This is a genomic window from Variovorax sp. YR216, from assembly GCF_900107745.1.
GTDB lineage: Bacteria > Pseudomonadota > Gammaproteobacteria > Burkholderiales > Burkholderiaceae_C > Variovorax.
In genome coordinates, this window is the sequence record NZ_FNRO01000002.1 from 228,682 (window position 1) to 286,352 (window position 57,671).

46 protein-coding genes and 2 tRNA genes (1 of these 48 running past the window's edge) are annotated in these 57,671 nt (G+C 67.1%); 18 read left to right on the forward strand and 30 right to left on the reverse strand.

What is annotated here, in order from left to right; all coding sequences use genetic code 11:
* Positions 1-160, reverse strand: the start of a protein-coding gene (locus BLW05_RS05930) for a response regulator transcription factor (RefSeq protein ID WP_093162074.1). The gene continues 452 nt to the left of window position 1, outside the view; only the first 160 of its 612 coding nucleotides appear in the window; the start codon lies at positions 158-160; the stop codon falls past the left edge of the window.
* Positions 161-174: 14 nt separating this feature from the next.
* On the reverse strand, positions 175-2,028 hold the full coding sequence (locus BLW05_RS05935; RefSeq protein ID WP_093161039.1) for a sensor histidine kinase: 1,854 nt from the start codon (positions 2,026-2,028) through the stop codon (positions 175-177).
* A gap of 166 nt (positions 2,029-2,194) precedes the next feature.
* Here BLW05_RS05935 and BLW05_RS05940 point away from each other — a divergent pair, with 166 nt between their 5' ends.
* The gene (locus BLW05_RS05940) at positions 2,195-3,706 is read left to right on the forward strand and encodes an arylsulfatase (protein WP_093161042.1); all 1,512 of its coding nucleotides are present in this window, start codon (positions 2,195-2,197) and stop codon (positions 3,704-3,706) included.
* Positions 3,707-3,736: 30 nt separating this feature from the next.
* On the opposite strand, the gene BLW05_RS05945 is transcribed toward BLW05_RS05940, so the two are convergent.
* The 3 genes from BLW05_RS05945 to bktB form a co-directional block, all read right to left on the reverse strand.
* The gene (locus BLW05_RS05945; protein ID WP_093161044.1) at positions 3,737-4,327 is read right to left on the reverse strand and encodes a GAF domain-containing protein; all 591 of its coding nucleotides are present in this window, start codon (positions 4,325-4,327) and stop codon (positions 3,737-3,739) included.
* Positions 4,328-4,393: 66 nt separating this feature from the next.
* Positions 4,394-4,469: transfer RNA gene (locus BLW05_RS05950), tRNA-Lys, on the reverse strand.
* A 70-nt stretch (positions 4,470-4,539) separates the two neighbouring features.
* A complete protein-coding gene (gene bktB, locus BLW05_RS05955) occupies positions 4,540-5,721 on the reverse strand; it encodes a beta-ketothiolase BktB (protein ID WP_371126918.1) in 1,182 nt (393 codons plus the stop codon).
* A 101-nt stretch (positions 5,722-5,822) separates the two neighbouring features.
* Here bktB and BLW05_RS05960 point away from each other — a divergent pair, with 101 nt between their 5' ends.
* From BLW05_RS05960 to BLW05_RS05970, 3 genes are all read left to right on the forward strand, one after another.
* Positions 5,823-6,530 carry an SDR family oxidoreductase gene (locus BLW05_RS05960; RefSeq protein ID WP_093161049.1) on the forward strand — a complete coding sequence of 236 codons (708 nt, stop codon included), beginning with the start codon at positions 5,823-5,825 and terminating at the stop codon, positions 6,528-6,530.
* A 197-nt stretch (positions 6,531-6,727) separates the two neighbouring features.
* Positions 6,728-8,128, forward strand: a complete 1,401-nt coding sequence (locus BLW05_RS05965) for a DUF1254 domain-containing protein (protein ID WP_218135148.1) — start codon at positions 6,728-6,730, stop codon at positions 8,126-8,128.
* A 128-nt stretch (positions 8,129-8,256) separates the two neighbouring features.
* Positions 8,257-9,570: a threonine/serine exporter family protein gene (locus BLW05_RS05970; RefSeq protein ID WP_177142569.1), complete on the forward strand. Its 1,314-nt coding sequence runs from the start codon at positions 8,257-8,259 to the stop codon at positions 9,568-9,570.
* On the opposite strand, the gene BLW05_RS35855 is transcribed toward BLW05_RS05970, so the two are convergent.
* Positions 9,513-10,121, reverse strand: coding sequence for a hypothetical protein (locus BLW05_RS35855; protein ID WP_177142570.1), 609 nt, complete (start codon positions 10,119-10,121; stop codon positions 9,513-9,515). The two genes, BLW05_RS05970 and BLW05_RS35855, sit on opposite strands and share 58 nt — an antisense overlap.
* Positions 10,122-10,150: 29 nt before the next feature.
* Here BLW05_RS35855 and BLW05_RS35860 point away from each other — a divergent pair, with 29 nt between their 5' ends.
* Entirely contained in the window at positions 10,151-11,074 is a 924-nt protein-coding gene (locus tag BLW05_RS35860; RefSeq protein ID WP_177142571.1) for a hypothetical protein, read from the forward strand.
* Between the two features lie 236 nt (positions 11,075-11,310).
* Here the strand turns inward: BLW05_RS35860 and BLW05_RS05980 are convergent.
* Positions 11,311-11,386: transfer RNA gene (locus tag BLW05_RS05980), tRNA-Ala, on the reverse strand.
* Positions 11,387-11,482: 96 nt separating this feature from the next.
* Here BLW05_RS05980 and BLW05_RS05985 point away from each other — a divergent pair.
* Complete coding sequence (locus tag BLW05_RS05985) at positions 11,483-12,346, forward strand: alpha/beta hydrolase (protein ID WP_177142572.1); 864 nt, start codon at positions 11,483-11,485, stop codon at positions 12,344-12,346.
* Positions 12,347-12,457: 111 nt separating this feature from the next.
* Here BLW05_RS05985 and BLW05_RS05990 read toward each other — a convergent pair whose 3' ends face one another.
* Complete coding sequence (locus BLW05_RS05990; protein ID WP_093161059.1) at positions 12,458-13,435, reverse strand: GMP reductase; 978 nt, start codon at positions 13,433-13,435, stop codon at positions 12,458-12,460.
* A gap of 240 nt (positions 13,436-13,675) precedes the next feature.
* On the opposite strand from BLW05_RS05990, the gene BLW05_RS05995 reads away from it, so the two are divergent.
* Positions 13,676-16,060: a UvrD-helicase domain-containing protein gene (locus BLW05_RS05995; protein ID WP_093161062.1), complete on the forward strand. Its 2,385-nt coding sequence runs from the start codon at positions 13,676-13,678 to the stop codon at positions 16,058-16,060.
* A 120-nt stretch (positions 16,061-16,180) separates the two neighbouring features.
* Here BLW05_RS05995 and BLW05_RS06000 read toward each other — a convergent pair whose 3' ends face one another.
* From BLW05_RS06000 to BLW05_RS06010, 3 genes are read right to left on the reverse strand one after another with little or no spacing between them, the layout of a single operon-like run.
* Positions 16,181-16,975 carry a BPSS1780 family membrane protein gene (locus tag BLW05_RS06000; RefSeq protein WP_093161064.1) on the reverse strand — a complete coding sequence of 265 codons (795 nt, stop codon included), beginning with the start codon at positions 16,973-16,975 and terminating at the stop codon, positions 16,181-16,183.
* Position 16,976: 1 nt separating this feature from the next.
* Positions 16,977-18,020: a homoserine kinase gene (locus BLW05_RS06005; protein WP_093161067.1), complete on the reverse strand. Its 1,044-nt coding sequence runs from the start codon at positions 18,018-18,020 to the stop codon at positions 16,977-16,979.
* Positions 18,021-18,027: 7 nt separating this feature from the next.
* Entirely contained in the window at positions 18,028-18,411 is a 384-nt protein-coding gene (locus tag BLW05_RS06010) for a hypothetical protein (RefSeq protein ID WP_093162077.1), read from the reverse strand.
* Between the two features lie 98 nt (positions 18,412-18,509).
* Here BLW05_RS06010 and polA point away from each other — a divergent pair, with 98 nt between their 5' ends.
* The 3 genes from polA to BLW05_RS06025 are packed head-to-tail and all read left to right on the forward strand — an operon-like array spanning position 18,510 to position 23,542.
* The gene (gene polA, locus BLW05_RS06015; protein ID WP_093161069.1) at positions 18,510-21,305 is read left to right on the forward strand and encodes a DNA polymerase I; all 2,796 of its coding nucleotides are present in this window, start codon (positions 18,510-18,512) and stop codon (positions 21,303-21,305) included.
* A gap of 28 nt (positions 21,306-21,333) precedes the next feature.
* Entirely contained in the window at positions 21,334-22,629 is a 1,296-nt protein-coding gene (locus BLW05_RS06020; protein WP_093161072.1) for a M20/M25/M40 family metallo-hydrolase, read from the forward strand.
* Positions 22,630-22,636: 7 nt separating this feature from the next.
* Entirely contained in the window at positions 22,637-23,542 is a 906-nt protein-coding gene (locus tag BLW05_RS06025) for a LysR family transcriptional regulator (RefSeq protein ID WP_093161075.1), read from the forward strand.
* 176 nt (positions 23,543-23,718) lie between these two features.
* On the opposite strand, the gene BLW05_RS06030 is transcribed toward BLW05_RS06025, so the two are convergent.
* Genes BLW05_RS06030 through BLW05_RS06040 form a run of 3 tightly spaced genes read right to left on the reverse strand, consistent with a single transcriptional unit; the run spans position 23,719 to position 27,376 of the window.
* Positions 23,719-25,545, reverse strand: a complete 1,827-nt coding sequence (locus BLW05_RS06030; protein WP_093161077.1) for an IlvD/Edd family dehydratase — start codon at positions 25,543-25,545, stop codon at positions 23,719-23,721.
* A complete protein-coding gene (denD, locus tag BLW05_RS06035; RefSeq protein WP_093161079.1) occupies positions 25,542-26,561 on the reverse strand; it encodes a D-erythronate dehydrogenase in 1,020 nt (339 codons plus the stop codon). The genes BLW05_RS06030 and denD overlap by 4 nt, the downstream gene beginning before the upstream one ends.
* Positions 26,558-27,376 (reverse strand): FadR/GntR family transcriptional regulator, encoded by an 819-nt coding sequence (locus BLW05_RS06040; protein ID WP_093161081.1) that lies wholly within the window; start codon positions 27,374-27,376, stop codon positions 26,558-26,560. Before BLW05_RS06040 ends, denD begins: the two co-directional genes overlap by 4 nt.
* A gap of 183 nt (positions 27,377-27,559) precedes the next feature.
* Here BLW05_RS06040 and BLW05_RS06045 point away from each other — a divergent pair, with 183 nt between their 5' ends.
* From BLW05_RS06045 to BLW05_RS06060, 4 genes are read left to right on the forward strand one after another with little or no spacing between them, the layout of a single operon-like run.
* Entirely contained in the window at positions 27,560-28,633 is a 1,074-nt protein-coding gene (locus tag BLW05_RS06045) for an ABC transporter ATP-binding protein (RefSeq protein WP_093161083.1), read from the forward strand.
* 39 nt (positions 28,634-28,672) lie between these two features.
* Positions 28,673-30,001, forward strand: coding sequence for an ABC transporter substrate-binding protein (locus BLW05_RS06050; RefSeq protein ID WP_093161086.1), 1,329 nt, complete (start codon positions 28,673-28,675; stop codon positions 29,999-30,001).
* A 34-nt stretch (positions 30,002-30,035) separates the two neighbouring features.
* A complete protein-coding gene (locus BLW05_RS06055) occupies positions 30,036-30,938 on the forward strand; it encodes a carbohydrate ABC transporter permease (protein ID WP_177142604.1) in 903 nt (300 codons plus the stop codon).
* Positions 30,935-31,813, forward strand: coding sequence for a carbohydrate ABC transporter permease (locus BLW05_RS06060; protein WP_093161092.1), 879 nt, complete (start codon positions 30,935-30,937; stop codon positions 31,811-31,813). The genes BLW05_RS06055 and BLW05_RS06060 overlap by 4 nt, the downstream gene beginning before the upstream one ends.
* On the opposite strand, the gene BLW05_RS06065 is transcribed toward BLW05_RS06060, so the two are convergent.
* Positions 31,803-33,563, reverse strand: coding sequence for a tetratricopeptide repeat protein (locus tag BLW05_RS06065; RefSeq protein WP_093161094.1), 1,761 nt, complete (start codon positions 33,561-33,563; stop codon positions 31,803-31,805). The genes BLW05_RS06060 and BLW05_RS06065 overlap by 11 nt on opposite strands.
* Positions 33,563-33,958: a DUF6165 family protein gene (locus BLW05_RS06070; protein WP_218135149.1), complete on the reverse strand. Its 396-nt coding sequence runs from the start codon at positions 33,956-33,958 to the stop codon at positions 33,563-33,565. The genes BLW05_RS06065 and BLW05_RS06070 overlap by 1 nt, the downstream gene beginning before the upstream one ends.
* A gap of 149 nt (positions 33,959-34,107) precedes the next feature.
* Here BLW05_RS06070 and BLW05_RS06075 point away from each other — a divergent pair, with 149 nt between their 5' ends.
* Complete coding sequence (locus BLW05_RS06075; RefSeq protein WP_256330065.1) at positions 34,108-34,611, forward strand: DUF3016 domain-containing protein; 504 nt, start codon at positions 34,108-34,110, stop codon at positions 34,609-34,611.
* A gap of 57 nt (positions 34,612-34,668) precedes the next feature.
* A complete protein-coding gene (locus BLW05_RS06080; protein WP_093161099.1) occupies positions 34,669-35,031 on the forward strand; it encodes an SPW repeat protein in 363 nt (120 codons plus the stop codon).
* A 24-nt stretch (positions 35,032-35,055) separates the two neighbouring features.
* On the opposite strand, the gene BLW05_RS06085 is transcribed toward BLW05_RS06080, so the two are convergent.
* The 6 genes from BLW05_RS06085 to BLW05_RS06110 form a co-directional block, all read right to left on the reverse strand.
* Positions 35,056-41,013: a CHAT domain-containing protein gene (locus BLW05_RS06085; protein WP_093161102.1), complete on the reverse strand. Its 5,958-nt coding sequence runs from the start codon at positions 41,011-41,013 to the stop codon at positions 35,056-35,058.
* Positions 41,014-41,043: 30 nt separating this feature from the next.
* Positions 41,044-41,886: a caspase family protein gene (locus BLW05_RS06090; RefSeq protein ID WP_093161105.1), complete on the reverse strand. Its 843-nt coding sequence runs from the start codon at positions 41,884-41,886 to the stop codon at positions 41,044-41,046.
* A 148-nt stretch (positions 41,887-42,034) separates the two neighbouring features.
* Positions 42,035-43,201 (reverse strand): mandelate racemase/muconate lactonizing enzyme family protein, encoded by a 1,167-nt coding sequence (locus tag BLW05_RS06095; RefSeq protein WP_093161108.1) that lies wholly within the window; start codon positions 43,199-43,201, stop codon positions 42,035-42,037.
* Positions 43,202-43,241: 40 nt separating this feature from the next.
* Positions 43,242-43,940, reverse strand: coding sequence for an SDR family NAD(P)-dependent oxidoreductase (locus BLW05_RS06100; RefSeq protein ID WP_093161111.1), 699 nt, complete (start codon positions 43,938-43,940; stop codon positions 43,242-43,244).
* The gene (locus BLW05_RS06105; protein ID WP_093161113.1) at positions 43,930-44,895 is read right to left on the reverse strand and encodes a Bug family tripartite tricarboxylate transporter substrate binding protein; all 966 of its coding nucleotides are present in this window, start codon (positions 44,893-44,895) and stop codon (positions 43,930-43,932) included. Before BLW05_RS06105 ends, BLW05_RS06100 begins: the two co-directional genes overlap by 11 nt.
* Positions 44,896-44,965: 70 nt before the next feature.
* Positions 44,966-45,904, reverse strand: coding sequence for a dihydrodipicolinate synthase family protein (locus BLW05_RS06110; RefSeq protein WP_093161116.1), 939 nt, complete (start codon positions 45,902-45,904; stop codon positions 44,966-44,968).
* Positions 45,905-46,029: 125 nt separating this feature from the next.
* Here BLW05_RS06110 and BLW05_RS06115 point away from each other — a divergent pair, with 125 nt between their 5' ends.
* Positions 46,030-47,010, forward strand: a complete 981-nt coding sequence (locus tag BLW05_RS06115) for a LysR family transcriptional regulator (protein ID WP_093161118.1) — start codon at positions 46,030-46,032, stop codon at positions 47,008-47,010.
* Here BLW05_RS06115 and BLW05_RS06120 read toward each other — a convergent pair.
* The 8 genes from BLW05_RS06120 to BLW05_RS06155 form a co-directional block, all read right to left on the reverse strand.
* Complete coding sequence (locus BLW05_RS06120) at positions 46,996-47,418, reverse strand: acyl-CoA thioesterase (protein WP_093161119.1); 423 nt, start codon at positions 47,416-47,418, stop codon at positions 46,996-46,998. The two genes, BLW05_RS06115 and BLW05_RS06120, sit on opposite strands and share 15 nt — an antisense overlap.
* Before the next feature lie 286 nt (positions 47,419-47,704).
* Positions 47,705-49,006, reverse strand: coding sequence for a TRAP transporter large permease (locus BLW05_RS06125; protein WP_093161121.1), 1,302 nt, complete (start codon positions 49,004-49,006; stop codon positions 47,705-47,707).
* Positions 49,003-49,548, reverse strand: coding sequence for a TRAP transporter small permease (locus BLW05_RS06130; RefSeq protein ID WP_093161122.1), 546 nt, complete (start codon positions 49,546-49,548; stop codon positions 49,003-49,005). The genes BLW05_RS06125 and BLW05_RS06130 overlap by 4 nt, the downstream gene beginning before the upstream one ends.
* Positions 49,548-50,594: a TRAP transporter substrate-binding protein gene (locus BLW05_RS06135; RefSeq protein ID WP_093161124.1), complete on the reverse strand. Its 1,047-nt coding sequence runs from the start codon at positions 50,592-50,594 to the stop codon at positions 49,548-49,550. The genes BLW05_RS06130 and BLW05_RS06135 overlap by 1 nt, the downstream gene beginning before the upstream one ends.
* A 132-nt stretch (positions 50,595-50,726) precedes the next feature.
* Positions 50,727-52,331, reverse strand: a complete 1,605-nt coding sequence (locus BLW05_RS06140; RefSeq protein WP_093162080.1) for an indolepyruvate oxidoreductase subunit beta family protein — start codon at positions 52,329-52,331, stop codon at positions 50,727-50,729.
* A 5-nt stretch (positions 52,332-52,336) separates the two neighbouring features.
* The gene (locus tag BLW05_RS06145) at positions 52,337-54,490 is read right to left on the reverse strand and encodes a thiamine pyrophosphate-dependent enzyme (protein WP_093161125.1); all 2,154 of its coding nucleotides are present in this window, start codon (positions 54,488-54,490) and stop codon (positions 52,337-52,339) included.
* A 148-nt stretch (positions 54,491-54,638) separates the two neighbouring features.
* A complete protein-coding gene (locus tag BLW05_RS06150) occupies positions 54,639-55,250 on the reverse strand; it encodes a c-type cytochrome (RefSeq protein WP_093161127.1) in 612 nt (203 codons plus the stop codon).
* Positions 55,247-56,437, reverse strand: coding sequence for a PQQ-dependent sugar dehydrogenase (locus BLW05_RS06155; RefSeq protein WP_177142573.1), 1,191 nt, complete (start codon positions 56,435-56,437; stop codon positions 55,247-55,249). Before BLW05_RS06155 ends, BLW05_RS06150 begins: the two co-directional genes overlap by 4 nt.
* 96 nt (positions 56,438-56,533) lie before the next feature.
* Between BLW05_RS06155 and BLW05_RS06160 the strand changes: the two genes are divergently transcribed.
* Complete coding sequence (locus tag BLW05_RS06160) at positions 56,534-57,445, forward strand: LysR family transcriptional regulator (RefSeq protein ID WP_093161128.1); 912 nt, start codon at positions 56,534-56,536, stop codon at positions 57,443-57,445.
* Positions 57,446-57,671 lie beyond the last annotated feature (226 nt).

Below are 57,671 nucleotides of genomic sequence, written 5' to 3' on the forward strand. Positions count from 1 at the left end.
TGACGTCGAGCACGAGGCAGCCCTGCGTCTTGGGGCCGGGCCATGCGAGGAAGGCCTCCGCCGACTCGAAGCTCTCCACGTTCCAGCCGTCCTCGCGCAGCATCCTCGACAGGGATTTGCGCACCGCAGGGTCATCGTCGACGAGATAGATGGTTTCCATGTCGCAGGCCCGGGTCAATTCTGCTGCCGCACCGGCCATGTGACGCGAAAGGTCGCGCCGCCCTCCGGGTTGTTGGTGGCGGCGAGCGTCCCGCGATGCGCCGCGACGATCGATTGGCAGATCGCGAGCCCGATGCCCGTGCCGCCGGCCTTGGTGCTCCAGAACGCGCCGAAGATGTCCTGGAGGTCCCCGGGGGGGATGCCGACTCCGCGGTCGATGACCTGAAAGCTCACGTTGGCACCGTCGAGCACGGTCCGTACCGTGAGCGTGCGCCGTGCAGGGTCGACGTCGATCATGGCGTCCGCGGCGTTGAGGATGAGGTTCAAGAGAACCTGCTGCAACTGGACCCGGTTGCCCTCGACGAGGGGCAGGGGCGCGAGTTCGGTCGCGGCCGAGACACGACGGGTCACCAGCTCCGGGCGTGTCAGTTCGAGCGTCTCGGACACCAGTTCGTTGAGATCGATCGGTGCAAGTTGCATCTCGCCACGACGAAAGAGCGCTCCGAGTCGCCGGATGACTTCTGCCGCGCGCCGATCTTCCGTGACGATGTCGTTGCAGATGTCCTTCAGTTCCGCGAGGTCGGGGTTGCCCCGGCCCAGCATCTTCCGCGCTGCCTCCGCATTGCCAAGAATCGCCGCCAGCGGCTGGTTCAACTGGTGCGCGATGGCAGCCGAGAGCTGCCCCATCATGGACACGCGCGTCATGTGCGTGAGCGCGGCCCGGTCCTTTTCGGCCTGGAGCTCCGCCGTCTTTCGCGCCGACGCCGTACGCCGGCGCAGCCGTCGCTCGACGAGCAATGCCGCGATGAGTGCAGTCTGGAGCAGCATGACGATGAAGATCAGCAGCGCCTGATGGCGATACTTCTCCCAGATCGTCGGCTCCTTGAAATGCACCACGGCGTCCGGCGGCACGTCGTTGTCGGCCATGCCCCACCTTTGCGCCTGTCGCCAGTCGATCTGCATCACCGACGGTATCCTGGCCGGCAGATGCAGGTCCGAGGGCGCGGTACCGTCCAGCACGCCGTTGACCGCGTTCGCCGCCTGTCGCCCCATTTCGAGATAGGTCGGCATCCGTCCACCCACGACGCCCGTTCCGATGAACGTGCTGAACGGCCCGTAGACCGGCGCTGCGGAGGCCTTGGCGATGAGCGCCGCGCTGTCGCGGGGAGCGAATTCGCGCCCCGTGCCGTCCACGAAATACCCGGGCGTGAACACCACGTCGCCATCGCCGAGCGCGCGCAGCCGCTGCTCGAGGGCATCGGTCGCCAGGCCCGACAGGAACTCCACCGTCGCCCGCGTGTCGAGGCCGGCCACGGCATCACGGGCCTTGATCTCCCACTTGCGATCGCGAATGCCCGACCCGGTGACGACGACCAGCCTTCGGGCGGCCGGGCGCCATCGCATCGCCTGCTCGATCGTGCCCGCGAAGTCGTAGTCGATCGGCACGCCGATCACATCCGCCGGCAGTGGGGGAATCGACTTCAGGTAGGCGATTTCGATGGCCAGGTGAACCACCGGTACGTTCGGGAACAACTCGGCGCGATGGCCAAGCAGGAATTCGAGCGCAGGCTCGCCGGCCGCGACGATCGCTTCAGGGGGGCGTGTCGCGTACTTGTCCCGCAGATAGGTCGCGACGGTTGCGTCGAATGCGGGCCCGGAAAAGGTGGGCCGATCGAGAAACTCCTCGAAGATGTCGACACGTCGGGCGGGTACGCGCGCGATCCCCTCCCGGATTCCTCGATCGGCGTCGATGTTGGCTGGCAACACGCGGTTGTTCGAGAAGATCACCAATACGTTCTTCGACGGCGCCGCCACGCCGGGCAGCGATGTCACGAGACACAGGACGATGAGAAGCAGGCTGGGGCGCATGATGGTGTCGCGCCCATTCTCCGTACGCAACCGTGGCTGGACATTGGCACAAAGTGCAACTCTGGTTGCACTTCGGGGCAGGTTGCCACTAAACCAAGGTCTAGTGGCGTGGCGCACGGCGTGTTGCTACCTTCGACCCGACGGCGAACACCCCAGGAGCAGCACGATGGCGAAAAGCAAGCAACCGAACATCCTTGTCATGTGGGGCGACGACATCGGTCAGTCGAACCTGAGTTGCTACACGAAAGGCATGATGGGTTATCGCACGCCCAACATCGACCGGATCGCGAAGGAAGGGATGATCTTCACGGATTCCTACGCCGAGCAGAGCTGCACGGCGGGGCGTGCGTCGTTCATCACCGGCCAGTGCGGCCTGCGCACGGGCCTCACCAAGGTGGGACTGCCCGGCGCGGAGCTGGGGCTCAAGGCCGAGGACATCACTATCGCCGAGGCGCTCAAACCGCTGGGCTACCGCACGGGCCAGTTCGGCAAGAACCACCTGGGCGACCGCGACGAGCATCTGCCGACCATGCACGGCTTCGACGAGTTCTTCGGCAACCTCTACCACCTGAACGCCGAAGAAGAGCCCGAGGAAGTCGACTATCCGAACGTGAAGGACTTCCCCGAGTTCAAGAAGAAGTACGGCCCGCGCGGCGTGCTGCATTGCTGGGCCGACGGCAAGGGTGGCCAGAAGATCGAGAACACGGGTCCCCTGACCAAGAAGCGGATGGAGACCTGCGACGACGAGTTCCTGGCCGCGGCCAAGAAGTTCATCCAGGCCGCTCACGACGCGGGCGAGCCGTTCTTCGTGTGGTTCAACACCTCGCACATGCACGCATGGACGCATGTGAAGCCCGAGAGCCGCGGGCAATCCGGCCGCTGGCAATCGGAGTACCACGACGTGATGATCGATCACGACAAGTGCATCGGCGAGCTGCTCGACTTCCTGGACCAGCTCGGCATCGCGGACAACACCTTCGTGCAGTACAGCACCGACAACGGCCCGCACATGAACACCTGGCCGGATGCGGGAACGACGCCGTTCCGCAACGAGAAGAACTCAAGCTGGGAAGGCGCCTATCGTGTCCCGTGCATGGTCCGCTTCCCGGGCAAGATTCCGGCCGGATCTGAATCGAACGAGATCATCAGCCACCTGGACTGGTTCCCGACCATCCTTGCGATCGCCGGCGAGACCGACATCAAGGAGAAACTGAAGAAGGGCTACAAGATCGGCAAGAAGACCTACAAGGTCCACCTCGACGGCTACAACCTGGCTCCGTACCTGACCGGCAAGGAGGCCAAGAGTCCGCGCCCGGGCTTCATCTACTTCACGGACGATGGCGATGTCGCGGCGCTGCGCTACGACCACTGGAAGATGCTGTTCATGGAGCAGCGTGTCACCGGCACGCTCAAGATCTGGCAGGAGCCCTTCGTGGTGCTGCGCACGCCTTACATCTTCAACTTGCGGATGGACCCGTACGAACGCGCACAGATCACGTCGAACACGTACTACGACTGGATGTTCCGCCACATCTTCCTGCTGGTGCCTGCGCAAGCCATCGTCGCGGAGTTCCTGGCGACCTTCAAGGAGTTCCCGCCGCGGCAGAAGGCAGCGAGCTTCAGCCTCGACCAGGTCATCGAGAAGATGACCGAGGCGTCTGGCGGCGGAGGCCACTGAGCGGCACGCCTGCGCCGATAGCGCCCGGGCTCAGCGCCTGCGGCCCGGCGTGTCGTCCTTGGGCTGCAGGTGCCAGCCGGCCATGTTCTTCTCGGCATCGCGCGCGCGTTGCTCGTTGAGCTTCTTGGCCGCGAGTTGCGCCGACATTTCGAGCTTGCGGAGGTCGCGCTGGGTGAGCGAGTCGTCCGGCGCGAAGCTGAAGCAGCACAGCGTGCCGTAGACGCGGCCGTCGTCGAGCACGACTGGCGTGCTCAGATGCGCGCCGACAGGGAAGGGCGTGGCTGGCAGCTCGGAGAAATTCGGCTCGGCCTTGGCGTCCTTCACGAGGTGGGGCAGGCGGCCATCGACCACGTATTGGCAGAAGGACTCCTCCAGCGGTGCCGACTCACCTTCGGCGATCACCTGGCTGCCGGGCTTGGCGTCGACGCGCTTGAAGACACGACGGCCATCCACGAATTCGGAGACGAAGACCACGTCCATCTTCAGATGCTCGCGCAGCAGGCTCAGCACTTCGGTGATGGAGGGGTTGATCAGCGCGTCGCCGCCGTCGGCCGTCGCGACCAGCAGTTCGCTGACGCGCACTTCGAGTGCATCCGGTTCGTAGCCCAAGTCATGAAGCACGGTGAAATCTCCTTCGCCCAGAAAAAATGCCCCGCATGACGACGGATCATGCGGGGCATTGTGTGTTGGTGGGCCCTGAGTGACTCGAACACTCGACCTACGGATTAAGAGTCCGCTGCTCTACCAACTGAGCTAAGAGCCCCTGATTGACGACATTTGATGTGTCGTTTCAGGCAATCCCACGATTATAGCCACAAAGTTGGCAGCTTTCCTCAGACGCGTTCAAAAATGCACGCGATGCCCTGGCCGCCCCCGATGCACATGGTCACCAGCGCATAGCGGCCCTGGATGCGTTCGAGCTCGTAGAGCGCCTTGACGGTGATGAGCGCACCGGTCGCGCCGATCGGATGGCCGAGCGAGATGCCCGAGCCGTTCGGATTCACCTTCGCGGCATCGAGGCCGAGGTCCTTCGAGACGGCGCAGGCCTGCGCGGCGAAGGCTTCGTTGGCTTCGACCACGTCCATGTCCGATGCCTTGAGACCGGCCTTTTCCAGTGCCTTGCGCGATGCCGGCACCGGGCCGATGCCCATGTAGGCCGGGTCCACGCCCGCGAAGGCATAGGCCACGACGCGCGCCAGCGGCTTGAGGCCGCGGCGGGCGGCTTCTTCCTTTTCCATCAGCACGACCGCGGCCGCGGCGTCGTTGAGGCCCGAGGCGTTGCCCGGCGTGACCGTGCCGTTCTCCTTCAGGAAGGCCGGCTTGAGCTTGGCCATGTCCTCGATCCTGGCGTCGAAGCGCACATGCTCGTCGGTGTCGAACTGCGACGGGCCCTTGCGGCTTTCGAGCGGCACCGGAACGATCTGCGACTTGAAGTAGCCGCTCTCGATCGCCTTCTGCGCGCGCTGGTGGCTGGCGAGCGCGGTCTGGTCCTGCTGCTCGCGGCTGATGTCCCACTTCTTGGCGACGTTCTCGGCCGTGATACCCATGTGGATGTTCTGGAACGGGTCGTGCAGTGCGCCGATCATCATGTCGACCATCTTGGTGTCGCCCATGCGCGCGCCCCAGCGTGCGGTGAGCGAGGCGAAGGGCGCGCGGCTCATGCTCTCGGCCCCGCCGCCGACCGCGACCTTGGCATCGCCGAGCTGGATGCTCTGCGCTGCGGTCACGATCGCCTGCAGGCCCGAACCGCAGAGGCGATTGACGGTGAGAGCGGGCGTTTCCTGCGCGCAGCCGCCTTCGATCGCGGCCACGCGGGCCATGTACATGTCGCGCGGTTCGGTGTTGATCACGTGGCCGAAGACCACGTTCTCCACATCCTTGCCGTCGACCTTGGCGCGGGCGAGCGCTTCCTTGGTGACCAGCGCGGCCAGGCGCGTGGGTGGGACGTCCTTCAGGCTTCCGCCGAAAGTACCGATGGCGGTGCGAACCCCGCTGACGACGACAACTTCTTTCATGACGAGTCTCTCCATTGCAGACGAAACGCGAATGATGCCAGCGAGCGGTTTGTTACGACTGACGCCAGCGTTACCATGCCTGCCCGAACCAGGAGGCTGCGATGAGCGAAGCCAACACTCCCCGTCACGTCGTGATCACCGGTGCCGCCGGCGCGCTGGGGCGCGCCGTGGTGCAGCACTTTCTTGACCAGGGAGCGCGCGTGGCGCTGATCGACCATCGCATGGCGCACCTGACGGCGGTCTTCCCCGGTCTCGACAATTCGCAACATCTTCTCGTGGAGGCCGACGTGACCTCGGCGCCCTCGATGGCGGATGCGGCGCGGGGCATTCTCTCCACGTTCAAGCAGGTCGATGCGCTGGTTCATATCGCCGGCGGCTTCGAGATGGGGGATGCGGTGCACGCGCTCGACCGCGCCACGTGGGATCGCATGATGAATCTCAACGCCTGGTCCTTCGTGGCGGTCACGCAGGCGCTGGTCCCTTCGATGATCGAACGCAAGAGCGGCAGCGTGGTCGCCGTCAGCGCCAAGACAGCGTCGCGTGGGCTGCCGGCGATGGCGGCCTACATTGCGTCCAAGAGCGCGCTGCAGCGCCTGGTGGAGGCTTCCGCGGCCGAACTGAAGGAACACGGCATTCGCGTCAACAGCATCGCGCCGAGCGTGCTCGATACACCGGCCAACCGCAGCGCGATGCCCAAGGCCAGTCCCGCCGGGTGGGTTTCGACGAACGTCGCGGCGCAGACCATCGGATTTCTCGTCTCGCCCGCTGCAGAGGCGCTGCACGGCCAGCACCTGACGCTCGACGCCTGAGCCCTCGCGGCCGCTTCGGGGGCCATCGCCTGTACTTGCACCAAGGTGCAGGCCGCTTCTCACCATCGGACAAGTGCGTTCTTCGCGCGGCTTGGCGCATGCTGTGGCCTGCGACGCCGCAGCCCACGAGCCGCGCCCGCACCTGTCGATCGCCCTGAGTGCCCGAGGTATCCAGCCCGAACGAGGAGGAGATGGCGATGGCTCACGTGATCACCGGACCCGACACGCAAGTCAGGCTCAGCGACGACTACGTGCGGCTGGTCGCCCGCGACGCCTTCTTCTGGGCCTGGCCGATCGTGAACGTGTGCAGCCGGCGAAGCGCGTTCGCGCGCCTGCCGCACCAGATGCTGCTCGGCGGCGTGCTGCCGGTGGGGCCGGCGAACACCCTCACGATGCTCACCGACTACGTCTCGCCCAGCCAGCGGGCAGTGGCCTGCCCCAACCAGGACGTGGTGTACGGGCATGCCATCGTCGCGCTCGATGTTTCGCCGGTGGTGGTGCAGGTGCCGGACTTCGGGAGCCGCTTCTGGGTCATCCAGGTGCTGGATTCCCGCACGGACAGCTTCGCAGAGCTCGGCAGCATGTACGGCACGGCGCCGGGCTTCTACCTGCTGGCGGGGCCGAACTGGGTGGGCGCGGTGCCGAAGGGCATCCAGAAGGTGTTCGTCTCGCAGACCAGTACCGGCGTGGTGATCCCGCGGGTCTTCCGCGAGGACACGCCGGAGGACCTGCAGGCGGTGCAGCCGGTCATCAACCAGATCGGCCTCTATCCGGTGGAGGCCTTCGACGGCCGGATGAAGTTCATGGATTGGCGGCAGGTGCCGGTGAGTCCTTCGGCGCAGGAAGCCGATGACAACGGCGGCGAAACGCGCTGGGTGCGGCCGGAGAAGTTCCTCGACATGCTCCCGATCGCGCTCGCCGACGCGCGGCCGCTGCCCGGCGAGGCCGCGCGCTATGCGCAGGTGCTCGCGGTCGCGGAAGCGGCGCGCAAGGACCAGCGGCTCAAGGCTGTGTTCGACGAGGCGGTGGCTGCGGCGGAGCGTGAGCTGATCGAGCCGCTTTTCCAGTTCAACAACTTCGGCCGGCCGCTGCCGCACCACTGGTCGACGATCGCGAACGGTGCGTGCTTCGGCACTGACTACTACATGCGCACCGCGGTCGCAAAGTCGAACATCTTCGTCAACAAGCAGAACGAGACGAAGTACTTCTACCAGGACCTCGATGCGGACGGGAACCGGCTCAACAGCGCGCACCGCTACACCGTGACGTTCGCACCGGGGCAGGCGCCGCCGGTGCGCGGCTTCTGGTCGCTGTCGCTCTACAACCGGCATCACTTCTTCGCGCCGAACGCGCTGTCGCGCTTTTCGGTCGGCACCAAGAGCCCGTCGCTGCGGTACGCCGCCGACGGCTCGCTGACGATCCTCGTGCAGGCCGGCCTGCCCGACGAGGCGCACGAGGGCAACTGGCTTCCCGCGCCGCCCGATGGGGCAAGCGACTTTTCGCTCTACATCCGCCTCTATTGGCCCGAGCAGCCAGTGCTCGAAGGCCGGTGGACGCCGCCGGCGGTGGTGAGGCTACCGGCATCGGCATCGGCATAGGCCAACCTTGCATGGAGATGTCATGTGGGCCATAGCGGCTATGGATGACCATGGAGGTCTGCGCCAAAGTACCGAGGCGCTGGCGGTGACGATCACGCTCGATGCGCCGGGCGAAGGAGTGCTTTGACGTGAGCAACGATGTCGCCCCGGCCCCCGAGCGCACCGTGCTGGAGCGGCGGCTGCTCCTGCGCTTCCTGCTGCGACTCGGGCATCTCCTGCTCGCGACTGGCGCCCCGGTCGGGATCGTCGAAACCACGCTGCGGAGGCTGGCTCGCGTCTACGGCATCGAGCACTTCAACGCGCTCGCGCTGCCGACCGTGGTGTTCGTCAATTCGGCGGAGGAGGATTCGCTGCAGATCGAGTTCACGTCCGAGCAGGGGCTGGTGCTGAGCTTCGACCAGATCGAGGCGGTGTTCGAGCTCGCGCGCGACGCGGAAAACGAGGTGCTCGATCCGAACGAAGGACTCAAGCGCATCAACGCGATCCTCGCGATGAAGGCGCGCTTCGGCCTCGTCGGTGGCATCGTCGGGCATGTGTTCGCGACCGTGGGCATCGCGCTGGTGCTGCGACCGTCTGCGGATGTGGTGGGTGCGGCTGCCTTTCTCGGGTTGGTGGTGGGGCTGCTCAAGGTGCTCGCGCGCGACCGCGGGATCATCACGACGCTGCTGCCGACGGTGGCCGCCTTCGTCGTGGCGCTGGTGTCGCTGCTGGCGGCCCAGCATGGCTTCGCGGCCAGCCCGATCTACGTGCTGGTCGCCTCGCTCGTGACCTTCCTGCCCGGCGGCACGTTGGCGACGGCGACGGTCGAGCTGGCGTATGGCGATGTGGTCTCGGGCGGAACGCGCTTCGTCTATGGGCTGCTGCAACTCGTGTTTCTCGTCCTGGGCATGCTGGCCGCGGCGTCGATCGTCGGCCTGCCGCCTGACAAGCTGCTCGTGCCGTCCCCCGATGGCGGCCTGCGTGCGTGGGCGCCGTGGCTGGGCGTGCTGCTCTTCGGCGTGGGCCATGTGCTGCACTACGCCGCGCGGCTGCGCACGCTACCCTGGTTGCTCGGACTGCTGTTCGTCGCCCAGATCGGGCAGCTCATCGGCAACGCGGCTTTCGGGGGCTACATGAGCGGCTTCTTCGCGGCGATGCTCATCACGCCGGCTTCGTACATCGTGCAGTACCGGCTCGGCGGACCTCCGTCGATGGTAACTTTCACGCCCGCGATGTGGCTGCTGGTGCCGGGGTCTCTGGGGCTCATCGGGATGGCGGAACTCGTGGGCAACGACCGCCTCGCGGGCGTGGAGAACTTCATCGCGACACTGTTCACCATCGTCGCGATCGGGCTCGGATCGGTGATCGGCACGGCGGTCTACAACGCGCTGTTCGAGCCGGTGTTTCAGCGTGCGGGGAGCATGGCGGATGTGATGCTGCGGTATCTGCGGTGGAGGCGTTGAGTCGCGCCTTGGTGCCTTAGGCCCGGAGGCTTAGCGTCCGCCTGGTCCGCCGCCACCGGGACCACCGCCGCCACCGGGGCCACCGCCGCCACCGCCGGGGCCACCACCGCCTCCGCCGGGGCCGCCACCGCCACCGCCACCGCCACCGGGGCCGCCACCGCCGCCGGGGCCGCCACCGCCGCCGGGGCCGCCGCCGGGGCCGCCACCGCCTCCGCCGGGGCCACCGCCTCCGCCGGGGCCACCGCCGCCTCCGCCGGGGCCACCGCCGCCTCCGGGGCCACCACCGCCGCCGCCGGGACCGCCCCCTCCACCGGCACCGCCGCCGCCTGCGCCGGCACCGCCGCCGCCTGCGCCAGCACCGCCGCCGCCTGCGCCAGCACCACCGGCGCCAGCACCACCGGCACCAGCACCACCGGCACCAGCACCACCGGCACCAGCACCACCGGCACCAGCACCAGCACCACCGGCACCACCGGCACCACCGGCACCACCGGCACCAGCACCACCGGCACCACCGGCACCAGCACCTGCCCCAGAGCCACCGGCAGCACCCATTGCGGGATCTGCGCCGGCTTGCGCCGTGACCGTGCGACGCAGCGGATTCCCGCTCGTGGGCGTCGATCCGGACGAGGCCGCGGCCGGCGGGGATTCAATGCGGACGACCGTCTGGGGTCGGGTCGTCATCGCCGGCGGCACTGCCGGGATGACGGGAGAAGGCGCGACCGCCGTTCGCAAGGGCGGGCTCGTGGGCTGTCGCATCGTGCGCGAGGGCACCGCCCTTCGCTCGGCGGTCGGTGCGGCCTTTGCCACCTTGGCTGGCTTCGCGACATTCTCCGGCTTCGAAGGTGCCGGCGCGATCGTGTCTGCCGTCGTGGGCGATGCGTCCATCCCAGGCGGCTGCAGTCGCAGCGCGTCGATGACCTCGTCGGCCCGGCCTTCGGGAACCGCTGCAACCTGCGGGTTCGCCGGCAGTGACGGGGTTGCGGTGGGTTCGCTCACAGCACTGGGGGCCTTCGGCGCCTCGGCTGCCGGGGTTTCGGCTGTCCGGAGGGGTTGCTGCGGTTCGGCGGCAGGCTGCGGGGCGGGCTCGGCGGTTGGCCGCGCCACGGGCGCCGGGGGCGAAGGCGGTTGGAGCGCAGTGCTGCGCATCAGTTCGACCGTACGGTCCAGCGGATCGAGAGAGAGCAAGCTGGTGCCTGCGATGGCCATCACCGCGATCGCAAGCGGCAGCACCATCCAGCGCGCCGCCTGGGCGGTTCGGGGCTGTCGATGGCCTTCGGACGTCGCCACGGTCGGGAGATTGCGCGGAGGACTCATCGTGGCCAGCGGCCAGGCCGTGGCCGCGGCGATGACAGCTTGCTGCATCGCGATCGTCGGCGGCCTCGTGATCGTGGAAAACGGTGCGTCCTGTGAGTCGTCGAATGCGTTGGCGGGCGTCTGCACGCCGGAGAACTTGCCAGCGCAGCCGCGGCAGTACTTCGCGCGATCCCGGTTCGCCGTGTGACACGAACTGCAGTACTTGGTCATGGCGTGCCCTGTGCGGCGTTGCGCTTTGATAGAAGCGAATTACTTTTTTACGCCGTTCTCCATCTGCGACCGAAGTCGTCTTGTCAGACAGGAACTGATCTGTCTGTACGAGCAAGAGAAAGGGTGACCGGGCTGGCGGCGGGACGGGCACGGCCGCAAAAGAAAACGCCCCAGGCCGTGTGGCCTGAGGCGTCGATTCGAAGACTGGAAAGTTGGTGGAGAGGAGGAGGATCGAACTCCCGACCTCCGCATTGCGAACGCGGCGCTCTCCCAGCTGAGCTACCCCCCCAACGCATCGCGAATTCTAACCAGATCCCATGCCCCTTGCGGCTGGAGGCATGCCAAGATGCGCGCCGCGTCACAACGAACAAGGAGACAGAGAACCATGCCCTCGTACGATCCCGCCTGGCTGGACCGCATGTACAACAACCGCGTGCTCGTGCCGGAGCATCCGGCGTATTTCCAGCGATGGGCGGCCCAATCGGCTGTGGCGCGCGACGCGCTGGGCGCGCACATCGACCTGCGCTACGGCGAGGGGCCGGATGAGACGCTCGACGTGTTCCCCGCTGCGGCGCCGAATGCGCCGGTGCTGGTCTTCATCCACGGCGGCTATTGGCGGGCGCTGGACAAGAGCGAGCATTCATTCGTCGCCCGGGCTTTTCACGAGCGCGGCGTCTGCGTGGTGATGCCCAATTACGCGCTGTGTCCCGGCACGCCCGAGCGGCCGGTCGGCATCGCCGACATCGCCCTGCAGATGGCCCGCGCACTTGAATGGACCTGGCGCCACATCGCGGCGTACGGCGGCGACCCGTCGCGGATCACGGTAGCCGGGCACTCGGCCGGTGGCCATCTCGCGGCAATGCTGCTGGGCTGCGATTGGAAGGCCCTCGCGCCCGACCTGCCGGCCGACCTCGTGCGCAACGCGCTGTCGATTTCGGGAATCCACGATCTGCGGCCGATCCAGCACACGCCGTTCCTGGCGCCCGTGCTGAACCTGACGGATGCGGATTCACTGCGGCTCAGTCCTGCGCTTTGGCCGGCGCCCGCGCGCGGCACGCTCTATACGGTGGCTGGTGGCGACGAGAGCGCCGAATTCCTGCGCCAGAACGAGCTCATCCGCGAGGCATGGGGCGCTGGCGTGGTCCCGGTCTGCGAGGCGCTGCCGGGGCACCATCATTTCAGCGTGCTGGAGACGCTGGCCGATCCGACGCAGCGGCTGCACGCGCTGGCCATGGATCTACTGGAATGAAGCCCACCCCCAGCCTCGCCCACTTCGTGTGGCTCTGCACCCCCTCAAGGGGACGCACCCGGCGGCCCGGCCAAGCCGGTTCCGCGGGTGCCCTGGCTTGGGCTGCGGGCGCTACATCAGCAGGTGTTCGCCCGCGTTGTCGCCGCCGAGGGTGACATAGTTGACCTTGCGGATGTCCAGGAGCTTGCGGCCGCCCGCGTAGCTGATGGAGCTCTGGATGTCCTGTTCCATCTCGATCAGCGTGTCGGCCAGCTTGCCCTTGATCGGCTCCAGGATGCGCTTGCCTTCGACGTGGCGGTATTCGCCCTTGTTGAAGTCGCTGGCCGAGCCGTAGTACTCCTTGAAGAGTTCGCCGTCGACTTCGACCGTCTTGCCGGGCGATTCCTCGTGGCCCGCGAAGAGCGAGCCGATCATCACCATCGAGGCGCCGAAGCGGATGCTCTTGGCGATGTCGCCGTGGTCGCGGATGCCGCCGTCGGCAATGATCGGCTTGGTCGCGACGCGCGCGCACCACTTGAGCGCCGAGAGCTGCCAGCCGCCGGTGCCGAAGCCGGTCTTGAGCTTGGTGATGCACACCTTGCCCGGGCCGATGCCGACCTTGGTCGCGTCGGCGCCCCAGTTCTCGAGATCGATCACCGCTTCGGGCGTCCCCACGTTGCCGGCGATCACGAAAGCCTTCGGCAGCTTCTTCTTGAGGTAGCCGATCATGTTCTTCACGCTGTCGGCGTGGCCGTGCGCGATGTCGATGGTCACGTAGTCGGGCGTCATGCCGGCGGCGGCGAGCTTGTCGACGGTGTCGTAGTCCGGCTTCTTCACGCCCAGCGAGATCGATGCGAACACGCCCTTCGCGTGCATGTCCTTGACGAACTGGAAGTTGTCCAGGTCGAAGCGGTGCATCACGTAGAAGTAGCCGTTCTGCGCCAGCCAGACGCAGATGGATTCGTCCACCACCGTCTTCATGTTGGCGGGCACCGTCGGGATGCGGAAGCTGCGGCCGCCGAGCGTGACGCTGGCGTCGCACTCCGCGCGGCTTTCCACCACGCATTTGCGCGGCAGCAAGAGGATGTTCTCGTAGTCGAAGATCTGCATGAGTTCCAAGCTCCTTAGAAAGGTCGCCGCCGAAGGATTTCGGGCAGCGATGGGGCGCTTGGCTTGGAGACCGGATTTGCGGGTGCGGCGTGGTGGCGTCACCGGGCCCTGCTTGCGCAGGCACAAAAAACCGGACCTCAAGAAACTTGGGCCCGGTGACTGATTCTACCCGCCGCGCTGCATTCGCGTGTTCTGGAACTTCGTATAACCGGCATACGCCGCGCTTTCTACAATCGATGGATGTTCACCGACCTCGCGGCTCCCGCAGATTCGCCGCTGCTTGAAAACCTCAATCCGGAGCAGCGCGCGGCCGTCACGCTGCCTGCCGGAAACGCACTGATCCTCGCCGGCGCCGGCTCGGGCAAGACGCGCGTGCTCACCACCCGCATCGCCTGGCTGCTGCAGACCGGGCAGGTGTCGCCGGGCGGCATCCTGGCCGTCACCTTCACCAACAAGGCCGCCAAGGAAATGATGACGCGCCTCGGCGCGATGCTGCCGGTCAACGTGCGCGGCATGTGGATCGGCACCTTTCATGGCCTGTGCAACCGCTTCCTGCGCGCGCACTGGAAGCTCGCCGGATTGCCTTCGACCTTCCAGATTCTCGACACGCAGGACCAGCTCTCGGCCATCAAGCGGCTGATGAAGCAGTTCAACGTCGATGACGAGCGCTTTCCGGCCAAGCAGACGCAATGGTTCATCGCCGGCGCCAAGGAGGACGGCCTGCGCCCGCGCGACGTCGAGGCGCGCAGCGACGATGACCGCAAGAAGGTCGAGCTCTACCAGCTCTACGAGGAGCAGTGCCAGCGCGAAGGCGTGGTCGACTTCGGCGAGCTGATGCTGCGCAGCTACGAGCTTCTGCGCGACAACGATCCGGTGCGCGAGCATTACCAGCGGCGCTTTCGCCACATCCTGATCGACGAGTTCCAGGACACCAACCGCCTGCAGTACGCGTGGATCAAGATGCTGGCCGGCAACACCACCGACGGCCGCTTCGTGCCGGGCGACAACAGCGTGGTCGCGGTCGGCGACGACGACCAGAGCATCTACGCCTTCCGCGGCGCGCGGGTCGGCAACATGGCCGACTTCGTGCGCGAGTTCGAGGTGTCGCACCAGATCAAGCTGGAGCAGAACTACCGCAGCTACAGCAACATCCTCGATTCGGCCAACGAGCTGATCAGCCACAACAAGAAGCGCCTGGGCAAGAACCTGCGCACCGACCAGGGCCCCGGCGAGCCGGTGCGCGTCTACGAATCGACCAGCGATTTCGCCGAAGCGCAATGGGTGGTCGAGGAAATGCGCCAGCTGGTGCGCGACGGCACGGAGCGCAAGGAGATGGCGATCCTCTACCGCAGCAATGCGCAGAGCCGGGTGCTCGAAACCGCGCTCTTCAACGCCGCGGTGCCGTATCGGGTCTACGGCGGATTGCGCTTCTTCGAGCGTGCCGAAATCAAGCACGCGCTGGCTTACCTGCGCATCCTGGAGAACAAGGATGACGACACCAGCTTCCTGCGCATCGTGAATTTCCCGCCGCGCGGCATCGGCGCGCGCAGCATCGAGGCGCTGCAGGACGCGGCGCGCGCGGCCGGCCGTTCGCTGCACGACGCGGTCAGCGCGGTGGGCGGCAAGGCGGGGGGCAACCTCTCGGCCTTCGTGGCGAAGATCGACGTGCTGCGCGAACAGACGCAGGGCATGTCGCTGCGCGAGATCATCGAGCTGGTGCTCGACCACAGCGGGCTCATCGAGCACTACAAGGCCGATCGCGAAGGCGCGGACCGCATCGAGAACCTGGAGGAACTGGTCAACGCGGCGGAGAGCTTCGTCACGCAGGAAGGCTTCGGCCGCGATGCGGTCGCCTTGCCGGTGGACGAACTTCGCCAGTCACCCGCGAGCCAGGGGCTGGATCCGAACCAGCCGGTGCAGGACGAGCCGCTCGCGCCGGACGCCGAGACCGGCGAAACGCTGAGTCCGCTCGCGGCCTTCCTGACGCATGCCGCGCTCGAATCGGGTGACAACCAGGCGCAGGCCGGCCAGGACGCGGTGCAGCTGATGACCGTGCACGCCGCCAAGGGTCTCGAATTCGACTGCGTGTTCATCACCGGCCTCGAAGAGGGCCTGTTCCCGCACGAGAACTCGATGAGCGACTACGAGAGTCTCGAGGAAGAGCGTCGCCTGATGTACGTCGCGATCACCCGCGCCCGCAAGCGCCTGTACCTGAGCCATTCGCAGACGCGCCTGCTGCATGGCCAGACCCGCTACAACATCAAGAGCCGCTTCTTCGACGAACTCCCGGAAAGCGCGCTCAAGTGGCTGAGCCCGAAGAACCAGGGGGGCTTCGCTCCGTCGGCCTTCGGCTACGGCGGCGGCTATGCGACCTCGCGAGGAGGCGGTGGCGGCTACGGAGGAAGCTATGGCAAGGAAACCTTCGCCAGCCCGCCCGTCCCGCCGCAGAAGGCCGCACCTTCGCACGGCCTGCGCTCGGGCATGCAGGTGTTCCACAACAAGTTCGGGGAAGGCACGGTGACCGCGTTGGAAGGCAGCGGCGACGACGCTCGCGCCCAAGTCAACTTCCCCCGCCACGGCGTCAAGTGGCTGGCCCTCTCAGTCGCCAAACTCACCCCCGTATGAACCAAGGGCCGGCGCAGCCCGGCCCCTTCGTGAAACACCGCGGAACCGGCTTCGCCGGGCCGCCGGTGTTGCCCCCTGAAAGGGGGTGCCCGAGCCACACGCAGTGGGCGAGGCTGGGGGTTACTCGTGGAACGAGTCGCGGAACGTGAACCAGGTGCTGGTGAAGAACATCGCCGCCATCACCAGCGCCCCACCGATCATCACTGCGCCGCCGGCCGCCGAAGCCCCGGCGCCGACGCCCATCGCGCCGAGGGCGACCAGCAGCGTCGCCAGCAAGCTCAGCACGATGCCGGCGCCGATGAAAACGCCCGCCCACACGAGGCCGAACACGGTCAGCGCGCCGAAATTCCTGAAGCACGCCACGAAGCTGAAGAACAGGCTCTTGGCCGGCGGCACGCGGTGCCAGTGCACCAGCGCGGGCGCATGCCAGAAGGCCAGCGACAGCGGCAGGTACAGCCCCATCGCGATCCACAGCGCGACCTGGAATTCGGTGGTCTCGGCCATTTCGCGCGTCAGTTGCCCGCCCAACAGGTAGACGCGGGCGAACTGCCCGCCGTCGGCGATCGCGGAAATGGCCATGACCGCGAGAAAGAGCGCGGCGTACATCGCGCCCAGCACCGCCATCGGCCGCACATCGGCGCGCACCGCATGGAGCGCAGCGAGGAACACCGCACCGGCCGCCGGCTTCTCGGGGCCGGCGGCCTGTGCGGTTGCCGCCATCAGACCGAGCGTCATCGTCGGCAGCAGCATCAGCGCGATCGCGGCGCCGACCAGCGGCAACTGCGATGCCAGCGACACCATCGTCATGAAGAAGAAGAACAGCGAGATGAAGGCCAGCGGCTGCCGCGCGAAGGCCTGGAGTCCGGTGCGGACCCAGGTCACGCCGGTGCGTGCCGGCACGAGATTGAGTTTCATCCTATGCGGCCAGCGGCTGGGTGCCGCTGGGCAATTCGAAGCTTGCGTGGGCGCGTTCACGCAGCACCCGCTCGAAATGGGCCGGATCGTGCGGCTTGAGCATGCTGGCTTCGCGCGGCAGGTAGAAGTCCCAGAGGCGCGAAATCCAGAAGCGCAGCGCCGCCGCCCGGAGCATGGCCGGCAGCAACGCGCGCTCGGCCCCGGTCAGCGGACGCACCGAGGCGTAGGCGGCGAGCAGGGCGTCGGCGCGGGCATTGTCATGGCGGCCGGTCTGCAGGTCGATGGCCCAGTCGTTCAGGCACACGGCGATGTCGAACAGCCAGGTGTCGGTGCCGGCGAAATAGAAGTCGAACACACCGGTGAGCTTCGGCGCCTCCACGCTGGCGTGGGTGTCGAACATCGCGTTGTCGCGGAACAGGTCGGCATGGACCGGACCGCGCGGCAGCGCCGCGTAGGACGACGATTCGGCGATGTGGTTCTGGTAGGCGAGCTCGCTGCGCAGCAGGCCGGCCTGCGGCGCTTCCAGGTAGGGCAGGACCACCGGCGCGGTGTCGTTCCACCAATGCAGGCCACGCAGGTTGGGCTGGATGCGCGGGAAGTCACGCGCCCCAATGTGCATGCGCGCAAGCAGCCGGCCGAGCTCGCCGCAGTGGCGCGCGGTGGGCGCCAGTTCGCTCTTGCCCTGCAGGCGCTGGACGATCGCTGCCGGCTTGCCGGCCACCGTGTGCAGCAGCTCGCAGGGTGCATTCGCGGGGATCGACAGCGCGTGGCCATCCGGTGGGGCGACCGCCGGGTCGGCCACAGGCTCGGGCACGGGCAGGCCCCGCGCCGCGAGGTGCTTCATCAGACAAAGGTAGTAAGGGAGCTGCTCGGCGCCAAGGCGCTCGAACAGCGTCAGCACGAACTCGCCCGATGCCGTGGTTGCGAAGTAATTGGTGTTCTCGATGCCACCCTCGATGCCGCGAAGCTCGCGGAGGGGGCCGAGTCCCAGGCGCTGAACCAGCGCGTCGGCTTCGTCGAATCCGACTTCCGTGAAAACCGCCACCGCGCGCTCAGAACTTGAAGACGTTCCACCAGACGCGCGAACCGCTGTCGCTGGCGCTCGAATCCGACTGGCCTTCGCTTCGCGCACGCTCGCCATTGGGCATGACCTGGTAGGCCGGCGCGTTGGATTTGGGCTGCACGGTGATGTTCTGCGTCTGGCCGCCGACGCGGAGTTCGTCGATCGAGTTGCGGCTGTCCTCGATGTGGATGCGCTCGATCTTCTGGTTCTGGCGTCCGGCTGCCTTGTCCTGGTCGGGCTGCTGCTGGGCCGGGCGGGCCGACGACTCCGCGGGCTGAGGATTCTGGGCCTGGACCGCCGCGAACGGCGCGATGCAGCCCAGCAGCACGGCTGCCAGCCGCATGCGGGGGACGAGAAGACGGGTGGACGACATGACACGATTGTAGGTCGGCGTTTGCATCAGGGATACCCGCAGGTGCGCTTGTCGACCCACCTTGCGGGTGCGTTGCCCCGGCACGGCAAAATGCCTTGATGACCGACAAGAAAACGCTGCTGCTCGTCGACGGATCGAGCTATCTCTACCGCGCCTTCCATGCGATGCCCGATCTGCGCGCCGTCCCCGGTGACAGCAGCAGTCCGGCCACCGGCGCGATCCGGGGAATGATCAACATGATGACCGCCCTGCGCCGCGAGGTGCGCGCGGACTACGCCGCCTGCGTGTTCGACGCGCCCGGCAAGACCTTCCGCGACGACTGGTATCCCCATTACAAGGCCAACCGCTCGCCGATGCCGGACGACCTGCGCAGCCAGATCGAGCCCATCCACCAGGTGGTGAAGCTCCTGGGCTGGCCGGTGCTGTGCGTGCCCGACGTCGAGGCCGACGACGTGATCGGCACGCTCGCGCGTACCGCGGCGAACCAAGGCATCGAGGTGATCGTCTCCAGCGGCGACAAGGACCTGAGCCAGCTCGTCGACGAGCACGTGACGATCATCGACACCATGAACGGCAAGAAGCGCGACATCGCCGGCGTGACGGCCGAGTTCGGCGTGCCGCCCGGCCTGATGATCGACTACCAGACGCTGGTGGGCGATGCCGTCGACAACGTGCCAGGCGTCGAGAAGGTCGGCCCGAAGACGGCGGCGAAGTGGCTCGGCGAATACGGCTCGCTCGACGGCCTCATCGCCCGCGCCGGCGAGGTCAAGGGGCAGGCCGGCGAGAACCTGCGCAAGGTGCTCGACTGGCTTCCGCAGGGCCGCAGGCTGGTGACCATCCGCACCGACTGCGACCTCGACGGCCATGTGGTGGGCCTGCCGGCGCTGGATGCGATCGCGATCGGCCCGCAGCAGATCGATGAGCTGAAAGTCTTCTACGAGCGCTTTGGCTTCAAGTCGCTGGTGAAGTCGCTCGAAGCGCACGAGACGCCGCCCGAGCTCATCGAGCAAAGCAAGAAGCGCAACGCGGCGCCGGAAGGCGGCACGGGGTTGTTCGACCAGCCCGGCTTCGAGGCTGCCGAGACGGCATCCAACCTCGTCTACGACACGATCCTGACCTGGGAGATGTTCGACAGTTGGCTCGCGAAGCTGCAGTCGGCCGAACTTGTCGCGCTGGATACCGAGACCACGTCGCTCGACGAGATGGTGGCCGAGATCGTCGGCATCAGCTTCAGCGTGACGCCAGGCGAGGCGGCCTACATCCCCGTCGGCCACAACTACCCCGATGCGCCGGCCCAGTTGCCGCAGGGCGAGGTGCTTGCGCGCCTCAAGCCATGGCTCGAAGACGGCACGAAGAAGAAGCTCGGCCAGCACATCAAGTACGACCGCCATGTGTTCGCCAATCACGGCATCGAGGTGCAGGGCTACGCGCACGACACGATGCTGCAGAGCTACGTGCTCGAAGTGCACAAGCCGCACGGCCTCGCCAGCCTCGCCGAGCGGCATCTCGGACGCACCGGCATCGACTATGAAGACCTGTGCGGCAAGGGCGCGCACCAGATCCCGTTCAGCCAGGTCGCGATCGACAAGGCGGCCGAGTACGCCTGCGAAGACTCCGACCAGACGCTGGATGTTCATCGCGCGCTCTGGCCCAGGCTCGAAGCCGACGAGAAATTGCGCTTCGTCTATGAGCTGGAGATCGCGACCAGCGAGACGCTCTACCGGATCGAACGCAATGGTGTGCTCATCGACGCGCCCACGCTCGCCGCACAGAGCAACGAGCTCGGCAAGCGCATCATGGCGCTGGAGCAGGAGGCCTACGCGCTGGCCGGCCAGCCGTTCAACCTCGGCTCGCCCAAGCAGATCGGCGAGGTGTTCTTCACCAAGCTCGGCCTGCCAGTGGTCAAGAAGACGCCCAGCGGCGCGCCGAGCACCGACGAAGAAGTGCTCGAAAAGCTCGCGGAGGACTTCCCGCTGCCGGCCAAGATCCTGGAGCACCGGGGCCTGTCGAAGCTCAAGGGCACCTACACCGACAAGCTCGGACTGCTGGCGCATCCGCGAAGCGGACGGGTGCACACGCACTACGCGCAGGCGGTGGCCGTGACCGGCCGGTTGTCGAGCAACGATCCCAACCTGCAGAACATCCCGATCCGTACGGCGGAAGGCCGCCGCGTGCGCGAAGCTTTCGTGGCGCCGGCGGGCAGCGTGATCGCGAGTTCCGACTACTCGCAGATCGAACTGCGGATCATGGCCCACATCAGCGGCGACGAATCGTTGCTGCGCGCCTTCACCGAGGGCATCGACGTGCACCGCGCGACCGCCAGCGAAGTGTTCGGCGTGGCGGTGGAGCAGGTGTCGAGCGAGCAGCGCCGCTATGCGAAGGTGATCAACTTCGGCCTGATCTACGGCATGAGCAGCTTCGGTCTCGCGCGCAACCTGGGCATCGACAACAAGGCTGCGGCGTCGTACATCGATCGCTACTTCGCGCGCTATCCAGGTGTGAAGGCGTACATGGACGAGACCAAGGCGCATGCCAAGGAGATCGGCTATGTGGAGACGGTGTTCGGCCGGCGCCTCTACCTGCCCGAGATCAAGTCGCCCAACGGCCCGCGGCGCGGCGCTGCGGAGCGCGCGGCCATCAACGCGCCGATGCAGGGCACCGCGGCCGACCTCATCAAGCTCAGCATGGTGAAGGTGCAGGAAGTGCTCGATGCCGAGAAGCGCGGCACGAAGATGATCATGCAGGTGCATGACGAACTGGTGTTCGAGGTGCCGGAGAGCGAGGTCGAGTGGGTCCGAACCGAGATCCCTCGGCTTATGGCGAGTGTGGCGGATCTGAAGGTGCCATTGCTCGCGGAGATTGGTTTTGGTCCCAATTGGGACAAGGCACATTGAGAACAATTTTTTGGAGACGATGAACTGAATGACTGCTATTGCTTTTGCCCGTAAAGCGCTTCTGTTGACCGCACTGAGCGCCGCATGCGCAGGTGCTTTCGCCGCCCCCGATGAACGCCTGACCGCGCTGGCTGCCAAGGAGAAGCCGGCGCTGCTCGAAACCCTCAGGGAGTTCGTCTCGATCGAATCCGGCAGCCGCGACCTGGAAGGCCTCGACAAGATGGCGAATCTCGTCGCCTCGAAGTTCAAGGCACTCGGTGGGCAGGTCGAGCTGATCGATGTCTCCGAGGGCGCCTACCGCATGGAAGACACGCCCGAGAAGATCGGCAAGGTCGTGCGCGCGACGTTCAAGGGCACGGGCACGAAGAAGATCATGCTGATCGCGCACATGGACACGGTCTACCAGATCGGCATGGCGAAGCAGCAACCCTTCCGCATCGACGGCGACAAGGCCTACGGCCTCGGCATTGGCGACGACAAGCAGGGCATCGCGGTGATTGCGCACACGGTCGCGATGCTGAAGGCGATGAACTTCAAGGACTACGGCACGCTCACGGTGCTCATCAACGGCGACGAGGAAATCAGCTCGCCGGGCGCGCGTTCGCTGATCACCCAATTGGGCGGCGAGCACGATGTCGTGATGTCGTTCGAAGGCTCGTCGGTGCGCGACGACAAGCTCTCGCTCGCGACGGCGGGTATCGCGTCCGTCACGCTCAATGTCACGGGCAAGGCCTCGCACGCGGGGTCGATGCCCGAGGCGGGTGTGAATGCGCTCTACGAGCTGTCGCACCAGATCCTGCAGATGCGCGATCTGTCGGATCCCGCGACGGGGCTCAAGCTCAACTGGACGATCTCGCGCGCCGGCACCAATCGCAATGTGATCCCGGCGACGGCAACGGCTGGTGCGGATGTGCGCGTGCTGTCGGTGAGCGACTACGACCGCATCGAGCAGCAGGTGAAGGAGCGCGCGAAGAACCAGCTCATTCCGCAGGCGAAGGTCGAGGTGAAGTTCGAGCGCCGCCGTCCCCCACTGGAGTCGAACGATGCGTCACGCGCCTTGGCGACGCATGCGCAGCAGATCTACAAGGACCTGGGCAAGTCGCTCGGTGCCGATGACAAGGTGGCAGGTGGCGGCACGGACGCAGCCTTTGCCGCCTTGAAGACGAAGGCCGCGGTGGTCGAGCGCTTCGGCCTGCAGGGCTTCGGCGCGCATTCGATGGACGCGGAATATGTGGTGATCGATTCGATCGAGCCGCGGCTGTATCTGGCGGCGCAGCTGATCATGGACGTTTCACACGGCAAGGTGGACCAGTCCAACCCCTGAGCGAGAGATGCGGCTGCGTCACATCGAGGTCTTCAACGCGATCATGCTCACGGGGAGCGTGAGCGCGGCGGCGCGCCTGATCAACATCACTCAGCCGGCGGTGAGCCGCACGCTGCAGCATGCGGAGATTCAGCTCGGGTTCTCGTTGTTCCAGCGCGCAAAGGGGCGGCTGACCCCGACGACCGAGGCGCTGGCGCTGTACCCGCGCATCGAGCGGCTGTTCGCGCAGCTCGACGAGGTGCAGCGGCTCGCGGCGAACCTGCGCGCGGGGACCGATTCGGGCGAACTTCGGATCCTCACGGTGCTGGCGTTGAGCTACGAGGTGCTGCCGCGTGCGCTCAAGCGTTTCCGCGAGAAGCATCCGGGTATGGCAGTGACGGTCGAATCGCTGCACTCGCCGCAGATCATGTCGGCGTTGCTGCTGCAGGAGGCGGACGTGGGCTTCGCGTTCAGCCCCGCGGTGCATCCCTCGTTGACGCAGGAGACCTTGGCAGACAGCCGCATGACCTGCATCGCTCCGAAGGGGATGCTGTCGCGTGCGCTGCTGCGCAATGGTTCCGTGGCCTTGCATGATCTGGTCAAGCTGCCGGTGGTGGGGCTCGACAGCCGCGATCCCGTGGGGACGAGCCTGAGTCAGGCCTGCCGGCAGGCGGGGGTCGGGTTCCAGGCTGTCGTGACAGTTCAGACCTATCACGCGGCGCTGGCGATGGCGCATCACGGCCTGGGGGTGGCGCTCGTCGATGGTTGCACGGCGAAGTCGGCGGATCGGGAGAAGGTGGATGTGCTGGCGCTGGAGCCGCTCATTCCGGTGCCGATCCGGGCATTGCGCTTTGCCGGGCGGCCGGATTCTGTTGCCGTGCGGAGCATCATTCGGTTCATGCGGGAAGCGGTTGAAGAGATGAGTTCCGAGTAGGGGGCGGCGATGGCGGGCGATGTGCCCTTGGGCGGCCGACGTCACCGGCCGCTTCGCGGCTGCCCTGCGCTGCTCACGGTACGCGGGGTCCGCGCGAAACTCGCTTCGCTCAAACACGCGCGGCCCTTTTTCCGCGTAACCCAGGCGGACCGTCCAGCGAGCGCAAGCAAGACAAGTCAGTGGTTATCCCGAGGAATCCCGAACGTCGCGTGAATCCGCTGGTACTTCACGGCAGGCTTCAGAACCATCCCTTCCGAAAGCTCATCGACAACAGCCCGCTGAATCTCCTGCCACGGCGTCTGGCTCTTCGGATACGGATAGCCTCCTCGCTTCTCCAGCTCCGCACGACGCTTCGCAAGTTCCTCATCGGAAACCAGCATGTTGGCGGTGCGCTTCTTGAGATCGATGCGCACACGATCCCCGGTACGCACCAGCGCCAGCCCACCGCCCGTCGCGGCTTCGGGTGAGGCGTTGAGGATCGATGGCGACCCCGAAGTGCCCGACTGCCGCCCGTCGCCAATACAAGGCAGGGCGGTGATGCCCTTCTTGAGCAGGTACGAAGGCGCCCGCATGTTCACCACCTCGGCGGCGCCCGGATAACCCACCGGCCCCACGCCGCGCATGAACAGCACGCTCCGCTCGTCGATCTTCATCTTCGGATCGTCGATCCGCGCGTGATAGTCCTCCGGGCCGTCGAACACGATCGCCGTGCCCTCGAACGCCATCGGATCCTTCGGGTCTTCCAGGTAGCGCGAATGGAATTCGGGCGTGATCACGCTCGTCTTCATGATTGCGGAATCGAAGAGATTGCCCTTCAGATTCAGGAAGCCCGCGTTCTTCTTCATCGGCTTGTTGTACGGGAAGATCACCTTCCGGTCGCTCGTGAACTTGCCCTCGCAGTTCTCGGCCAGCGTCTTGCCATTGGCCGTCATCGCCGGCTTGATCTTCTTCTGCGCGACCAGTTCGGCCACCACCGCAGGCAGCCCGCCCGCGCGGTAATAGTCCTCGCCGAGATACTCGCCCGCCGGCTGGAGATTGACCAGCAACGGAATCTTGTAGCCGTGCTTCTCCCAGTCGTCCGTCGTCAGCTCCACGCCGATATGCCGCGCGATCGCATTCAGATGCACCGGCGCATTCGTCGAGCCGCCGAGCGCGGAATTGACCACGATCGCGTTCTCGAAGGCCTCGCGCGTGAGGATGTCCGAAGGCTTCAGGTTCTCGCGCACCATCTCCACGATGCGCTTGCCCGTCATGTAGGCCATCTCCTGACGGTCGCGATACGGTGCCGGAATCGCCGCGCTGCCCGGCAGCGTCATGCCCAGCGCCTCGGCGAGCGAATTCATGGTCGAGGCCGTGCCCATCGTGTTGCAGTGCCCGGTCGAAGGCGCCGACGATGCGACCAGCTTCAGGAACTCCTGGTAGCCGATCTTGCCCGCCGCCATCATCTCGCGCGCACGCCAGACGATCGTGCCGGAACCGGTGCGCTCGCCCTCGTACCAGCCATTGAGCATCGGCCCGGAATTGAGCGCGATCGCGGGGATGTCCACCGTCGCCGCGGCCATCAGCTGCGCGGGCGTCGTCTTGTCGCAGCCCGTCGTCAGCACCACGCCATCGATCGGATAGCCGTACAGCACCTCGACCAGCGACAGGTACTGCAGATTACGGTCCAGCGCCGCCGTGGGCCGCTTGCAGGTCTCCTGGATCGGATGAATCGGAAACTCGAACGCAATGCCACCCGCATCGCGGATCCCTTCGCGCACCCGCTCGGCCAGCACCAGGTGGTGCCGGTTGCACGGCGCAATGTCGGAGCCCGTCTGCGCGATGCCGATGATCGGCCGGCCCGATTGCAGCTCGTCGAAGCCCAGGCCGAAGTTCATCGTGCGCTCGAGGTAGAGCGCGGTCATGTCGGCATTCGCCGGGTTGTCGAACCAGGCCTGGGAGCGCAGCTTGAACTTCGGGGTCTTGCTCGCCGAGGCCTTGGTGTTCTTCTTTTTCGATTTCATGAGGACATTCCCTTCAGGGTCTGGTCTGCGTTCGGTGCGGCCTTGCAATCGGCGATGTACTGGCGAACGATGTCGGCGAAGTTTTCATGCGGATGCAACCCCAGCCGCGCCGCACGCGCAGCCGAGGCGCCGCTCGGCCAGTTGGCGACGATGCCCGCGATGCGCTCGTCGCGCTCGAAGCGCACCCGCGCGCGCACCGCCGGGCCGGCGACTTCTTCGAGTGCATCGAGCATCTCGCGCACCGTGACGTTGAGCGCCGGCAAGTTGAGTGCAGTGCGCCCGCAGAAAGCTTCGCGGCTGGCTTCATAGACGGCGATCAGCCCGTCCACCGTGCGTGCCGGCGACGACATCGGATGCGACACGTCGGGCGACACCGGGCAGATCGACTCCACCCCTGCCAGCGGCTCGCGGATGATGCCGCTGAAGAAAGACGATGCCGCGCCGTTCGGCCGGCCGGGCCGTACCGTCACCGTCATCAACCGCGCCGCGCGGCCGTCGACATAGCCCTTGCGGGTGTAGTCGGCGATCAGGTGTTCGCAGATCAGCTTCTGGATGCCGTAGGACGTCTGCGGGACAGGGAGCGTGTCGTCGCCGACGATCTTGGGCATCGGATGGGCCGGGTCCGGCCCGAACACCGCGACCGAGCTCGAAAACACCAGGCGCGGCACCTTGCCGCCGGCGTTGACGCGCGCGCGAATCGCATCGAGCAGCGCGCGCGTGCTGTCGAGGTTGGAGCGCAGGCCGAGGTCGAAGTCGAGCTCGCATTCGCCCGATACGGCGGATGCGAGATGGAAGACGCCGTCGAACTCCTCGTCGCGCAGCGCGTCGGTTTGCGCCAGCAGGGGGCCGGTGCGCGCTTCGACGCGCGGGTCCGCGAGCAGGCTCGCGGGCGGCGGTGCGATGTCGGTCAGCACGAGGCGGCCGATTCGCTCGCCCGCGAGCGTGCCGCGAGCGAGCAATGCCTGGGCGAGGCGCGATCCGACGAAACCGCCGCCTCCCGTGATCATCAGTTTCATGGGGACTCCTTCATGGATTTCTTGCCCTTCCTGGCGGTGGGGGCTGCGGCGGCGCGAACGGCCTTGACCGCCGCCTGGCGACGGCGGCCGTCGATGACGCCGCCCTCGATCAGCCGCTGTTCGCCGCGCGTGATGTGTTCCGTGGCCCGGCGCCGCGCCGCTTCGGGATCGCGCGCCGCGATCGCCTCGAAGATGGCGCGGTGCTCGCGCTGCACCTCGGTCATGAAATCGAGCCGGCGCGCTTCGTTGCCGCGCGTGATGCGCATGCCTTCGCGCAGGTACTGCTCCAGGAAGCCGAGCAGCAGCCGGAATTGCGGGTTGCCGGTGGCTTCGCCGATGACGCGGTGGAAGGCCAGGTCCTCGGCGACGCCGTCGCGGCCGTCCGCCACGGCACCGTCGATGGCCTTGAGGGCGCGGCGCAGCTCTGCGATCTGCGATCGCGAGGCGCGCTCGGCGGCCAGCGCTGCGATCTCGCCTTCGAGCACGCGCCGCACTTCCACCACATGCACCACTGCCTGCACGGAGGTCAACACCGCCGGATCGAAGACCAGCGCCTGGTTGACGGGGCGGGGCGCCACATACACGCCCGAGCCTTGCCGCGAGTTCACCATGCCCTTGGACTTGAGCTGGTGCACCGCCTCGCGCACCACGGTGCGAGAAACGCCGTGGGCCTCTGCAAGCTTCTGCTCGGTCGGGAGGCGGTCGCCCGCGTGCAGGGCGCCGGAGTCGATCTGCGCGCTCAGCAGCGCGGCCAACCGGTCCGACAGCCGATCGACGATCAGCGGTTGGGGTTGGGAAGGTGCCGGAACGCGCACGGCGTTGATGGAATTCAGGTCAGTTATCTGGTCATCATACAAATTGACCGGGGGTTAATGCGTACCGGTTTGCCCTGATGCGCGCGACTTTCGCGATGCCAATACTGCGCGGTTGCGAAAGCGGTTTCAAGGGCCCCGAGCCGCCGCCTTCGCCAGTTCCGCGTACTTTGAAGGCTCCAGTGCATGGCAAGTGTCACGATCCAGGCAGTCAAGAAGAACTTCGGTGATGTCCCCATCCTTCACGGCGTGGACATCGACATCCGGGACGGCTCCTTCACCGTCCTCGTGGGGCCATCGGGCTGCGGCAAGTCGACCTTGCTGCGCATGATCGCCGGGCTCGAGGAGATCAACAGCGGCGAAATCCGGATCGGCGAGCGCCGCGTGAACGACCTCCCGCCCAAGGAGCGCGACATTGCGATGGTGTTCCAGAACTACGCGCTCTACCCGCACATGACGGTGCGCGACAACATGGCGTTCGCGCTTGCGCTCGCGAAGATCGACAAGGCCACCATCGAGCAGAAGGTCGGCCGCGCGGCCGAGATCCTCGCGCTCACGCCGCTGCTGGACCGCTATCCGCGCCAGCTCTCGGGCGGGCAGCGCCAGCGTGTCGCGATGGGGCGGGCAATCGTTCGCGACCCGCAGGTGTTCCTCTTCGACGAACCCTTGTCCAACCTCGACGCCAAGCTGCGCGTGGCCATGCGCAGCGAGATCAAGGAGTTGCACCAGCGGCTCAAGACCACCTCGATCTACGTCACGCACGACCAGATCGAGGCCATGACCATGGGCGACAAGATCGTCGTGATGCGCGACGGCCGCATCGAGCAGACCGGCAGCCCGCTGGAGCTCTACGACCGGCCGGCCAACCAGTTCGTCGCCGGCTTCATCGGCTCGCCGGCCATGAACTTCCTCCCTGGCACTCTGCGGCGCAACGGCGGCGCGGCGATGGTAGAGCTCGCGGACGGCACGAAGCTCGATGCACCAACGCACGCAGGCGGCGTCGACGGCCAGCCGGTCGTCTACGGCACGCGGCCCGAGCACCTGAGCCTTGCGGACGGCGGCGGCATTCCCTCTCGCGTCGTGGTGATGGAGCCCACCGGCATGGACACCTTCGTCGCCTGCCGGCATGAGGGCACCGAGATCTCGGCGGTGTTCCGCGAGCGCCACGACTTCGCGCCTGGGACCACCATCCACCTGCAACCCGATCTTCAGCGCGCGCATCTCTTCGACGCAGGCACCGGCCAGAGGCTGGTAGCTTGAGGTTCTTTTTTTGGCCCTTTCAACATCAGGAGACAAAGAATGAGTGACTTCAATCGCCGCACGATTCTCAAGAGCTCGGCGGGCTTCGCGGCCGCGGCGTCGCTCGGCGTCGGCACGGCCGTCTTTTCGCCGTTCGCCAATGCCCAGACGATGACCTTCAAGCCCGAGAAGGGCGCCAAGCTGCGCGTGCTGCGGTGGAGCCGTTTCGTGCAGGGCGACATCGACGCCTACATGGCCAACGTCAAGAAGTTCAGCGAAGCCACCGGTGTCGAAGTGCGGGTCGACAACGAAGGCTGGGAAGACGTGCGGCCGAAGGCGGCCGTCGCGGCCAATACCGGCGCGGGGCCGGACATCATCCTGTCGACCAACGACGACGCGAACCTCTACCCCGAGAAGTTGCTCGACGTGACCGATCTCGCCGAATACCTCGGCAAGAAATACGGCGGCTGGTATCCGGCGGGCGAGATGTTCATGCGGCCCGACGGCAAGCGCTGGCTTGGCCTGCCGCTGGGCGCGGCCGGCTCGCTGATGGTGTATCGCGAGAGCATGCTCAAGGCGGCCGGCTTCGACACCTTCCCGAAGAACAACGACGACTTCCTGAAGATGTACAAGGCGCTCAAGGCAAAGGGCACCCCGGGCGGCATGGCGCTCGGCAATGCAACGGGCGACAGCACCTGGACCAACTGGCTGGTCTGGTCCTTCGGCGGCAAGCTGGTCGACAAGAACAACAAGGTGGTGATCGACAGCCCCGAGACGCTCAAGGCGCTCGAATACGCCAAGGAGCTGTACGCGAACTTCATCCCCGGCACGCTCTCCTGGCTGGATCCGAACAACAACAAGGCCTTCCTCGACGGGCAGATCAGCGTCACCAACAACGGCATCTCGATCTACTACGCTGCGAAGAACTCGCCCGACGCGAAGGTCAAGGAGCTGGCCTCCGACATCAACCACGCGGTCTTCCCGGTGGGGCCGGTGGGCGTGCCGACCGAGTCGCACCTGTTCTTCAACCAGATGGTCATGAAGTACACCAAGTACCCGCAGGCCGCGAAAGAGTTCCTGCGCTTCATGATGGAGCGGCCGCAGTTCGACGACTGGCTCAAGGGCGCGGGCGGCTACGTCGCGCAGCCGCTGCGCGCCTTCGAGGCGAACGAGATCTGGACCGTGGACCCGAAGAACACGCCGTACCGCGATTCGGTCAAGAACCTGCGGCCGGCGGGCTACGAAGGCAAGCTGGGCTATGCATCGGCCGGCGTGGCGGCGGACTTCATCATCCCGAACATGGTGGCCGAGGCCGCGAGCGGCTCGAAGTCGCCGAAGGAGGCCGCGGAACGCGCGCAAAAACGTGCAGAACGCTATTACAAGGTCTGAGGACGGTCGCGCAGGCGCGCCGCATTCCATGACGCTGCTCGCCCGCTTCCAGAACAGCCGCAACGCCCTCGGCTTCGCTTTCATGCTGCCGGCGGCGGTGCTGCTGCTGCTGTTCCTGACCTATCCGCTCGGCCTGGGCACCTGGCTCGGCTTCACCGACACCAAGGTGGGCCGGGGCGGGGAGTGGATCGGGCTGGAGAACTACGTCTTTCTCTGGAACGACGCGGTCACGCGGCTGGCGCTGTTCAACACGCTCTTCTATACGGCGGTCGCCAGCGTGTTCAAGTTCTTCCTCGGGCTGTGGCTCGCGGTGCTGCTGAACAAGAACATCCGCTTCAAGACCTTCTTCCGCGCGGTCATCCTGCTGCCGTACATCGTGCCGACGGCGCTGTCGGCGATCGCGTTCTGGTGGATCTACGACTCGCAGTTCTCCATCATCAGCTGGGCGCTGGTGAAGATGGGGCTGATCGACCACTACATCGACTTCCTCGGCGATCCGTGGAACGCGCGGCTGGCGGTGATCGCAGCCAATGTGTGGCGCGGCGTGCCCTTCGTCGCGATCACGCTGCTGGCGGGGCTGCAGACCATATCCCCGTCGTACTACGAGGCCTCTGCCATCGACGGCGCGACGCCGTGGCAGCAGTTCCGCCATGTGACGCTGCCGCTGCTCACGCCGATCATCGCGGTGGTGATGACCTTCTCGGTGCTGTTCACCTTCACCGACTTCCAGCTCATCTACGTGATCACGCGCGGTGGTCCGCTCAACGCGACGCACCTGATGGCGACGCTGTCGTTCCAGCGGGCGATCTCGGGCGGTGCGCTGGGCGAGGGCGCGGCGATCGCGATCGCGATGGTGCCGTTCCTGCTCGCCTGCATCATGTTCAGCTACTTCGGGCTCCAGCGGCGCGCGTGGCAACAGGGAGGCTCCGACAAATGAGCGCCAATCAAGCGAAGATGGATGTGGTCGGCATGGGCTACCTGGAGTCCGTTCCGCGCAAGGTGGTCACGGTCTACCTGCCGCTCCTGGTCTTCCTCATCGTGCTGCTGTTCCCGTTCTACTGGATGGCGATCACCTCGGTGAAGCCCGACGCGGAGCTGCTCTCGCGCGAGGGCAACCCGTTCTGGGTGGTCGCGCCGACCATCAACCACTTCCAGAAGCTGCTGTTCGAGACCTCCTACCCGCAATGGCTGTGGAACACGCTGCTGGTGTCGGTGGTGTCGACCTTCGCATCGCTCGCGTGCTCGGTGTTCGCGGCCTACGCGATCGAGCGGCTGCGCTTCAAGGGCTCGCGGCAGACCGGGCTGGCGATCTTCCTGGCCTACCTCGTGCCGCCGTCGATCCTGTTCATCCCGCTCGCGAACGTGGTGTTCAACCTCGGCATGTTCGACACGCGCTGGGCGCTGATCCTGACGTATCCGACCTTCCTGATCCCGTTCTGCACCTGGCTGCTGATGGGCTACTTCCGCTCGATTCCGGCGGAACTGGAGGAGTGCGCACTGATCGACGGCGCGAGCCGCTGGCAGATCCTCGTGAAGATCGTGCTGCCGCTCGCGGTGCCGGGGCTGATCTCGGCCGGCATCTTCGCGTTCACGCTGTCGTGGAACGAGTTCATCTACGCGCTGACTTTCGTCTCGTCGTCGGAGATCAAGACGCTGCCCGTCGGCGTGGTCACCGAGCTGGTACAGGGCGACGTCTACCAGTGGGGCCCGCTGATGGCCGGCGCGCTGCTCGGCTCGCTGCCGGTGGCGTTCATTTACTCGTTCTTCGTCGAGTACTACGTGTCGGGGATGACCGGTTCGGTCAAGGAGTGATCGCTTCGAGCGCGGCCCGCAATTCCGAAAGCACGCTACCCCAGTCGCCCGGCGACGGCTGGCGGAAGACGCGGAAGGCCGGATACCACGGCGTCGTGGTGCTGCTCGTGAACCAGCGCCAGTCTGCCGCGTAGGGCAGCAGCAGCCAGGCCGGCGCACCGATCGCACCCGCGAGGTGCGCGATCGACGTGTCGGTGGTGATGAGCAGGTCGAGCGCCATGATCTGCGCGGCCGTGTTCACGAAATCGGATGCATCGAAGCACTGGACCGCCGGGCCCTCGGTGCCGGCATCGGCCTGCTTCAGCGTCTCGGGAAGCAGCAGGCTCCAGACACTCGCGTTCACTGGAAGCGACGCACGCAGCGGCGCCAGCGCGATCGAGCGCTTGTGGTTCTCCGGGTGGTCGGGATTTCCGGTCCAGACGATGCCGATGCGCGGCCCCGGCTGCGACGCGATCGACTGCCGCCAGTGGTCGACCCGTTCCGGATCGGCCTGCAGGTACGGGACCTCGCTGGTGAGGCCCGGCATGTCGAAGAGCCCGAGCGCCAGGGGCAGGCTCATCAGCGGGCAATGGAAGTCATAGGCCGGCAGCGCATCGCCGCGGCCCGCGAGGACGTCCACGCCCTTCAACGAGCGCAGGCTGCCCAGCAGCGACCGCTGCACCTCGAACACGATCCGGGCGCCGCGCGATGCCAGCAGCGGCACATAGCGGCAGAACTGCAGTGTGTCTCCGAAACCCTGCTCGGCGTGGATCAGCAACGTCTTTCCCTGGAGCGGCTCGGTGCCGGTCCAGCGGGGTGCGTCGAAGGTTCGGGCGTGGCCGAATCGCTCTTCCTCGATCCGTTGCTCGTACGCAGGCCAGCCGTGCGCGAAATCGCCGGCGCCGAGCAGGCACAACGCCCGGTTCCATCGCACGCCGGCCGGCGCGTCCGGCTGCGCCAGCAACCGGTCGTAGTGCGGGATGGCCTCGGGGTGCCGCTGCACGTCGCGCAGCGCATTCGCGAGGTTCATTCGCACCTGCCCGTCGTTCGGGTCCTGTGCGAGCAGGTGTTCGTAGAGCGGGATGCCTTCGTCGAAGCGATCGACCGCGCACAGTGCGTTCGCGAGATTGAATTCGATCTCGGGGCGGCCGGGGGCCAGCCTGCGCGCCTTTTCGAGCGTGGCGAGGGCATCATCGTGCCGCAGCAGCGCGAGTTCGGCGACGCCGAGGTTCATCAGCAGCTCGGCGCTGTCCGGTTTCGCGCGCAAGGCTTCGGCGAAAGCCGCGCGGGCCTCTTCATGCCGACCGGTCTCGAAGAGCGACTCGCCGAAGCGGCGCAGCAGGTCCGGCCCCAGGGGCTCGATCTGCCGCATCTGCATGAAGCACTGGATGGCCTCTTCATGCCGTCCGAGGGCGTGCAATGCATCGGCCTTGTGCGGTAGTACGCGCGTCTCGCCGGGCCGCTGCGCGAGCACATGCTCGAAGCCTGCAAGGGCGCTCTCGAGGTCGCCGGCCTGCCGGTGCAGCAATGCGAGGTTGAAGCGCATCGCCACGTTGCCGGGATCGCGCTGCAGCGAATCGCCGAGCAGACCGATCGCGCCCGGAATATCGCCCTTGCTGGCGGCGATCAGCCCGAGCATCGCCGGCGCGCGCGCATCGCCCGGGTCGGCCTGGCGCAATGTCTTCCATGCGGCTTCCGCCAGATCCACACGGCCCTCGCGCTGGTGGGCCAGTGCGCGGTTCGCCAGCTCCGACTTCTGCTGCGGCGACATCAGAGGTGCTCTTTCACCTCGTCGAGCTGCGACCCGAGCAGGGCGTTGATGCGGTGCTTGAGGGCAGCGCGGCGGTCGTTCGTCAGGTACACCTGCCGGGCGGCCTCGATGAACTTCGCGTCGAAGCGGGATTCGCGTTCGGCGTGGCGCACTTCGTTCTCGATGTCCCAGAGCCGCTTGTTGACGGCGAGCAGCTCGGCCTGCACCTGTTCGATGGCGGCGGCTTCTGGAGAGGTTTCCAGCACCTCGGCGGTCGCCCTGGAAAGCAGGTCGAGTTCGCGCCTGACGAAGACCAGCTTGGACTCGTCGGTCACGCGCTCCTGCTTGATCTCGAGAATCGTCTTTTTGTCGAAGAGTTCGCCGGGCGAAACCGGGACCATTACGGGTGCGTGCACGAGGAAATCCGCCATCAAGCCAAAGAAGCCGCGAATTGTAAAAGGGCCCCGGCAGGCCCAATCCATGGTTCGCAGTGAGCTTGTTCGGGCCGGAGGCGACCGCGATCCGCGGTTCCTGCAAACTGGGTGGACGTCAGCCGGAGATCAACATGATTCGATCCTGGGCGCTTTCGATGCTGCTTGCTGCCGGCGTATCCGCAGCGAGCGCGGCGGACCTCACCGTCGTCTTCGTCAATCCGGAGAACTTCCGCGATGCCGCGTATTCGCGCTCTTTCCCCAGCGAGCGCGATCGCGCCGAGGTCCTGCGCGACGTGCAGCAGCACCTGCAGCGGCTCGCCGACCGGTACCTGGGGCCGGGCGACGCGCTGCGCATCGAGGTGCTCGACATCGACCTGGCCGGTGATTTCAATCCGCTGCGCCGTGGGGGTTCCGAGGTGCGGGTCCTGACCGACATCACCTGGCCGCGCATGGAGCTTCGCTACACGCTCAGCCGCGATGGGCAGGTGATCGCGAGCGGCCACGAGCGCATCAGCGACATGAACTACCTCGTGATGGCAAGGCGCAACTCGGGCAGCGACCGCTTCATCTACGAGCGTCCGATGCTGGACGACTGGTTTGCGCGCCGCATCGTCGCCGCCAAGGAACACGGCTGATCCGGGCGAATCCAATGTCTTGCCGGCGACTCTTTCCGTGCCGGCAGGAGGTGTGCGATGAAGCAACTGAAGCACTGGCAGGACGTGGTGAATGCACTGCTGGGTGTGTGGCTGGCGATTTCACCCTGGCTCGTGAGCTACCAGGACATTCCGTCGCCCACCGCGAACGCGGTGCTCGTCGGCGTGGCGCTGGTGGCCGCGGCGTTGGGCGCGATGATCGTGCCGCGCGCTTGGGAAGAATGGACCGAATGCGCGCTCGGCGCGTGGCTGGTCATCTCCCCGTGGGTGATCGGCTTCGGCATGCATCGCCAGGCGATGCTGACCGCGGTGATCACCGGCGCGGTAATCGTGGCGCTGGCACTCTGGACGCTGGTGACCGACAAGGAATACAGCGGCTGGCTCCATCGCCCGGCGCACTGACCGCGCGGGCGTGCCGCCGCCGGTTCAGCCGGCGAGCGGCGCCTTCGGCCGATCCGACCGCACCCTGCGCGCCGGCCGCAGTTGCTGGATGAGCGCGACCAGCCGGTCGGCCATGCGCCGGCAGGCCTCGCCGCCGCCCGTGAGAAAACGGGCGTCGAGCAGGATCGACAGCATGTCGAGGTGGTCGATCGTCGTGTCGATGCGGCGCACCTGCGGGCCGAGGTTCGCCAGCGCGTCGCGGTAGGCCTCGAGCACGGATGCCAGCGCCGCATCGCCGGCATCGTCCGGCGCGGCGAAGCTGCCGTCGCGCAGTCTTTCCACCAGCAGGGCTTCGGGGCTTGCGACCACGTCCCATGTATCGCCGTCGTGCGCGGTGGCCCGGGAGATGATCTGGCCGCACTGCCTTGCGAGCGCCACGCCGTTCGACATTGCCTCCGGCGCATCCCATCCGTCGAGCGCGGTCTGCAGCGCGAGCGCACGCAAGGCCTCGCAGGGGCGGAAACCGTCGTCGCCCGCCATGCCTTCGGCGCGCGCATACGCCTGCAGGCCGGCCTGCACCGCGTCTTCCAACGCGCCGCGCCATCGGTGGCGCTGTGCGGCGGTGCCCTTGATGCGCAGCAGATGCAGCGCGAACACGACCGCCTTGCGCTCGCAGGCTTCGCCGAGCAGTGCGTACCGATCGGCGTTGGTGCGCAGCGGCGCGGCCGTGTGGCAGAGCGTGCCGCCGGATACGAGGCGATCGAGCGCGCGCAGCCGCCCGATGCCGTGGTCGATCAGCGGCAGGCCCTTGGGCATCGGCCGGGGTGGGTACTTGCGGGCCGCCTGTTGCTCGGCATGGATGCGCTCGATGTCGCGTTCGGCGCGCGCGAAGCCGAGTTCGACCTCCACCGCCGCCAGTTGTTCGATATCGCGGATCGGCACGCGGCCCTGCAGGTCGACCGTCTGGATCGCCACGACCAGGGCCCCGTAGGCCTGTTCGGGACAGCCGAGATCGCGCCAGATCGCGCCGAGCGCGGATTGCAGCAGCGGCAGCCGCAGCCACGAGGGCGGGCAGCGCCGGTCGCGCGCATCCTCGATCGCCCGGATGCGCGCCTGCCGCTCGCTCTCCAGCGCGCGGTCGGGGCAGCGCGCGATCTCGACACGGGCGCGCGCGAGTTCGTCGAGCATCTCGTCGATCGACACGAAGGGCGCACGGCCCCCGGCGGCGCCGGAAGCAGCGTCGGCCGGCTCCGCAAGCCAGAGCGGGTCGCCATAGGCCTGGAAGGCGCCCCAGGTCACGTTGTCGGATCGCGTGGCCCACAGGGCCTGGCGCGCCTCGAACACCGCTTCGCCGAAGGGCCGCCGGTTCTGCAGCAGCGACTGGTAGAACACCTCGCCGAACTGCTGCGCCAGCTTGTCGTCCACCGCCCAGCCCGCGACGACCACGCAGCGCACGCCGATGGCCATCAGCTCGCGCGCGACGCTGCCGGCCAGCTTGTTGCCGTCGCGCACGGTCGGCCCGGCCGCACCGCCCGGGTCGATCTGGCCCAGGTGGCAGCAGTTGAGGAAGACCAGCTCCGGCACCGATTCCATCGCCTCGATCTCGGCGGCGGTGATGAGCAGCCCGCCCGAGAGCACGACGCCGCTGCGGCGAAGCCCGTCCACATGCCGCTGGTCGAACACCCCGTGTGCGGACACGTGCAGGATCCGATAGGGCTTGCGGTAGAGCTTCGCGAGCACGTCTGAGGCGAGGTTGTCGGCACCGATGGCGCGGCTCACCTCGTAGCCCATGCCGACGAGCAGACCCGCAACCGCGTTCGCTTCCACCTCGGCGCCGGACAGCGAATCCGGGTCCTTGCCCTGCGGGTTGGCCGGATCGGGAAACGCCGCCGCGAAGCCCTGCACCGACGGATTGCCGACCACATAGGCGCTGCGCGCAACGCTCTGCCGCACATCGCGCCGGTAGGCCGAGGACGACAGCTGCCGCACCACCGGCGTGCACAGCGCCAGCGGCACGAGCGGGCCGTCGGTCTGCGCCTCGGTCGCGAACAGCGGATCGGTCAGCATCAGCTCCCACGGCAGGTTGGCGGTCGCGCCGTCGACCACCAGGACGATGCGCTGGAGCTGCCGCGCCGCGTCCTTGAAGTCCGGCGGCACGATGAGCTGGAACAGCATGCGGCCGAAGTCGGCGTTCCATTGCGTCTGGCTGATCTGCTGGCGCACCAGCGTCTCGATCAGGCTCGGCTGGCGCTGCTGTACGACCGTCTCGGCCCGCGCGCGCTGGCCGACATAGAGAAAGCGCAGCCGGTCGGCGAGCCGCGTTGCGCCGTCGGGGCGCGGCGCGGTGCCGGGGTCGTCCGCATCGGTGACGATCAGCCGCGGCCAGTAGCTGGCGCCGCGCGCGTCGAACAGGCGCTGGCGCAGCCCGGTGCCCTGTGCGAGTTCGGGGTTGCAGGCGAGCAGCGTGTCCTTCGCCGCGGCGGCCGTCTGCAGCCGGGACGCGAGCTGGCGCAGCTCGTAGACCGCGGTGATGGCGGTGTCGAGATAGAGCTCGACGATGTCCAGCTGCGACACGCGCACCGACAGGCCGGTGGTGCGCCGGAACTTCTCGTTGGCATCGATGACGCCGCGCACCACCGCCTCGACCGAGCCGGCGATCGTCAGGTTGGCCGACGAGTTGTAGCCCAGCAGCAGCGTCGCGAGCGGCACCTCGCGGTCCTCGCGGCCCATCACGTCGACCACCTGCAGCAGGTAGCGCAGCACGCCGGCGCGCACCGCGATCATCAGCGCGTCCTGGCTCAGATTGCCCTCGTAGCTGCCGAGGCCGGTAACCACGGCGCCGGTGAGCACCCCCCGCCGGCGCTCGATCGCGCTGGGCGTGCGCAGCACCACCGCGGCGGTGCCGAGCGGGCCGGCATAAAGGTCGAGCGCGCGTCGCTGCGCGAGCTGGCCGTCCATGAGCTCGGCGTCGATGAGTGCCTCGGTGCCGGCCATCGAGTCGTTCTCGTAGTGGCCGACCATGATCGGGCACGACAGGAAGCGCAGGTCCATCGCCTTGAGGTTCACTTCGAGCCGTTGCTTGGCGCGCGTCGTGACGTGGGTGTCCGGCGTGCCGCCGATCACGGCCGCAGCAAGGGTCGCGTCGTCGACCGCGTTCGGCGGACCGGGGTCGTAGCTCACCGGTCGGTCCGGTGCGGCCCCGCGCGCGGTGGGCGGACTGCGGTCGAGCGCACCGGTCGCGCCGGTCACGAGCAACTCGCCGAGCGCACCGAATGCGGACGGCGTGGAAAGCAGATCGCCATGCACCGCCGGCAGGTAGTAGAAGTTCCCGATGCCGCCGATGCGGCCCGAATCCCAGGTCACGGTGCCATCGCCGCGTGCGGTCGATACCATGCGCAGGCGCGGGCTTCCGCTGCGCGTTTCGACCCGGACCCCGCACGGGGTGTTCGGTGCGACGCCGAACACGTAGACCGACTTCGCGCGATAGGCGTCCGGCAGCGCGGGCATGCCGGTGCCGTCGGCCTTCGCATCCTCGGTCCACAACCATCCGGCCGACGCGAGGGTCTCGGCATCGGGCTGGCCGCAATGGTGGTCGCCGAACCACAGGTCGGTGTTGACTGCCTTCAGCGCCTTCCAGCCTTCGGGCCGCCAGTACTGCTGCGGCTCGCCGCCGTCGGGCTGCCCCTCGAAGGTGTCGACGAAGCCGGGCCGCGGCAGCAGTTGCAGCGCGCCCCGGAAGCCCGAGACGAGGTCGAGCACCTCCTGCATGTCGTGCCGGACGTCCAGCCGCGCGAGCGTGCGCAGCGCATCGCCCTTGCCGAGCAGGTTCTCGACCATCGAATGCGAGCCCTGGTGCGGCGTGCCGGCCATGACGAGCCGCGCGCCGTCGCGTGCCATCAGCCGGTCCATCACCTCGCGCCGCCGGTAGATGCAGGCGCGCACCACCAGTCCGCCCATGCTGTGCGCGAGCAGGCGGACGGGTTGCGTGGTCTGTTTCAACAGCAGGTCGAGGAAGGTGCCGAGGCGCTCGCCGAGCACGTCGAGCGGCTGCCGCCAGTCATAAGGGAATGGCACCACGTGATGGCTTGCCGCGAGGTGCTCGCAGATCGCGCTGTAGGTCTTGCCGAAGAGGCCGCCGGTCGTCACCTTGTCGGCACCGAAGGCGATGTCCGTCAGGCCGCCGGCTGCGAGGCTGATCGGGTTGAGCCACACCCGCTTGCCGTCGGCATCGAGGTAGGTGCCCATCACGCCGGGCAGCACGATGACGATCGGCCGCTCCACGCCCGCCGCGTCGCGCGATGCGCCGATGCCGGCCGCGTCGAGGCTGGTGAACTGCGGCGGCATCACGCGGAACGCGGCGACATCGTCGGGCCGGCCCTGCACCAGCCAGTCGCGCATCGCGGTGCGCGTCTCCAGGTTGCCGAAGTAGCTGAAATGCGAGACATCCGATGCGCGGTCGAACATCACGCGCGCCTGGGCCTTGACAGCGACGCCTGCGAGCATCGAGGCGGTATCGACCACGAGGTCGTTGTCGGTGTTCTCGAACAGCAGGAAGTCGGTGAGCAGCGTGCCCATGCGCATCAGCAGGTTGCCGCCCTGGATGTCGCCGGCGATCAATCCCATGCGGATGTCGGGCTGCACCGTTCCATCGCGCAGCAGCGCGGCCATCGGCGAATCGGGCAGCATGGCCTCGATGCCCGGCACCAGATGCGGATTGGTGCGGTTGTGCGCGATCTCGATCACCACGCGCTTGAACGCCGAATACAGCGGATTGCCGAAGAAGAACGGCACCCGGCCGATCAGCGTCAGCAGGCCCGAGAGGAACACGTCGAAGTTGCCGCTCGCGAGCCTGGTGCCCTGCGAGGGGCTGGCGACACGCACGTAGCGCTCGATCACCGGCGCCTTGTCGCGCAGCATCGCGAACAGATGGCGCAATTGCTCGCGGTGCTCGGCATGGGCGCTGTCGAGTTGCTTGCGCACCTCGGCTTCGCGGCCCTGCGCGTCGCCCACGCCGGGGAAGGCAAAACTGTAGCTGTCGATGTGCTGGTCGATGTCCTGCAGGCACATCAGGTCGCCGACGATGCCGCCGCGCGAATGGGTCACGAGGCTGATGCGGGCGCCCTTGGGCAACGCCGTCGCCAGTTGCAGCGCGTTGTCGATGGGGCTTTCGGACAGCGTGCGGTGCTCGAAGCCGTAGATGCCGCCTGGAAAGCTGCTTTCGAGCCGGGCCCAGAGCCCCCGGTCGGTGCGCTGCAGGTCGGCGAAGCTGCCGAGCGTGCTCGACGCGGTGCCGTGGATGAAGACCAGCGCCGGGCGTGCCTTGCCGTCCGGGCCGATCATCGCGGCGACGTCATCCGGCGTACCCCCTTCGAGCTTGCCGCCCGCATCGTTCCAGCGGTAGAGGTGTCCGGCCGGCCGGCCGAGGCGGTCCTCGATGACGGTCATGAGCGCCTGGGTGGCGAGCCAGCTCACGCCGGCGTCCACCGCGGCCGTCTGCTTGCCCTTGCCGCCCTTGTCCTTCGGAAGACCGGCGATCAGCGCCTCTGCCGCGTCGGTCAGCGAATCGCGGCCCACGGCCACCGACACCACGCGGGTGACCAGGCTGCCCATCGCGTCGGAAAACACGCCCCGGCGCGGCATCGCGCTTTCGGCGTTCAGGCGATCGAAGAGCACGCGGCCGTCGTCGTCGACCAGATCGGGCCGGTTGCGAAGCAGCGCATCGCGCAAACGGGCGGGGCTGGTGACCAGGGTGCCGCCGTCGGCCAGCTCGATCACCAGCACGTCGTCGTCGGCCGCCGCGAGTTCGCTTGCGCTGGTGTCGGGCGCACCGCGCACGGCGGCGCCGAGCTCGATGCTGGATTTCGGCGTCAGGAGTGTGTCGGGCAGGAAGTCGTCCTTGGCCGCAGGGCCGGCCGCGCTTCGCGTGGAAGACTTCAGAAGAGCAGGCACCTCGGGTTTCGTGTTCTCGCGTCCGGTGAGCTTCAGGACGATCGGTGGCGCCATGCTCCGTCTCTCCTCTTGCGTGGCAGGACGTCAGGTGAAGACCGCGCGGTTTCGCGCCTCCGCGCTGCCCTGGATCTGCGGCTTCTGCGGATAGCGCGTGGAAGGCAGGTCGTCCGCCAGCGCCGCATGCCACTGCGTGTAGCTCGCGTTCGCGGGCAGGGCGCGCAGCGCCTTCAGCGCGTAGAAGGTGAAGGCGCCGTTGGAGCGGTCCGCGAAGGTCGCGTCATAGCTGAAGTGGTTCTCGCCTTCTTCGCAGCCGGCCATGAGAACGTCGCCCGCGTCGTCCTGCTGCGCACTCGCGAGCGCGCTGGAGGCCGCGTGGCTGGCGTCGGCAGGCACCGGGCCGCCGCCCGGGCCTCCCTTGGCGAGGCGCTCGCCGGACATCCATGCCGTCATCGGCATGAAGCGCGGCGTCCTCCCGGCCTCCTTGTCCGCGCTGTTCGGCGGCGCGCGGTTCACGGTCCCTGAGTGACAGCTATCGGAAATCAGGACGATGTGCACGCCATCCCGGCGTGTCATGAAGATCGCATGGATCTCGTCGTCGATGAATGCGGCGTTGATCAGGCGGATGTCGTGGGGGCAGAGCGCCTCGTCGAGCCCGTCGGCCTCGTCGCCATCGGTGTCGTACTGGTAGGTGCCATGGCCCGAGTAGGTGATCACGACCACGTCGCCGCTCACCGCCTGCCCGACGATGCGCTTGAAGGCGTCGACCATGCCGGCTTTGGTGGCCTGGCCGTCGAGCAGCTTGTTCACGCTGAAGCCGCGCGACGTCAGCTCGGCGGCCCAGTCGTTGGCGTCGTTGACGCAGCCGGCAAGGTCCATGTCGGTGCCGGGGTAGTTGTTGATGCCGATGCACAGGGCGAGCTTGGACATGCGTGCCTCCTGTCGTTCGTTCGGTCAAGGTGCGGGCGCCGGCGGCGCCTTCCTGATTGAACACGCGAGAGGCCTGCGAGTCGTCTTCCAAACGGGATATGGCGCACGGCAGGGCATACGGCGCGATTGCGGCCGTGCGCGTCTGGCGTCAGGCGCTCAGCGCCTTCATTTCCGCATACAGATCCGCCTTGCCTTCGAAGCCGATCCCCGGCAGTGCCGGCAGGTTGACGTAGCCGTTGTCGACACGCACACCATCGGGGAAGCCGCCATAGGGTTGGAAGAGGTCGGGGTAGCTCTCGTTGCCACCCAATCCCAAGCCGGCTGCGATCGCCAGCGACATCTGGTGTCCGCCGTGCGGGATGCAGCGGCTCGGGGACCAGCCGTATTCCTTGAGCATGTCGAGCGTGCGCAGGTATTCGACGAGGCCGTAGCTCAGAGCGCAGTCGAACTGCAGCCAGTCGCGGTCGGGGCGCATGCCGCCGTGGCGGATGAGGTTGCGCGCGTCCTGCATCGAGAAGAGGTTCTCGCCGGTCGCCATCGGGCCCGCATAGACCTCCGAGAGCTTCGCCTGCAGTTCGTAGTCGAGCGGATCGCCCGCTTCCTCGTACCAGAAGAGCGGGTACTGCGACAGCGCACGGGCATAGTCGATGGCGGTCTGCAGGTCGAAGCGGCCGTTCGCGTCCACCGCCAGCTGCTGGCCGGGGCCGAGGATCCTGAGCACCGACTCGATGCGTTCGCAGTCTTCGGCCAGCGTGGCGCCGCCGATCTTCATCTTGACCACCGAATAGCCGCGCGCGAGGTAGCTCTCCATTTCCTTGCGGAGGCCGTCCAGGCCCTTGCCGGGGTAGTAGTAGCCGCCAGCCGCGTAGACGAAGACGCGCGGATTGGCCTTGCCGTTGCCATAGCGCTCCGCCAGGAGCTGGAAGAGCGGCTTGCCCGCGATCTTCGCGACCGCGTCCCACACCGCCATGTCCATCGTGCCCACGGCCACCGAGCGCTCGCCGTGCCCGCCGGGCTTCTCGTTGATCATCATTCGCGCCCAGATCTTGTGCGGATCGAGGTTCTCGCCGGTCTCGTCGATGAGCGTCGCCGGATCGGCTTCGAGCACGCGCGGGCGGAAGCGGTCGCGGATCAGCCCGCCCTGGCCATAGCGGCCATTGGAGTTGAAGCCGTAGCCGATCACGGGCTTGCCGTCGCGGACCACGTCGGTGACCACGGCGACGAGGCTCAGGGTCATCTTCGAGAAGTCGATGTAGGCGTTGCGGATGTCCGATTTGATCGGGCGGGTGGATTCGATGATGTCGACGATTTTCATGATGCTCTCGATGAGTGACAGGAGTTGAAAGGTCAGGGGTTCAGCGGGGCAGCGACGAGCCGCCGCAGATGGCGATGTCCTGTCCGGTGATGGCAGCGGCGGAGGGCGACAGCAGGAAGGCGACGAGGGCGGCGATCTCGGCCGGCTCGATCAGCCTTCCGATGGGCGGCAGGCGCGGTGCGCTGCCGGCACGCGCGGGATCGGCCAGCATGCCGGTGGCGGTCGCGGCGGGCGAGACGACGTTCACTGTCACGCCCCGGTCCGCGACTTCGGCCGCCCAGCTTCGCGCTAGCGCGATGAGCGCCGCCTTCGTGGCCGCGTACTGGCCGCGTCCGGGCATGCCCTGCGCCACGCGGCTGCCGATGAAGATCACGCGGCCGTGCTTGCGCTGCGCCATCGCGGGCACGATTGCATCGGCGATGCGCGTGGCGGCATCCACATGCAGGCGCCACATCAGCTCGCCGCCTGCGTGGTCGAGCTGGCCGAGCGGCCCGACGCGCAGCACGCCGGCCGCATGCACGAGCGCATCGGCGTCCTGCAGCGCGGCGGCGGCAGCAGCGACGCTTTCGCCCCGCGACAGGTCCACCTCGACCGGAGTGAAGGCCGCATGCGCGATGGCCGGCTGGGCGACATCGAGTCCGCTGACGCGCCAGCCCGCGGCCAGCAGCGATTCCGCGATCGCGCGGCCGATGCCGCTGCTGCTGCCGGTGACCACGGCATGCCGCAGGTCATTCGACATGGATGTTCCCCTCGGTCACGATCTTCTGGGAACGCGCCATGTCGCCGCCCTGGAACTTCGCGAATTCCTCCGCGCTGCCGGGTGCGAGCAGCAGGCCCTGTTCCCTGAGCTTGTCCTTCATGTCGCCGGCCAGCGCCTTGTTCACTTCGGCGTTGAGCCGCTGCACGATCTCGGGCGACGTCTTGGCCGGCGCCCAGAGGCCATACCAGCTGTAGAACTCGAAGCCGGGAATCGTCTCCGCCACGGTCGGCACATCGGGCAGGCTGGAGGCGCGCTGCGCCGAGGTCACCGCGACCACGCGCAGCATGCCGCTCTTGTGGTACTGGAGCGATCCGAGGATGGGATCGATGAAGCCGTCGATCTGCCCGCCGATCAGGTCCTGGAAGGCCGGCGCGGTGCCCTTGTACGGCACGATCAGGTAGTCGATGTTGCCCGCGCGCTTGAGCAGCTCGGTGGACAGATGCCCGGCGGAGCCGACCGAGCCGACCGCGAAGGTCATCTTGCCCGGATGCTCCTTCGCGTATGCGATGAGCGACTTGATGTCGGTGATCGGCAGCTTCTTGTTGATCGCCACCGACAGCGGTGCCTTGGCCACGAGGGCCACGGGCGCGAAGTCGCGGTTCACGTTGTAGGGCACCGACTTCATCGTCATTGGCGCCGTGGTGAAGGTCGAGGCATTGAAGAGCAGCGTGTAGCCGTCGGCTGGCGCCTTGGCCACCACGTCACCGCCGATCACGCCATTGCCGCCGGCGCGGTTCTCGACGACGAAGGGCTGGCCCATCTGGTCGCTGAGCTTCTGCGCCAGCAGCCGGCCCACGAAGTCCAGCGTCCCGCCGGGCGGGAACGGGATCACCATCTTGATCGGCTTGCTGGGATACGCCTGGGCGAAAGCGCCGGCGGTCGCCGCGAGGGCGAGGGCGCCTAGCGCGGCGCGGATGAAGTGCTTGCGTCGCATGTCTGGTCTCCTGGGTCTGGTTTTCTGCAGGGCCGGGCCGACTTCGCACCCGGCTTTTTCGGGCGGCGAATCAGCGCTTGAGCAGGCCCGCGCGCTTCACGGCGGCGCGCAGGGCTTCGACTTCCTCGGCGTTGGGCGCCTCGGTGGGCGGGCGCACCGTGGCATCGTCGAGCACGCCGGCCAGGTACATGCCGCCCTTCATGCGGGCATGGGCCTCGCCCGTGGGCTCGCCGCCGCCGTAGACCGCGTCCTTGAGCGGCGTGATGATGGCCTGCACTTCCATCGCGCGCTTGAGGTCGCCGGCCTTCACCGCGTTCCACAGGTCGATGATGAGTTGCGGGATGAAGGTGGCGAAGCCGACCAGCGCGCCGTCGACGCCCTGCACCATCGAGGCCAGCAGGTACTCGTCATGGCAGGTCAGGATGGCCTTGGACGCATTGGCCTCGCGGATCGCCTGGATGTCGCGGGCGTACTTGTTCATGTCGCGCTGGCCCACCTTGAAGGCCTGCACATAGGGCAGCCGCGCCAGGTCGGCCAGCAGCTTCGACGAGTACGAGGCGCGTGTCCACGCCGGGTAGACGTGGCACACGAGGTCGAGCTCCGGCGCCGCCTTGTGGATCGCCTCGAAATACTGCAGCGCGTGGTCCGGCGTGAAGCCGAAGCGCAGCCAGTGGTGGGGCGGCATGACGTCGAGCGCCACCGCACCGGCGGCCTTGGCGGCGCGGGCGTGTTCGGCGGCATCGGCCAGTCCTTCGCAGACGATCGACGAGATCACCGGCAGGCGGCCCTTGAGCTCATCGGCAACGATCCGCGTGACCTCGGCGCGCTCGGCCGGCGTCAGCGCGAACACCTCGCCGGTGTGGCCATTGGTCATGACCGCGACCACGCCGTCGTGGCCGGCGAGCCATGAAGCCAGCTTGCGCAGCGCGGGCTCGTCGATCTTGTGGTCACGGGTGAAGGGGCACGAAATGGCGGGAATGATCCCCTTGTAGTTCGCGATGGAAGGCATGCGGTCGTCTCCTGGTGGGTGATTGGGTGTCGATGGGGCGATCTTCCGGTTGGGGGGCGCATACGGTCCAATACCCGATTCGCATACAACTATCTCCGCGGAGAAACCGAGAAAGGACGCACCGCATGGGCCCGGGAAACCGACCGCTGGATCTGGAATGGCTGGAAGACTTCCTGGCGCTGGCGGAAAGCGGCAATTTCTCCCGCGCGGCGCAGGCGCGGAACATTGCGCAGCCTGCATTCAGCCGGCACATCCGCGCGCTGGAGGAATGGGTCGGCGTCGATCTGTTCGACCGCAGCGCGCACCCGGCCGCGCTGACGGCGGCGGGGCGGCGCTTCCAGCCCTTGCTGGAAGAGACGCTGGCTCAGCTGGAATCGGCGCGCATCAAGGCGCGGGCGGCGCACGACCAGGCGGCGGCGAGCCTGCTCTTCGCGGCGACGCATGTGCTGTCGCTCACCTTCTTTCCGCAGTGGCTGGGCGGATTGGAGTCGCAACTGCGGCTTGGGCCGATCCAGACGATTTCGGACAGCTTTCATGCCTGCGAGGACCTGGCGTTGCAGCGTCGCGTGCAGTTCGTGCTGTGCCATGGGCATCCAGAGGTGCCGGGGCGGCTCGATGAGGCGGAATTTCCGATGCTGCGGTTGTCGGACGATGTGCTGCTGCCGGTGTCCGCGCCGAATGCCTCGGGGGACGGTGCGATGCATTCGCTGGATGTCGCGAAGGCCGCGAAGGCGGACGCAGCGGTGCCGGTGCTGGCGTACAGCGAGCCTTCGGGGCTCGGCCGCATCATGCGGGCGCGGATGCGTCAGGTGTTCGGCGAGGGCAGCAGCGTGCCCACGTTGGCGCAGGGCGTCGACATCGTGTTCACCGCGCACCATGCGGCCCTGCTCAAGGCGATGGCGCTGGAGGGCCGCGGCGTGGCCTGGCTGCCGAAGAGCCTGATCGTGGCTGAGCTGAAGATTGGCGCGCTGGTCCCGGCGGCTTCTGCCGAGTGGAACGTGCCGGTCGAGATCCGCCTCTATCGCCAGCGCGCGGAAATGGCACCGGCGGCCGAGGCGTTGTGGACGCTCGTGCAGAAGCGCCCACCGGGCTCAGGCGGGCGCTGAGCAGAGACTGCGGATCTCTGCGGGAATCGGCACCGCGCGGATGCCGCCGCCTTCGCGCTTGGCCGCGAAGATGCGCACCTCTTCGCATTCGAGGATCAGGTCTTCGCCGCGCATCACGCGGTAGCGCTGCACGAAGCTCTTCTCGCGCCACTCCGGGATCGTGACCGTGATGTTCAGCGTGTCGCCATAGCTGGCGCTCTTGACGAAGCGCGTGTGCGTGTCGACGAGCGGTGTGCCGATGACGCCGATGGTCTGCGCGGTTTCTTCCCATCGCGGCACGCCACGCTCGGCAAAGAAATGGCGGGACGCGGCGTCGATCCAACGGAAGAAGTTGGGAAACCAGACGATGCCGGCGGGGTCGCAGTCGCCGAATTCGACGCGGACGGTGTAGATGACTTCGATGCTCATTTTCAGTGAAGGTGAAAACTTCGGGGATGCGTTGGGGGTGCGTGGCGAGGACGCCGGGTGGTCCCCTCCGCGAATGTCCCCCGGCCTTCGGCCTCCTCCTTTATTTCGCTGCGGGGACCACCCGGCATCCTCGCCACGGGAAACGCTGCGTGGTGCCAGTCGATCAACCACGGCCGTGACGGATCACGACGATGGTGTGCTCTGCGCAGCGAAGTAAAGGAGGAGGCCGCAGGCCGGGGGACATGAGCGGAGCAGAGCACACCGTCGGCGTGATCCCGCCCCCACATCACCCCATTCTCGTGGGTAGCCAGAGCGCAATGATCGGAAACGCAATCAGGATCACCAGCCGCAGGATGTCCGTCAGGATGAACGGCAGCACGCCCTTGAAGATCGTCGTGAAGGTCACCTCCTTCACCACGCTCTTGATCACGAACACGTTCATCCCCACCGGCGGATGGATCAGCCCGAGTTCCACCGTCATCACGATGATCACCCCGAACCAGATCGGGTCGAAGCCCAGGTGCACGATGACAGGGTAGATGATCGGCACGGTGAGGATGATCATCGCCATCGCGTCCATCAGGCAGCCGAGCACGAGGTACATCAGCATGATGAGCGCGAGCACCCCGTAGCGGCCGATGCCCAGGCCCGTGAGGAACTCGGTGAGCTTCTGCGGGCTCTGCGTGATCGTCAGGAAGTAGCCGAACAGAAGGGCACCGATCAGCACGGTGAACACCGCCGCCGCGGTCCGCGTGGCCGACAGCAGCGCCTCGCGGATCTTCGGGCCGTCGAGCTTGCGCCGCAGCACGCCGAGGATGAAGGCGCCGCTCGCGCCCACGCCACCGGCTTCGGTCGGCGTGAAGAAGCCGCCGTAGAGGCCGCCGATCACGAAGATGAACAGCACCAGCGGCGCCCACACGTTCTTGAGATCGGCCACGCGCTGCGACCACGGCTTGACCTCGCCGCCCGGCAGCCAGTCGGGCCGCAGCTTGACGATGAGCACGATGGTCAGCACGTACATCGTCATTGCGAGGATGCCCGGCACGATGCCGGCCATGAACAGCTTGCCGATGTCCTGCTGCGTGAGGATCGCGTACACCGCCAGCACCGTCGACGGCGGCAGGATCGCGCCCAGCGTGCCGCCCGCGGCGATCACGCCGGTGGAGAACGATTGCGGGTAGTTGAAGCGCCGCATCTCCGGATACGCCACTGCCGAGAACGTGGCCGCGGTGGCGACCGACGATCCGCAGATCGCCGCGAAGCCGCCGCAGGCCAGCACCGTGGCGACCCCGAGGCCGCCGCGCAGGTGCCCGATCATGGAGTTCGCGGCCTTGAACAGCTCGCGGCTCACGCCCGACACCGAGACCAGCGCGCCCATCAGCATGAACATCGGGATGACGCCGAAGGTGTAGTCGGTCACCGTGCGCATCGAGGTCTGGCCGACCAGCTTGAGCGCCGGGCCGATGCCCACGATCGATGCGTACCCGGTGACGCCGACCAGCCCCATCGCCATGCCGACCGGCACGCGCAGGAGCATCAATGCAAAGAGAGCGAAGAAGCCAAGGATGGCGATTGCATCGGTGCTCATTCGTCCGCTTTCATTTCAGGCTTCTCGTCGTGGAGGAGTTCGGGATGGAAGATCAGTCGCCAGGTGCGGATCGCGATCAGCAGCACGGCGGACACGTCGCCGAGCCATGCGACCGCATAGAAGGGCCAGGTCGGGATGTTCATGTCGTAGGTCAGCACGTGGTCGACATAGGTGCCGCGCACCTTGTCGAACAGCGTGGCGGTCTGCACCGTGACCACGAACAGCAGCACCACGGTGGCAAAGACGTCGATCCAGCGCTTCATGCGCGGGCTCGCGGCGGTCCAGACCAGGTCGACCGTGATGTGGCCGCCCCGGTAGCTGGTCGCCGCAATGCCCCAGAAGATCAGGATGCCCAGCAGCATCCGGCCGAAGTCGTAAGAGTCGGGGATCGAGGTGTTGAAGAACTTGCGCAACACCACCGCGAGGAAGATGTTGAGCGCGACGATCCCCACGAACAAGGCGGCGAGCCATTCGATCGCATTGATGAACCGGTCGCCGGCCGCCCCGATCTTCTTCGGGGCCTTGTCGCTATCAGCCGCCATCACAGCGCCGAGTTGTACTTGACGAGGCTGGCCTTCAGCGAATCCAGCACCGCCTTGGGATCCTGGCCGACCTTCTTCACGCTCTCGGCCCATTGGGCTTCGACGGGGGCAACCGACTTGCGCCATGCGTCGAGCTGCTCGGGCGTGAGCTTGTAGATTTCGTGGCCGGCCTGCGATGCGATCTTCGCGCGGCCGCCGTATTCGAAATCGGCCCAAGGCGTGGCGACCTTCTCGGCCCACTCGCTGGTGCAGTGGTCGTCGATCACCTTCTTCTGCGCGGCCGACATGCTGTCGTACTTGCCCTTGTTCATGGCCCAGACGAAGGGCGTGACGTACAGCGGCGCATCCATGTGGTAGCTCACCACCTTGTCGATGCCGAAGAGGCCGATCGAGCCCCACGGGAAGGTGATCGCATCGGCCACGCCGCGCTCCAGCATGTCGCGCGACTCGGGCGCCGAGGCCTGCACGTTGGTGCCGCCGAGCGAGGTCACCATCTGCCCGATGGTGCTGGTGGCCGGCCGGATCTTCATGCCCTTGATGTCGGTGGGCGAGAGGATCTTCTTGCGCGCGTGGAAGGTGCCGGGGTCATGCACGAAGGCGAAGCAGACCTTCACGTCCTTCATCTCGGTGGCGGCGTACTGGCGGTACCACGCGTCGATCGCGGCCGTTCCGCCCTTGCCATTGGCGAAGAGGAAGGGCAGCGAAGCGCCCGCCATGATCGGGAAGCGACCCGGCTGGTAGCCCGGGTTGATGTAGGCGAAGTCGGCGATGCCGTCGCGCGCCATGTCGTAGTGGTCGAAGGCCTTGCCGAGTTGCTCCGACGGGAAAAGGACCGCGGTGATGCTGCCGTTCGATGCCTTCTTGATGTCATCCGCCCAGGCTTGCAGCGACGGGTTGAGCGGATGCTGCGCCGGCACCCAGCTCGACATCTTGAGCTGGACGGGTTTGTCCTGCGCCTGAGCGGGCGCGCCGGCCAGGGCCAGCGCCGCCGAAAGCGCGAGGACGGCGCGTGTGGCGGCCGAGGGCGTGAAGCGGGATGTCGACATGGATGTCTCCTTCGAAAGTGTTGTTGAAGTCGTCGATGGGTTCGCGCACGTCTTGTGGTCTTTGTGCAGTGCGCAATTCAATTATTTTTTATAAGAGTTCGCGTGCTCGTAAATCGGCGTTTACCTTGAGAGTCAACGCGCATGCGTCGCCGAATTCGGGGCGCGCTTCATCCAGCGGATCGGCTGCTCCCTGACGGGGCGCGCCGGGGCGCCGTGGCGCACCAGCGTGGCGTCGAGCGCGGTGCCGGCTTCATCCGCGAGGGCGGCTTCGCGCGCGGCGGCGATCGCATCGGCCCGGGCCGCGGGCGAACCATCGGGCAGGGGCGCGATCGCGAGGTGGTCGATGACGTGCAGCAGGTTGTGCTTGCCGCGCTCGTTGGTGCTGCCATAGCCCTTGATGAGCCGGCCGCACAAGGCGATCTCGTGGCCCAGGCGCCAGTGCGTCTGCGTGCCGTGGACGACCGCATCGAGCCAGCGGTCGATCAGCGCCTGTTCCTGCGCGAACCGCTGCCCACGCCGGCGCAGCCATCGCAGCGAAGCGAGCAGCCGCAGCGACGCCATGCCGAACACCGAATGGCTGCCGACCTTGAGGGGCAGCGCCCACGGCGAGGACCGCCGCCGGTCCCACGCGGTCACGCGATCGGCCAGCGACGGCGGAAGCAGCGCGGCGAACTCGGGCGCGCCGGGCTTGAAGTGGTCGTAGACCTTGACGATGTCGTCCTCCCCGGCCTTGACCTCGTCGCGCACACGCCGCGTACGGCTTGCGCGGCTTTTGAGTTCCGCGACGCGCACGATGTCGTCGAAGGCCATCCACAGCGCGAGCCAGCGCGCCATTTCGCGCGTGACGGCGAAGGCGTGCGAACCGGCCGGGTCGGCAGTGCGTTCCGCCGCGAGCACCTTCTGGAGGCGGTCCACGTATCGCTGCGCGTAGTCCGCATCCTGGTAGTCCAGCACGCGGGCGTGGCCCAGCGCGAGCATCTCGTGCACCGCGGGCGGGAACAGGCTGGCGATCGCCTGCGGCAGGGCGGCCGCACCGGGCGTTTCGTCCTTCGATGACGCGAGGAGACCGGTCACCATCGCGGCCTGCTGGCGGGGCGCGTTCACGGCGTCGAATGCCTTCGCGAAGCCACGCAGGCTGGCCTCGGCCATCTTGCTGACCTTGTCGCCGTGGCCGCGCACCACCTGTTCGTAGGCTTCGCGCGGGAAGGGATAGAGCCCGCTGCCGGCAATGGCGCCGAGCATCACCGCGCTCACGACCGTTCCGGCCTCGCGCGCTGAGGCGCCCATGTCGAACACGTGGTGCTCGCGGCTGAAGGCCTTGACCACATCGAGCAGCTGCTGCGCATCCGCACGGCCGTCGCCGAGCTGCATGCGCTCGGCCGTGGTGAGCGTGCGGCTCGACGAGGTGATGACCAGCGTGCGCTGCGGCGTGCTCATGCCATTGCTGATCTGGCGCGTGGTTTCGAGCAGCTCCGACGACACGATCGCGTCGAGCGCGCCCGGCACCGGGCTCAGGCTGAACACCGGCCGCCGCCCGCCGAGCTCGGCCAGCGGCACCGGGAAGACTTCGACGTAGTACGTGGTCGCGCCGGTGCGCTGCGCGACGCCGGGGATCGAGGTGCTCTGTGCCGCATAGCCGGCATGTCGCGCGACGTCGACCAGCCATTCGGTCAGGACGCCGCCGCCTTCGCCGCCGAGCGCGCAGATGAGAAGGGTGATGGGTTGGGTTCTATTCATGATCGTCATGCGGGCTGAAGTGCGCGGACGACGGCACCGCGCAGGCTGTGCAGCAGCCGTTCATGCCATTTGGGGTTCTGCACCACTTCGGCGCGATAGAAGCTCGGGCACAAGGTGGCCGCGTGCGCGTTGGCGCCGCAGAGGCCGCAGCCCACGCAGCCGTCGATCACCACCGCCACCGGGTCCACCTTGAGCGGATCGGGGTTGTCCTTGATCGTCAGCGTCGGGCAGCCCGACAGGCGGATGCAGGCATGGTCGCCGTTGCACACGTCCTCGTCGACGCCGTACTTCACGCGCACCACGCGCTCGCCCTGGCGCAGCAGGCTGGCGATCCACGGCTTGATGCGGCGCTGCCGCTCGAGCTGGCATTCGCCCTCCGCGATGATCACCTTCAGGCCGTTGAAGCTGCTGGTGAAGGCCTCGTTGAGCGTCTTGCGCATCTTGTCCACGTCGTAGGTGTGCACGGTGCGCAGCCACTGCACGCCGAGCCCCTTGAGCGTGGATTCGATGGTCTGGTTCTTGTCGACGAGGCTCTGCTGCTTGTCGACCGCCCGCGCCTTCACTTCGTCGTCCGGCGTGGAGATGATGTCCTGCGTGCCGGTGGCCGAGGTGTAGCCGTTCTTGAAGATCATCAGCACCGCGTCGTCGCCGTTGAAGAGCGCGCTCTGCACGCCGGTCAGCAGCCCGTTGTGCCAGAAGCCGCCGTCGCCCATGATCGACAGCACGCGCCGCTGCATCATCGGCGACACGCCCGCGCGGCTCGCGAGGCTCATGCCGTAGCCGAGGATCGAGTGTCCCATCGAGAAGGGCTCGAAGGTGCCGAAGGCATGGCAGCCGATGTCGGCGGCGATGTGCACCGGGCCGCTGTCCTGCTGCGCGAGCTTGAGCGCCGAGAACACCGGCCGCTCGGGGCAGCCGATGCAGAAGCTCGGCGGGCGGTTGGGCAGAGGCGTTTCGAGCTTGGCGGCCAGGGCGGCGCGGCGATCGCGGTTGCCGGTGAGCCAGCCCTGCGCGGAATCCTGCGCATGCCCCGGCAGATGGCGCTGCACGAAGGATGCGAGCCCGCCCGACAGTGCCTCGACGCCGAGTTCGCCCGCCGGCGGCAGCATGTCGCAGCCGTGCAGCGCGGTCTGGATGTCGCGGCGGCGCAGCAGGGTGGCGATCTCCTGCTCGATGTATTCGGGCTGGCCTTCCTCGACCACGAGCACTGCGCGCTTGCCGGCGCAGAAGTCCGCGACTTCCTCCGGCACCAGCGGATAGGTGACGTTGAGCACCAGCAGCGGAATGTCGGTCGCGCCGAAGGCATCGGCGAGCCCGAGTTGCTGCAGGCTGCGGATGAGCGCGTTGTAGAGCCCGCCCTGCACCACGATGCCGAGATCGGTGTGCGTTCCCGGCATGAGCTCGTTGAGCTTGTGCTCGGCGATGTAGCGCCGCGCGGCGGGCAGCCGCTCTTCGCCCTTGAGCTTTTCATGGCGGAAGGTGACCGGCGGATGCGCGAGCCGCATGTAGTCGAAGCCGGCCGGCTCCTCGATCAAGGCGCGCGTGGAGACCGCGGGCGCCAGGTTGTCCTTGCATTCGAAGCTGCCGCGCACGTGGCAGGTGCGGATGCGCAGTTCCATCATGCAGGGCATGTTGGAGGTTTCCGAAAGACGGAACCCGTGCTCGACCATGTTCACCATCGCGCCGAGATCGGGGCGCGGATCGAGCAGGCACATGCTCGACTTGAGCGCGTAGGCATGCGTGCGTTCCTGGATCACCGAGGCGCCTTCGCCGTAGTCCTCGCCGACCACGATCAGCACGCCGCCCTTGACGCCCGGCGACGACAGGTTGGACAGCGCGTCGGCTGCGACATTGGTGCCGACGATCGATTTCCACGTCACCGCGCCGCGCAGCGGGTAGTGGATCGATGCGCCGAGCATCGCGGCCGCCGAGGCCTCGTTGGAGCAGGCTTCGACGTGCACGCCGAGCTCGTCCATGTACGGCTTGGCCTGCACCATGACGTCGAGCAGGTGCGAGACCGGCGCGCCCTGGTAGCCGCCGACGTAGGCCACGCCCGACTGCAGCAGCCCCTTGGTGATGGCGAGGATGCCCTCGCCGTGAAAGGTGTCGCCGGCGCCGAGGCGCAGTGCTTCAATTTCCTTGCTGAATGAGACTTCCAACTGACTTGCTCCATGAGAATTTGCATCGTCACACCCGCCCGCGCTCTTCTTCCAAGGCACCCGCGGAACCGGCTCTGCCGGGCCGCCGGGTGCGCCCCCTTTGAGGGGGTGTCCGAGCCACACGCAGTGGGCGAGGCTGGGGGTGGGCCTACTTCATTCGGGCGATGTAGTAGGCGAGGGTGTCGAGGTCTTCCGGCGGGATGCCGTTCAATGCATCGACCATCGCCATCGTGTAGCCGGGGCGTTTGCCGGAGCGGAACTCGCGCAGCGTCATCTGCAGGTAGTCTTCCTTCTGCTGCGCGATGCGCGCCACCTGCTGGCCGCCACTGAAGTCGGCGCCGTGGCACATCGCGCACTTGTATTGCTGTGCGAGCACCTGCCCGCGCGTCATGCGTGCCGCATCGGGCGGCGTGGCCGGCGGTGGCGCGGGCACCGGCGGCAACGTTGCGATGAATTCCGAGAAGCCGCGCATGTCCTGGTCCGACATGGTCTTGGCGACCGCGCTCATGGCCTCGTTGGAACGGCGGCCTTCGCGGAAGAGGAAGAGCTGCGTGATCGCATAGAACGAATGCTGGCCGGCGAGCACGGGCGTGCCCGGCATCTCGCTGCGGCCGTTGGCGCCGTGGCAGGCGGCGCACAGCGCCGCGTAGCGCTGTGCGTAGCTGCCTTGTGCCGCGGGCTGCGCGCTCGCGGCCGACGCCGCGAGCCACAGGAGAGCGGCCGTCGCTGCGGTGATGGCGTGTCTTGCCGTCCTCCTCATTTGCCGTAGCTGATGCGATAGATCGCGCCGGCGTGGTCGTCGCTCACCAGCATCGAACCGTCCTTCAGGATCAGGAAGTCCACCGGACGGCCGAGGTAGTTGTTGTTCTCGACGAAGCCGGTCATGAAGGGCTCGACCTTGGCACCGCCCTTGCCGTCGGGCCACGCGACCGAGATGTCGGCGTACTTGACGGTGCGGTTCCACGGACCGTGGCGCGCGATGAACATCGCGCCCTGGTACTTCGCCGGGAACATCTTGCCGGTGTAGAACTTCAGCCCCAGCGATCCGGCGTGCGGGCCGAGCAGTGCGTTGGGCTTCTTGTAGTCGGTGCAGTTCTTGCCCCAGCCGAATTCGGGGTCGGGGATGTTGCCCTGGTGGCAGAACGGAAAGCCGAAGTGCTGGTTCGGGCCGGTCACTTCGTTGAGCTCGTCGTTGGGCAGTTCCTCGCTGAGCCAGTCGCGGCCGTTGTCGGTGAACCAGAGGTGGCCGGTCTTCGGATCGAAGTCGAAGCCGACCGTGTTGCGCACGCCGGAAGCAATGGTTTCCATGCCGCTGCCGTCGAGGTTCATGCGATAGAGCTTGGCGTACTCGCCCGGGTCGCAGATGTTGCAGGGCGCGCCGATCTCGAAGTAGAGCTTGTTGTCGCGGATGCGCAGGAACTTCCAGCTGTGGTCGCCGCCGCCCGGCAGCTTGTCGTAGATGGTCGTGGGCGTGCCGAGGTTGTCCAGCTTGCCGTCGACGTTGTCGTAGCGGTAGATGTGCGTGTTGGTCGCGAGGAAGAGCGAGCCGTTGTGGTATTCGATGCCGGTCGCGAAGGGCATCTTGTCGATGATCACCTTCGCCTCATGCTTTCCCTTCTCGGGGATCGCGTAGACCTTGTTGCCCACGAAGAGCGTGCTGACGAGGATGTTGTCGTTCGGGCCCTGGCGCAGCCCCCGTGCATCGAGCACGCCCGAGGCCCAGGTCTCGACCTTGAAGCCCGGCGGCAGCTTGAACTTCTGGGTCGGCAGCTGGTCGGCCGCGGTCGGGATCGGGAAGGCAGGAACCGGCGCCATGCGCATGGCGGTATCGGTCTTGGGTCGCCCCTTGGCCCAGCCGGGTTCTTCTGCCGGTTGCTGCTGGGCCCATGCGGCGGTCGCCGCGCAAAGCAAGGCGGCGATCACCGCATGCTGACGGATCTTGACCATCTCTTGTCTCCTTCTCTTTTGGGGTGTGGCTTGACGCCATCCGCGAGTGTCCGAGACCCGGCAGCGACCTTCAATAAAATAATTGAGCTAAGCAATATGAATATCATGCATATCGATGCTGTCGACCTCAACCTGCTTCGGCTTTTCGATGCCATCTACCGCGCGCGAAGCGTGAGCAAGGCGGCCGAGTCGCTCGGCCTCACCCAGCCGGCGGCCAGCCACGGACTCGGTCGGCTGCGTCTCCTGCTGAAGGACGCGCTTTTCATCCGCGCGCCCGGTGGGGTGGCGCCCACGCCGCGTGCCGAGCGCCTCGCGCGGGCGGTGAAGTCGGCGCTGGGGACGCTCGAAGAGGCGCTCAGCGAGCCCGACCGCTTCGAGCCCAGCCAGTCGCGCAACACCTTCCGCATCCACATGAGCGACATCGGCGAAGGCCGCTTCCTGCCCGCGCTCATGGCGCGGCTCGGCGAACTCGCACCCGGGGTGCGGCTGGAGACGCTGCCGCTCCTGCCGGATGAGGTCGCGCCCGCGCTGGACAGCGGGCGCATCGACTTCGCCTTCGGCTTCCTGCCCAAGGTGCGCGACACCCAGCGCGTCATGCTGCTCAAGGACCGCTACATCGTGCTGCTGCGCAAGGGCCACCCTTTCGCGCGGGCGCGGCGCACCGGGCAGGCCATGCTCGAGACGCTGCGCAAGCTCGAATACGTGGCGGTGCGCACGCATGCCGAGACCATCCGGATCCTCCAGCTGCTGAACCTGGAAGACCGGGTCCGGCTCACGACCGAGCACTTCATGGTGCTGCCGGCGATCGTCCGCGCGACCGATCTCGCGGTGGTGATGCCCCGCAACATCGCGCGCGGCTTCGCGGAGGAAGGCGGCTACGCGATCGTCGAGCCGGCGTTTCCGCTGCGCGATTTCACCGTGTCGCTGCACTGGAGCAAGCGCTTCGAGGCCGATCCGGCCAACCGGTGGCTGCGCGAGGTGATCAAGGACCTCTTCATAGAAAAATGAGCTCACCCCCAGCCTCGCCCACTTCGTGTGGCTCGGGCACCCCCTTTCAGGGGGGCAACCCCGGCGGCCCGGCGGAGCCGGTTCCGCGGGGTTTCTGGGTTTGGCCGGGGGTTAACCCCTACCTCGCATACCGGCCCCCACATAGGCGATATGGGCATGCCTATATGCGTCGAGGGCAATTAAGGAATAACTTTCGTCTGGCCCGATTCTTGATCGCCCCACGAGC

Coding starts and splice junctions, on each gene's coding strand:
- BLW05_RS05935 (WP_093161039.1), bottom strand. CDS start 2,028: ATGCGCCCCAGCCTGCTTCTCATCGTCCTGTGTCTCGTGACATCGCTG.
- BLW05_RS05940 (WP_093161042.1), top strand. CDS start 2,195: ATGGCGAAAAGCAAGCAACCGAACATCCTTGTCATGTGGGGCGACGAC.
- bktB (WP_371126918.1), bottom strand. CDS start 5,721: ATGAAAGAAGTTGTCGTCGTCAGCGGGGTTCGCACCGCCATCGGTACT.
- BLW05_RS05960 (WP_093161049.1), top strand. CDS start 5,823: ATGAGCGAAGCCAACACTCCCCGTCACGTCGTGATCACCGGTGCCGCC.
- BLW05_RS05965 (WP_218135148.1), top strand. CDS start 6,728: ATGGCTCACGTGATCACCGGACCCGACACGCAAGTCAGGCTCAGCGAC.
- BLW05_RS05985 (WP_177142572.1), top strand. CDS start 11,483: ATGCCCTCGTACGATCCCGCCTGGCTGGACCGCATGTACAACAACCGC.
- BLW05_RS05990 (WP_093161059.1), bottom strand. CDS start 13,435: ATGCAGATCTTCGACTACGAGAACATCCTCTTGCTGCCGCGCAAATGC.
- BLW05_RS05995 (WP_093161062.1), top strand. CDS start 13,676: ATGTTCACCGACCTCGCGGCTCCCGCAGATTCGCCGCTGCTTGAAAAC.
- BLW05_RS06000 (WP_093161064.1), bottom strand. CDS start 16,975: ATGAAACTCAATCTCGTGCCGGCACGCACCGGCGTGACCTGGGTCCGC.
- BLW05_RS06010 (WP_093162077.1), bottom strand. CDS start 18,411: ATGTCGTCCACCCGTCTTCTCGTCCCCCGCATGCGGCTGGCAGCCGTG.
- polA (WP_093161069.1), top strand. CDS start 18,510: ATGACCGACAAGAAAACGCTGCTGCTCGTCGACGGATCGAGCTATCTC.
- BLW05_RS06020 (WP_093161072.1), top strand. CDS start 21,334: ATGACTGCTATTGCTTTTGCCCGTAAAGCGCTTCTGTTGACCGCACTG.
- BLW05_RS06025 (WP_093161075.1), top strand. CDS start 22,637: ATGCGGCTGCGTCACATCGAGGTCTTCAACGCGATCATGCTCACGGGG.
- BLW05_RS06030 (WP_093161077.1), bottom strand. CDS start 25,545: ATGAAATCGAAAAAGAAGAACACCAAGGCCTCGGCGAGCAAGACCCCG.
- denD (WP_093161079.1), bottom strand. CDS start 26,561: ATGAAACTGATGATCACGGGAGGCGGCGGTTTCGTCGGATCGCGCCTC.
- BLW05_RS06045 (WP_093161083.1), top strand. CDS start 27,560: ATGGCAAGTGTCACGATCCAGGCAGTCAAGAAGAACTTCGGTGATGTC.
- BLW05_RS06050 (WP_093161086.1), top strand. CDS start 28,673: ATGAGTGACTTCAATCGCCGCACGATTCTCAAGAGCTCGGCGGGCTTC.
- BLW05_RS06060 (WP_093161092.1), top strand. CDS start 30,935: ATGAGCGCCAATCAAGCGAAGATGGATGTGGTCGGCATGGGCTACCTG.
- BLW05_RS06065 (WP_093161094.1), bottom strand. CDS start 33,563: ATGTCGCCGCAGCAGAAGTCGGAGCTGGCGAACCGCGCACTGGCCCAC.
- BLW05_RS06075 (WP_256330065.1), top strand. CDS start 34,108: ATGATTCGATCCTGGGCGCTTTCGATGCTGCTTGCTGCCGGCGTATCC.
- BLW05_RS06080 (WP_093161099.1), top strand. CDS start 34,669: ATGAAGCAACTGAAGCACTGGCAGGACGTGGTGAATGCACTGCTGGGT.
- BLW05_RS06085 (WP_093161102.1), bottom strand. CDS start 41,013: ATGGCGCCACCGATCGTCCTGAAGCTCACCGGACGCGAGAACACGAAA.
- BLW05_RS06090 (WP_093161105.1), bottom strand. CDS start 41,886: ATGTCCAAGCTCGCCCTGTGCATCGGCATCAACAACTACCCCGGCACC.
- BLW05_RS06095 (WP_093161108.1), bottom strand. CDS start 43,201: ATGAAAATCGTCGACATCATCGAATCCACCCGCCCGATCAAATCGGAC.
- BLW05_RS06100 (WP_093161111.1), bottom strand. CDS start 43,940: ATGTCGAATGACCTGCGGCATGCCGTGGTCACCGGCAGCAGCAGCGGC.
- BLW05_RS06105 (WP_093161113.1), bottom strand. CDS start 44,895: ATGCGACGCAAGCACTTCATCCGCGCCGCGCTAGGCGCCCTCGCCCTC.
- BLW05_RS06110 (WP_093161116.1), bottom strand. CDS start 45,904: ATGCCTTCCATCGCGAACTACAAGGGGATCATTCCCGCCATTTCGTGC.
- BLW05_RS06115 (WP_093161118.1), top strand. CDS start 46,030: ATGGGCCCGGGAAACCGACCGCTGGATCTGGAATGGCTGGAAGACTTC.
- BLW05_RS06120 (WP_093161119.1), bottom strand. CDS start 47,418: ATGAGCATCGAAGTCATCTACACCGTCCGCGTCGAATTCGGCGACTGC.
- BLW05_RS06125 (WP_093161121.1), bottom strand. CDS start 49,006: ATGAGCACCGATGCAATCGCCATCCTTGGCTTCTTCGCTCTCTTTGCA.
- BLW05_RS06130 (WP_093161122.1), bottom strand. CDS start 49,548: ATGGCGGCTGATAGCGACAAGGCCCCGAAGAAGATCGGGGCGGCCGGC.
- BLW05_RS06135 (WP_093161124.1), bottom strand. CDS start 50,594: ATGTCGACATCCCGCTTCACGCCCTCGGCCGCCACACGCGCCGTCCTC.
- BLW05_RS06140 (WP_093162080.1), bottom strand. CDS start 52,331: ATGAATAGAACCCAACCCATCACCCTTCTCATCTGCGCGCTCGGCGGC.
- BLW05_RS06150 (WP_093161127.1), bottom strand. CDS start 55,250: ATGAGGAGGACGGCAAGACACGCCATCACCGCAGCGACGGCCGCTCTC.
- BLW05_RS06155 (WP_177142573.1), bottom strand. CDS start 56,437: ATGGTCAAGATCCGTCAGCATGCGGTGATCGCCGCCTTGCTTTGCGCG.
- BLW05_RS06160 (WP_093161128.1), top strand. CDS start 56,534: ATGAATATCATGCATATCGATGCTGTCGACCTCAACCTGCTTCGGCTT.